Raw genomic sequence first — 57,671 nt, forward strand, 5'->3', positions numbered from 1 at the left:
GCTGAGATGTCTAAATCACTTGGTGTATATACTGGATTCTCTGCCGTGTCATCATCAAAACTACCACTTCCACTGGTGGTCCATAAAATCGTTCCATTAGTTGATGTTCCACCTGTAACTGTGTACATCTCATCTGAACAGATACTCGCTGTTGCTGGCCCTGCATCTACTTGAGAAGCGGGTTCTATAGTTATAGTAAATGTTTTTGGTTGCCCCTCACATCCAGCTGATGAAGTGGCTTGTACTGTATAGTCTACAGTTAAACTTGCATTTGTAAGATTGGTAAAAACATCATTCTCTATTGCAGTTGCACTAACTCCAGAGGTTATCACTGCGTTTGACCCTCCAGCAACTAGCCCAACAGATGGATTAATACTTACAAGTCTAAAAGCGTCAGCTGGAATACTAGAAGACGATACTTCTAAGGTTACTCCTATAGGGGTGTCACTACAGACTGTTGTATCTAGTGTATTTGATATTTCAGGTTCAGGAGCAACAGTAACAATTACGTCAAAAGTCTCTCCAGCACAGGCAGTAGGATTTGTTACTGTTAAAGAATATGTTATAATAACGTTATTCCCCGTCGTATTTATATAAGTATCTGTTATATTATCATTTGAAGCAACTGGTCGTCCCGTTGCCGCAGGCACATTAAGTTCATCTGAAGATGAAACTGTATACGATGGTGTTACCGAAGAAACACCAATATTTAAAGTCTCTCCAGAACAAACAGCTTCAGTAAAATTTGGAAATGGCGGATCTACAAGTGTTAAGACAACTTCTTCTCTTATTGGATTAGTACAAGGAATTGCTGTATTGGTAATTTCGGCAAAATAGGAAATGGTACCTGGAGTATCAAGGATAGGATTATTGACAATATTTCCGTTAGTTATAGCATCATAAAAGACAACACTTATATCTGGATCTAAACTTGAAATACCATCTCTAGCATCTAATTCTGCCCCTGGCACAAAACACTCTATTAGGTCTTGGATACTATCTACTGCTGGCTCATCAACAGTTATAGTAACTGTATCTGTTACTGTTGCACATGGGGAAGTAGCATTAGTAGTCAATGTTAGTACATACGTGCCAGCAGTTGTTGCTGTAAAATTTACAGTTTCTGGATTTGCTGTGGCTGTTGTAAGTGAGACGGCCCCATCGCCTGGATTTGTAGTTACTGTCCATGTACCAGTTGTTGCGCCTCCTCCTATGGTTGAATCAACTAAGGTATAACTGCCAAAGTCTATACATAAACTAATATCATTGCCTGCTTCTACTGTTGATTCTTCACTGATTGTAAGTGTTATTATTTCTTCTGTAGTAACATCAAAACATAAGCCCTGACCTGTAACTGTTTTGGTTAAAGTTATTGTACCTGCCGTAATATCAATATCACTAGGTGTATAGGTTGGGTTATCAACAGTTGTACTACTAAATACTCCAGTACCACTAGACGTCCAAGCTACAGTTCCAAAATCAGATGAACTCCCTGTAACGGTATACATTTCGTCAGAACAGATTTCATCAGTCATATTAATAACGCTGACTTCTGGTCCCTGAACAACTGTTAACGTAATACAGCGTTCTTCTGCACAACCACCTGGATCAATTATATTACATATTTCATACGTGCCTGGGGTTACAAAATCGTATATAACATTGTTTCCGCCACCACCAATACTCTGTCTAGGTCCTCCATCAATTGAAACAGTAAATTGTTGACCTGCACCAGATGCTGAAGGAATAAATATAGATTCTGCAGTACAAAAACTTTCACCATCTAAATCTAAAGCATCAACACCGTCTATTGTAAAAGCAAGTCCACCTATAGGAAACACAAAATAATCTATAAAAGCACAATTTGCAGAAAAAGCTGTACTATTTACCATTGGCCCCCCATTGTTTTGATTGTCAAATCCATCTACTGTTACACCGTTTACAACTACTGGGGTGACTTGAGAAAAGCTACAATTAGGGCTAGCTCCGCATCCTCCGGGGGTTGCATCTTCTTGAGGCCCTGCAGGCACATTACAAAAGTCACCTACAGTACCACCTGCACCACCAACATTACGTGCATCAAGAGTTAAACTAAAAATACCATCAGCAGCCTGAGCATTAAAAGCACAAGAAGAAACTGTAACGGTTAAGCAAATTGGTCCCTCAGAACAATCAGTGTTGATACCCGATTGGTCACCAGGGATTAAACCTATTTCATTCAGATTCTCATCTAATACTCGTAAACCTTCTCCTGATTGACCAAAATCACCACGACGACACACTCTTATTTCAATGTTTTCAGATACTGGAAGTACATCTGAGGCATTTGGTAAAAGAATATCAAAACGCCATTCTGGATTTTCTCCAGGACTACCATTGTTACCACCTCCACCAGTAATACAAGCTTCTTGACCATTTACAATAAAAGTATCTCCTTGTAATATTGCATTAACATTAACAATAGCATCAGGATTTCCTGGCCCGGAATTAGGACCAGTAGGAGGAAATTGTCCAGGGAATATTTGAGAATAAGCATTTACACTAAAAAATATAGAAAAAATCCATATCTGGCAACTAATAAACTTACGAAGGTTATTGTAATTTTTACTCATCTGGGTTGGTTTAGCTTGTAAGAATTTTAAAAAAATCCTAACATCAATATTAAAAACATATAACATTGATATTTAAATACATAAAGCTATGTTTTTAAATGGTAGAACAGTAAAATTAAAGAAAAATAATTTACAATGTGTATTTCATCGATTTAAAAATTCATTTCATCGATAATTAATTAAAAGATGTAAATCCGTTTGCGTTTATAGCATTAGAATAAAATTGAAGTATAAACACATGCATAAAAGAACGTGTTAATTTTAAAAAATAATCAACAAAAAAGGATTAATTGACAATTTTAATAACTTTTATAATGCCTTAATTATTACTAAAAACCTTTAAGAATTAAAAAAAATAATCAAAAACAACTCTTCTGAAATGAGGTATTATTGAATAACCCTTGATTCGATGACTAAGAGTGGGCATAAAAAAACGCCATTTTTTTAGATGGCGTTTTTTATTCTAATATTTTAGAACATTATCAAATCAAAAAGATAAAAGACAAGCATCTTCTAAATCTTTGGGAAGATTTAATTCCGCTAGTAGCTGATTGTTCAGATTTATCAGAGCAATATTTAGAAGATTGTTTTAAAATGTTCAAATCATCCAAGGGTTTGTAGGAGGCAGTTGTTTTCTTTACCAACCTTATATGAAGAAAAATGGTTAGCACTAAAACCTGCTACTATCTATAGGCTCTATTTTGAATTCTAGTTGTGTATACAACCTAAAAGTTACACAACAAACTCTTCTATAAGCGCTACCTTTTCTTTTGGAACAAAGAAGCAATTTCGTGCACCATTATCTTCTGTTCTTTGAATAGAAGATACTTTTGTGAGTCCAGTACCTGTATGATTATAAAAAGCATAGTCACGATCTATAAAAATAGCTTCAAGTTTATCTTCTATGACATTAAAAAGAGTTTCGCAAATTACGATAGGACGATGTGTGTCCAGTACTTTTTGAGCTCCTTCTAATATGAGGTATTCAGAACCTTCTGTATCTATTTTCATAAGATCAATAGTAGTTATTTTAGAAGAAGCTACATATTCATCAAGGATAACACTTGTTGCCTTTACTTTGGTATAGTTAAGTTTGTCTTTGCTAGTGGTAAGGTTATGTTCTCCTGAGAGATTATGTATGTTAGGAAACTTAGGATTGGTCACATTATAAAAATCCAATATGCCTGTTGTATTAGACAATGCTAAAGGCTCTATTTGAATACGCTCTTCTAAGTTGTTGATCTTACTATTTTCTGAGGCATATACCCTAGGACCTTCAGAAGGTTCAAAAGCAATTACTTGTAACTTGGGATTGAACTTTCCTCCTAGAATACTATAGTATCCAATATTGGTGCCTACATCCAAAAAAACATCTACCTTCTTTATCAGTTTGATGAAAATGGATGTAAACTCGAATTTTTCTGGTCCTTTCCAGAATAATTCACGTGTTAAAAAACTTGTTTGATTGGTTTTAAAATAAATTGGACCAACTTCCTTGAAATGAACTTTAATTTTTCCAGTGGGATAAATCTTAATTTTTGCTGGCAATATAGGCGCTAATACATAATTAATATTACGGATTAACTTATTGATTTTTGGGTGATATATTATTCCGTAAAATAAGTTCATATAAGATCTAACATAAAATTCTAGCGAAGATCGAAAGTACAAAATTTATCATGATATCAGGTTTTTATCTGATATAGTATTTCTTAAAAATAGTGACTCCCATTTGCTATTTGTAAATGTTACTGTGTACGCTTTCGCGAAAGCGTATATATGCTAAACTTCATACATAGCAGCATATCTCGTATATTTAGTGGTAATGTATACGGAGATGTAGTTGACTCACTGAAAAGTGCTATTCACTCAATGTATATTTTTAAAGAGTATTGAATGCCTATATTTACATAAGTATAAAATACGTTACCTATGAATAAACTAGTACTTATTTTCTTATTCACTTCTTTTATTGCTTTAGGACAAGATATCAATGAAAACTTACTTCTTCATTATACATTTAATAATACCTATGAAGATGCTACAGAAAATGAATATAACGCCACCAATTTTGGAACGACTTTTACGGAAGATCGGTTTGGAAATCCAGATGGAGCACTGCTTTTTGACGGTGTAAATGACTATATTAATTTCCCTAATATAGAAGCGTTAAAGCCAGAATTGCCTGTCTCTTTTTCTTTTTGGATACGTTATGATAGTGAAAATCCGAATGATAGAGATGTGTTTAATACTTCTTTTGAGGAAGATGTAAATACAGGGGTTTATTTTAATTCTCAGCAATCTACAGGTAATTTTGCTATAAACTATGGAGATGGCTCTAGTAGTTATACCTCTAATACTCGAAGAACCTATGTAAGCAATGTGCCTATTAATACGGGTACTTGGCAACATGTTGTTATCGTTGTTACAGCTCAAAATGATATGAAGATTTATATAGATTGTGAAGAAGAGGAAGGGGAGTATTCAGGACTAGGCGGAAATTTACAATATTCAAACACACCAGGAACGATAGGAAGACACGATAGGCAATTAGACAGTCCTGCAAATTACTTTAAGGGAGCTATAGATAATTTTAGGTATTGGGATAGAGCGCTTACCGAAGCAGAAGCTACGTTTTTGTGTGAGGAAGTGTTAGCGATAGATGAAGTGTCAACAACCGTTAATGAGACAACTTTATACCCAAATCCTACCGATGGGATTATCCATTTTAAAACGAATAATAGTGCATATGATACTGTTGTGTTATACAATAGTATGGGGCAAGTGGTTTTAAAAGAAGCTTATCAAAAGACATTAGATTTTAATAGACTCCCTAAAGGAATGTATTATATACATCTTATTGAAGATAATATTTCGCTTGAAATTAAAAAGGTGATTATTAAATAGCAGATATTTGCAAAAGAAGTGAAATATAACAATTCGTAATCTATGTTGTATTTTCGATATACTGTTGACACCCATTTTGCATGAATGCGATAAAAAAAATAGCAAGAAAATTTTCCTTTTCTTCAGGTTTACTTGAAACCTACTTCCTTTCTAAAAAATACCTTAAACCTAAGGGTTGGTTGTTAAGCAGGTATTTATACCAACCTGTACAAGAAGATGGACAACCCATACCTTGGGTAACTTATGCGTCTTTACATTTTATTAGTCAAAAACTAGAAAACACTTCTTTTAAGGTGTTTGAATATGGGAGCGGAAATTCTACCTTATGGTTTTCAGAACGTGTACAACACATTGTTTCTATAGAGCATGATATTACCTATTATGATATTGTAAAACGTAAAATACAATCACGTGCTAATGTTACTTATATGCTTGCCAATGTAGCAGACGATTATAGTAAAAAAATACTGGATTATGAAAATGAGTTTGATATTATTATTATAGATGGACGCGATCGCATTGCTTGCACTAAAAACAGTTTGCAGGCCTTAAATAACAGCGGAGTTATTATCTGGGATAATTCAGACAGAGAAAAATATCAAGAGGCATATGATTTTCTGGCTGAAGCAGGTTTTAAAAAAATTGATTTCAGAGGATTAGGCCCAATAGGTCATATAGAGTGGCAAACCTCTATTTTTTATCGTTCAGAAAATTGTTTTAATATATAAAATTATAAAAGCCTTGACACATACACATGCCAAGGCTTTTTTTGTAATATGACTTGTTTATGTTTTTAAGGAAACCTAACTGAAAAAAATACTTAAAAACACTTATTTTATATACGTCTTATCTATCCCTTTTAGATCACGGGTTCTTAAAAAAATAAATTCTCAGTGACGTTTACTTTCTATACAGCCAACTTCTAGTTTTAAAACCTTAACGTAGTTCCGATTAAAAAATTAGTACCCGCTTGCGGATAAAAACCAGCTCCTTCTATTGTTGTAATGACATTAGGGTCTGTAAAATTATCATCAAATGTGAAGAAGAACCCATTAGATATAAACTTTTCATCAAATACATTGTTTACTAATAAATTTAAGGTAATACCTTTAAAGAAAGCCACTTCTCCTAATTCATAGGTTACATTAAAGTCGTTTACAAAATAACTCTCTAGTAATGATACAGGACTATCTATATTTCCTAAGTATTGCTCTCCTACAAACTTTGATAAGAATTGTAGTGTAAGTCCTTTTACAGGAACATACTGAAGCGTATTACCTGCGACAACATCTGGAGAGAAGGAAATATTTGTATCTCCAAGGTTCTGTAATACACCATCTCTTTGGAATAAGAAATCTTTATTCTTATTGGTACTTATGGCAAGATTTGGATATACACTTAATTTTGGTGTGAGTTGCACCGCGGCTTCTATTTCTACACCTGCTCTATAACTCTGACCACTATTAGTACGTATAGGTGCTCCCACATCATCAATACCAGAAACAACAAGCTGATCGCGGAAGTCTAAATAATATCCGTTTATATTTAATTTTACTTTAGAAGTGTTGTATCTCCATCCTAATTCAAAATCATTCAAACGTTCTGGTCTAGGTGCTCCATTTTCAAAATCAGTACGGTTAGGTTCACGATTTGCTCTCGCATAACTTCCGTAAAACTGATTTTTCTCATCGAGTTTATAGGTAACACCAGCTTTAGGATTAAAGAAGCTATACGATTCGTCTACGATAAATTCTTGTACATCAGAATTAATTCCATCAGTTTCATAGTTGATAAATCTCCCTTGAAGATCTCCATACACACTCCACTGATTGTTTACTTTGTAGGTAGCTTTCGCGAAAGCAGAGAATTCCCCCTTATCACCTGTTCCAAAATAATAATTGTCACCTATTTCAGAATCGCCTGCAAAACGTGCCCAAATCACTTCACCAAAATGATCGCCATTATACTGACTCCAGTACAGTCCTGATGTAAAATCCCACTGTGTATCTTTATAATTGACATTGGCATTTACTACATAAAAATCATTGTCTAACCAACGACGGCGGATAATATCTGAAGTTTCAATAGTCTCACCACCAATCGTAATAGGAGAGATGCCATAAAAGCCTAGATCGTCATCTTCTTCATACTCCTCAAAGAAACCACGCCCATACGTATAGTTAAAACTTAGGTTGGTACTCCAGTTGTTATTATATCTCTGATTCCAGTGCACTTGGTAGTGATCTTGTCTATAATCATCTACTTGATTTTCGTGAAATCTAATATTTCCATTTTCGTCTGTAAACTGACCTGCAGGATTAAATGTTGGGTTATTTGCAGCGGTTTCTGCATCTACTCCAAACCAAGATTGATAGGTTACTTCAGATCCAGCAAAATTAATCACCTTGATTAAGGTATTATCATCTTTATAAGCCGCTTGAAGAAAGTATGATTTTAGATCTGATGAAGCACGATCTATAAACCCATCTGATTTAATTTGTGATAAACGCCCTGAAATTTCGATGTGATCATTTAAAAGCCCTGTGCTAAACTTTACATTATGACGTCTTGTTCCAAATGATCCAAATGAATGTGATGTACTTCCATAAGCTTCATCAGAAACGGCATCTGTAAGTATGTTTAAACTTGCTCCAAAAGCACCCGGTCCATTTGTAGAAGTTCCTACACCACGTTGTAATTGTAAGTTTTCTACAGAGGAGGTAAAATCTTGAAGATTGACAAAAAAGCTAGTTGCACTTTCTGCATCATTATAAGGGATTCCGTTAATAGTTACGTTTATTCCTTGATTTCCTGTTCCTCGTACTCTAAAGCCAGTATATCCAATCCCAGCTCCTGCATCTGAAGTTGTTACGACATTGGGAAGGAATTTGATTTGTGTAGCAATATCTTGCCCTAAATTACGCTCTGCTAGTTGTTCTTTACTCAAGTTAGAGTGTGTAATGGGAGAGTCGGCATTTACACGTACAGCACGTACCAGTACTTCGTCAAGTTTACCATCAAGTCCAAAATTAATATCTAATATAGCATCTTTCGTAACTCTAATAATATGCTCAATTTCTTGATCTAGAGCCTTAAAGATAAGTGTGTGAGAACCTCTTGATAATTCAATAAGATACTTCCCGTTCACATCTGTAATTACTTCATTTGTTCCTTCTTTTTTGGTTACAATTGCTCCTGAAATAGGGCCATTTAAATCACTTACTGTTCCAGAAACCGTGTAGGTTTGACCGAAACTAATCGCTGTACAGAGTACAAAAACAATAGATAGGATTTTTTTCATCCGTAATGTTGGTTTGTTAAGAATAAAAAGGGTAATTATTCTGGTTTTTATATAGCCAATACCCCATACAAACGTACGGATTTGAAGAGTCGCTTCTTTTTAGAGAAGCATCTCGCCGACAGAGTGCGTATATGAAAAGGAAGCCAGCGCGCCTGCTTGCTCCACATATATGTCTACTAGACATTTTTACTCGGTCGTCCCTAAACAGCATTATCTGTTCTAGGTTCAATGGGTATAATCTCAGCTTTCTTAATTGTAAAATTAATCTAGCACCCCTTTGAGATGATACAAAAGTACGATGTAAAAAAGAATAAAAGACAAGCGATTCGTAAAAAAATATTGATGTGATTAAAAATCCGGTTTTTTACGACTGGCTTTCTTCTCAGCATGCTGTTTCTTGGACTGTAATCGTTTTTCCTTTGAAGCGTAGGTTGGTTTTGATTTTTTGCGTTTTTTAGGAGGTATTAAAGCTTCTTCTAAGAGTTTAAAAAAACGTTTGATGACGTGCTCTTTGTTTTTAAACTGACTTCGTGTTTGCTCAGAAGCAAGGATAAGTATTTGCTCTTTGGTAAGGCGGTTGTATAGTTTTTCGCGCAAGCGTACTTTTTGGTCTTCAGAAAAAGCTAAAGAGTTTTCTAACGACCAATACAATTCTATACGCGTACTTGTCTTATTGACATGTTGCCCGCCAGGACCACTACTTCTGGTGGCTTTAAAGGTAAGTTCGTTACGAAGAAGGTCTTTGTTCACAATGGATATATTACTTCATCAAATGCGCAGGCTTGAGTAAGTCATTTACTGTTTTTACGGGATTGAATGTAATAAGAGGAACTTCTACAAAGATGGTATTCCAAAACGCCATAGCGCCATTCCAAAGACCAGGATGTTCTAGTGCTTTTATAGGTTTTCCTGCAACAGTTTTATGAGCGATAAATGCTGCTTTTGCATCTATAAATTTGGTAAGATCGTATTTTTTTCCTTTGTAATTTTTGACACCACACACAAGATCTACAGGGTTAAAATGAGTAGCTTTTGTTACAATACTTTGTTGATGTGGATTATTAGGATCTATTTGAACACTTTCTACAATTTGAAGGCTAATACGACCACTTTCATGCTTTACCCAAAAAGGCCCACCACCAGGTTCTCCCTCATTTTTTACCATCCCACATACGCGTATGGGTTTGTCAAGTTGTTCCCTGAGATACTCAATTTGATATTTTTGAGAGAATTTTTCAAAATCTCTCGCTAGTTTTAGACTAAACTCATTCTGTAGGAAATGAACAATTTCTAAAATCTCTTTCTCAGAAATTTCGTGATCATCCATTTGTTGTAAGTAAGAAAAAGCCCGTTGCTGTAGTTTTAAAAGTTTTCCAGCAAGTACTTTTTTATAATAAGCAACTTCCTTCTCATAGGTATGTACAACGACATTATCTATATTTTTTATAAAAACAATATCAGCTTCTTGCTCATTAAGATTTTGGATTAATGAGCCATGACCTCCGGGTCTAAAAAGCATGCATCCGTCTTCTTTTCTAAAAGGCTCATTGTTTGTGGTTACTGCGATGGTATCTGTAGAAGGAGATTGAAAAGAATAGGTAATGTCAAATTGTGTTGCTGTTTTTTCTTCTATACGCTTTTGTGCTTTGGCAAACTGAGATTTGAATTTTTTATAGTGTGCTTTTGAAATCGTAAAGTGTAATCTGGCGGTGCCTTTTGTTTTAGCATAGAGTGCTGCTTCAAAAAGATGTTCTTCAAAGGCAGAGGCATTATGAGATTTGTATTTGTGAAATGGAAAAAGCCCTTTGGGTTTGTTTCCAAAGTTAAGACCTTCTTCTTCCAACATCATTTTTACAAACCGAATACGATTTACATCTACATTGGTTTGATGCTTTTTACCGTACGTTTTTTTAAGCCTTTTACGAACTTTTTTATAAAAAGGAAAACTGTCTAGACCTACAAAAAACAGCCGTAAATCTTGTGCTTGTTTTCTATTAATGTAAGCATTTACAGTTTCTTTGGAAGAATCATAGTCTTCCATAAATTCAAATAAAAATTTGAACATACGAGTTGCGGCTCCGGAAGCAGGGATAAATTTGAGAAGGTCTAATGATTCTTTTTGCGCTTCAAAATAAGCGATAAATGTTTTTTCTTCTTCTTGTGTATAGGCATAGATACCATGACCAATTATTGCGGGATCTCTTAAGTCTATATACGGTAATCCCTGTTTAAACAGTTCAATCTGGTTATGTACTTGTTCTTGAGTAATTCCTTTGTGTAAAAGTGCTTCGGTATCTTTTGGTGTAAAATTCAAGGCATTAATTTGTTTATCGTTTTTGTAGCAAGTTGCATACGCTCTTCTACTGAACCTTTTAACAAGATATATGGTCTGTTATTGTGTTCTAACGCATTTTTAAAATGATCAAACATCTCTTGCCTTCGTTCTGGACGATCTCTTAAATCGTCTGCTTGCCAAGGCGTATCAATGTAGGTTAAAAGATACAAATCATAAGTATTTATTAGGGCATATTTTGTGAGTAAATTTGGAGACCAACCTTCATAATAAGCTTCGCTATAGACTTTGGTAGTCAATAAATCGGTATCACAAATAATCATAGAAGGATTATTGAGTATTGCTTTGTTTTCAAGCTGCATTTGTCCAGCTGCAATAGGTAGTAAATCTTTGGGCCTGCAAATTTTTTGTTCTTCGTCCCATAGTTTTTGAAGGTATTCTCTAGCATATTCAGGTACTAAGGGAGCATTATAATGCTGGGATAGCTTTCGCGAAAGCGTACTCTTCCCACTACTCTCTGGGCCAAAAAGGCAAATTCTTATGCTGTTGCTGGGCTGTTGTCTAAGTGTTTCTTCCACGCGATATGGCCTTGAATGGCTATGATTAGTAATATAATAAATTGAATACCTGTAAAGCCTAGTCCTTTTACAAAATACAAAGGTATAGATATGATGTTTGCTATAATCCAAAGCGACCAATGCTCTAACTTTTTATTTGCCATCAGCCACATGGCGGCAAAACAAAGACCTGTAGTAACAGTATCTATATAGTCTGTCCACTTATCAAACTTGTTTTCGTAAAGATAAATAGCTACTACAAATAGCGCTGTTGAGATAAAGATAATGAGGGCTTTTCCAGTATCTTTTTTAGACATACGAGAAATAGCTAATGGTGTTCCATTTTTTATTTGTAACCAGGTATACCAGCCATAAATACTCATTAAGGTGTAATAAATGTTAATAATCACCTCGCCGTATAATTCAAAAAAATTACAGAGATACACAAAGATCACAGTACTTATTATTCCTAAAGGATATACGAGAATGTTCTCTCGTTTTCCAAACCAAACACCTACCACACCAAAAATGACAGCAATTATTTCTAATATTATGTTTAAGGTTGTGGCCTCTTGGTAAGGTGCTAAGAAGAAATCAAAAATCTGGGACATAATCGCTACGATCTGTTTTAACAATTTTTAGTTGAAATAATCCAATATCTATATTGGAAAAGCTTTCTTTTATTTCTTTGGTAAGCATGTGCATCACTGCATCATACTCTCCGTATACTTGAGTAGATAACGGATTTTCTAATACGGTAAGACCTGAAGCTCTTAGTTGTTTGATAAAAGCTGTAATGGGAGGTTCGTAATTGTCTTGTAAAGGCGTAAAGGTAAGTTCTACAGATATATTCATGGTATTCCCGTGAAAACGGGAATCTCACCCGATTGCACTTATTTTTTATTAGTATTAGTTATTCTTCAAATACGTGAAATGTGGCTCCCATTCCATAATTACGAGAACCTGATTTAATAAGATTTGAATTTTCGTTGTATGTTTTATCAAATACTTGCCATTTCTTATTGTTTAAGAAAATACGACGCACATATGTTTTTTGATTGCTTAGTTCGTTGGTAAATGGCAATAAGGGTCTAAAAGCGGTTGATATTTTTTTAACACCGCGTTTTGTTGGGATTTCGCGGTATTTTTTTGACTGAATTAACTTCCCCTTATCATCTGCATATCCTAATACTTGAAGTGAAGCAAAAATACCTTCTTCAGGAATAAAGATTTGTTTGGATTGAATATTGAGTTCAAATACTTTTTCAGCCTCTTGATTGATCGCAAAAATGATTTTTTCATGTGCTATTGCTTTGCCAGGTAATCCGTTGTCATTTTCATAAAACTGAATTCTAAAGATAGTAGCAAACTTCCCTTTTCCTTTAGACTTATATTTTGTTTCTGCATTTATGGGAAGCATGAGTTTTGCAATACGAGTAGACTTTCCTTCATATCGATTAAAAAGTACGGCTACTTCGCTCTCTACAGTAGGTAACCAAGAGGTATGAATATCTTCGTGGGTGATCTGTTTTTTCTTTTTGGTTTTATATTTCCCTCGTTTAGGAGCGGTTACAATCACTTCAGAAAGCTGACTCGCTTCTGGTTGTAATGCAATAATTGCAGGGATATTATTGGTGCTAAATCCTTCTTCTTTAAATCCAATTGCCGAAATATGTAACGAATCGATATCTGCATATTTTGCTTTCGGGAAATCAAAGACGCCGTCTTCACCTGCAAAGGTACCTTTGCCATCTCCAAATGAAATGGTGGCAAAAGAAACAGGAGTTTTTGTTTCGGCATCTATGACCTGAAATTTTTGAGCAAATGCAGTAAGTGGTATGAGTAGGAATAAAAGGGCAATGTGTAGTTTCATACTATAAAAATAGGACTTTCTAAGTGATTAAAGGGCATTCCAAGTATCCTCTTCAAAAGCAGTGCCAATAACGACCATGGTTGCTCCAGCATCATAAACATCTTGCATTACTTGTTCAGAGCGGATACCTCCGCCTACTAATAAAGGAATTGTTATGGCTTCTCGAACGGCTTTGATAATCGCCAAAGAAACAGGTTTTTGAGCCCCACTTCCTGCTTCTAGATAGATGCATTTCTTGCCTAAATACTGTCCAGCAAGTGCGGTGCTTACAATGGCAGGGATATCATTTTGAGGCATAGGTGCCGTATTGCTTACGCGTTGTACGGCTGTTTTTTTGCCGCCGTCTATAAGAATATACCCCGTAGGAATGACTTCTAGATTGCTTTTCTGAATAGAAGAAGCGCCTTTTACTTGTTGTCCAATTAGATATTCCGGATTGCGTCCAGAGAGGAGTGATAAAAATAAAATACCATCGGCTTCAGGTGTAATTTGGGTATAATCACCAGGAAATAGCATTACTGGCAATGTAGAAAGTTCTTTTAATATATGTACCACCGCTTCTATGTGTTGCGAGGCGTTAGAACTGCCTCCTACTAAAAAATGGGTGGCTTGGGATGGGATTTTTTCTAGGTACGCTTTCGCGAAAGCGTACTCAGTCACAAATTTATCAGGATCGATAAGAATCGCTAGTAAGGATTTTCCTTGTACTTGGGCAGTGTGTATATCTTGGTACAGATTCATCTGCGGCGAAAATACGGAATAAGCTTCATACAGATTTAAGTTCTAAACCAACAATCATTAATCCCTAATCAAAACGCATACACACACGTAAAACCTTCAAATTCTAGAAAAAAGATATTATAGGAAGAAGTTTTGGTATTATAGGTGACACTTGCGGTGGTTTTTGCGTCATCAAAGTAGAAATCTTGTACATCAATATGTTTTAAAAAACTCAACCCTTCTTGAGCGTACAACTTATATAAAGACTCTTTAGCACCCCATACGATAGTGAGTTTTCTAACAATAGCTTCGGTATTTGCAAGTGTTCTATATTCTTCAAGGGGTGTGAATTTATGTGCAATACGCATTATTTTATCACGTTGCATTTCTATATCAATACCCACTTCTTGATCACTCACAATAATTCCTGAAAAGGTAAAAGAGTGTGTGATAGAAATACATTTACCATCTTTAAGATGCGGTTTTCCTTGTGCATCGTAATACAAATCAAAATCAGTATACCCAGCTTCGGCTAGTAAATGGCGTACACTCATAAAGCCTCGTTGGTGTAATTCAGACTTCATTCCATCTACACGTTGCTGGCAGTGATCGGTGAGTTTTATATTTCGCGAAAGCGTAGAAATATCCTCTTCTATCTTCCAAATATAGACGGTTGTATGTGGGTTTATTGTTATTGTTTTGTAAAGAGGCATGAGAACTGTAAGATATTACGTAATTTTGCACGCAATTTGCTATAATCAAAGATACTAATAATGAGTACAAAAACAGCACCGTACGTACCGTACAAAGTAAAAGATATTTCATTGGCAGCTTGGGGCCGTAAAGAAATTGAGCTTGCAGAAGCAGAAATGCCAGGATTAATGTCTCTTCGTGAAGAGTATAAAGATGAGCAGCCTCTTAAAGGAGCGCGTATTGCTGGATGTCTTCACATGACGATTCAGACAGCCGTATTAATTGAAACATTACAAGCATTAGGCGCTGAGGTAACTTGGAGTTCTTGTAATATATTTTCTACACAAGATCAGGCAGCAGCAGCTATAGCAGATGCTGGAATTCCAGTATATGCTTGGAAAGGAATGAATGAAGAAGAATTTGATTGGTGTATCGAGCAAACACTTTTCTTTGGAGAAGATCGTAAGCCATTAAATATGATTCTTGATGATGGAGGAGATCTTACCAATATGGTTTTAGATCGTTACCCAGAATTAGTAGGTGATATCAAAGGACTTTCTGAAGAAACAACTACAGGAGTTCACCGTTTATACGAGCGTATGAAAAACGGAACACTTCCTATGCCTGCGATTAATGTAAACGATTCTGTTACAAAATCGAAGTTTGACAATAAGTATGGATGTCGTGAGAGTGCAGTAGATGCTATACGTCGTGCTACAGATACTATGTTAGCAGGAAAACGCGTTGTAGTATGTGGATATGGTGATGTAGGAAAAGGTACTGCTGCTTCTTTTAAAGGAGCAGGTTCTATCGTAACTGTTACTGAAATTGATCCTATCTGTGCGTTACAAGCCGCAATGGACGGTTTTGAAGTGAAAAGACTTGAAAATGTAGTAGGAAATGCAGATGTTGTCATTACAACAACTGGAAATAAAGATATCATTCAAGCACGTCATTTTGAAGCAATGCGTGATAAAGTAATCGTTTGTAATATTGGTCACTTTGATAATGAGATCGATATGGCTTGGTTAAATGATACACATGGAGCTACAAAAGATGAAATCAAACCACAGGTAGATAAGTATACTGTAAACGGAAAAGATATCATCGTACTTGCAGAGGGTCGTTTAGTAAACTTAGGATGTGCAACAGGACACCCAAGTTTTGTAATGAGTAACTCATTTACAAACCAAACACTAGCACAAATAGAGCTTTGGAATAACAGTGATAACTATAAGAATGAAGTATATATGCTTCCTAAGCATTTGGATGAAAAAGTGGCTGCTTTACACCTTGCACGTCTTGGAGCAGAGTTAGAAACACTTCGTCCAGATCAAGCTGAGTATATTGGAGTAACTGTAGAAGGACCATTTAAGCCTGAGTATTACAGATATTAATCTGAATATAAATATACACTCGCTTTCGCGAAAAATTATAAAAAACCCATACACTCGTATGGGTTTTTTGAACAAAACAACGTTTAATTTTTAATACATTGATTTTCTATGAAAAATGCTTTTTTTAAATGCACATTATTACTTTTTGCATTCGTACTAGTAGCTTCTTGTAGTAGTGATGATAGTGGCCCAGCCGAAGCGCCTCCAGTAAAACTTAGAGCTTCTGTTAATGGCACAAACATAAGAACAGATAATGTGACAGCAACCCTTTCTAACAATGGAAGAAGGTTGTCTATAGTAGCGCCTACAGAATTAGGGCAGCTTGTTATTACTATTGGTTCTAATGATCCAGATGCTCCTGAAATAACAGCACAAACATATTTGGTAGATGATACAGGAAACGTAGAAATTAGAATTTCTTCAGCAGATAGTAATTTTACATCTACTCCAGAACTAGGCGGAGGTGTTACAATTTCTGAAATAAATACGCAAGAAATGACCCTTTTTGGTTCTTTTGCAGGAACTATTGTAAGTGCTTCTGATAGTGATAGTATCTTATCAATAACGAATGGAGCACTTTTTAATGTGAACTTCATAGTGCAATAATATACTACAGGTATTGCCTTTAGATTAAAAACCCCACTTCAATGAAGTGGGGTTTTGTATTTTTAAGAGTATACGATACCCGTAGACTGTTTTAAAACTATATCTTAATCTGTCTGTCTATTTGTTGATCTAAAGAAATAAAGGTTTCTGTTCGAGAAACGCCATCAATCGCTTGAATTTTTTTATTTAGTAAATTCATGAGGTCCTCATTATTCTTACATAGAATTTTAATAAGAATAGACCAGTTTCCAGTTGTATAATGACATTCTATTACTTCTGGAATATCTTCCAGCTGTCGAACAGCGCGAGCATTATTTGCAGCCCTATCCAGATACACTCCTATAAAAGCCATAGTACGGTATCCTAAAACTTTAGGGTCGATGATAAATTTTGATCCAGCTAGGAGACCTGATTTTTCTAGTTTGCGTAATCGCTGATGGATTGCTGCTCCAGAGATACCTACTTTACGTGCAATTTCAAGAATAGGTTTACGTGCATCTTTCATAAGTTGACGCAAGATGATCTTGTCTATTCCATCTATGATGAGTTCGTCGTTTTTAATTTTCAAATCAGTCGTATTTTAAAATGGGTTATATGTTTATGATAAACAACTTTTTACTATAATCAATATTAAAGCAATACTTACAGCTAAGAGTATTAGCTGTGTATTATCAGATAATTTAGGTTTGTTGTTTAATAGCTTGTTTTTGAGATTATTATTTAAATAGTTGGCTTTAATAAAAGTACGTAAATTACTATTTGGTTTTGTTAATACTTCATCAAAATTAAATCCTTCTTGATGTAAACTTTCTAAAATTGATTTTGTCTGCCAAGGGAAAAGGATAGTTGATAGCTTATTTATGTCAAATGTATAATTGGTCATATCATTTTCTTGGCGCGTAATAAAAACAATATTAGGCGCAATGCCTACATTTCTATATGCTAAAAGCTTATGATGTCCGTCTAATATATAATAAGGGCAGTCTCCACTTTCCATTGTATTATTGTCTTCACTGTAAATAACGGCAAAAGGTCTTTCTCCTTTATTGATTTTATCTACATAGTGTTTGATTCTTTTATGATTAATATTATTATATGGGATTGTTGAAAAAAAACATTCACCATAAGTGTCAATTTCCCAAAAACCACCTAAAGTGACAGAGCTATATTCTAAAATGCTCTCTTTATGTTGGTTTTCGTTCTTGGTTTCTTTTATATACTCTTTATATTTTTTTTTGATTTTATCAGTAACCTGTATAGCACTAATCATTTTGTTAAATACAATATGGAAGCTTTTATACCTTATTTCTTTTGAATTATGATATACTTCATATCGGGCATCTTTTACAAAACCCATAGAATAGTTGCCATTTTTGAATAACTGAAATAACGATTTTAATTGAGAATGTAAATCTTTTATATTCTCAGCGTAATTAGTATTAAAGTCAATTAGTTGTAATTTTTTTTCGACTTCATTTCTATATTCTAAATTGAAAGCTAATGATGTGAAATAGACATCTTCAGATTCTTGATGAATTTCTTTCCATACAACAGATAAGGGATCATCATTATATCTAAAATAATTAGCTATAGAATTTAATTCAACAGATATAATATTTTTACCGTCTTCAATTTTAAAAATCACTATTTATCATTTACAATGGAATATTCCCATGCTTCTTTTTAGGAAGTGTTGCTTTTTTATTCTCTAACATACTAAAGGCTTTTATTAATTTACGTCTAGAATGCTCAGGAAGGATCACCTCATCTATAAATCCACGTTGTGCTGCTCGGTATGGGTTTGCAAACTTTTCTGCATATTCGTTTTCTTTTTCCAATAGTTTTTGCTCTGGATCATCGGCTGCTTTGATCTCTTTTCTAAAGATAATCTCACTAGCTCCTTTAGCACCCATTACTGCGATTTCGGCACTTGGCCATGCATAGTTAAGATCTGCTCCAATATGTTTAGAGTTCATTACATCGTAAGCGCCTCCATACGCTTTTCTTGTAATAACAGTTACTCTAGGCACAGTGGCTTCACTTAATGCATATAATAACTTAGCACCATGTGTGATAATTCCATTCCATTCTTGATCTGTTCCAGGAAGGAATCCAGGAACATCTACCAATACCAATAATGGGATATTAAAGCAATCACAGAAACGTGTAAAACGAGCTGCTTTTTTAGAACTATTTACGTCTAATACACCTGCTAAAAACATAGGTTGATTTGCAATAATACCAATACTGCGTCCTCCTAATCTTGCAAAACCTACAATAATATTTTCTGCATAGTCTTTATGTATTTCGTAAAAAGAGTCTTCATCTATAATGCCTGTGATGACCTCATGCATATCATACGGTTTGTTTGCACTATCTGGGATGATTGTTGCCAACTGATCACGCACTTCATCTTGCAATGTAAATGGTAATTTCTTTGGCGCCTCTTTATTGTTTTGAGGTAAATAACTCAACAATGTTTTTAAATCTTCAAGGCATTGCGCATCATTTGCAGAGGTAATATGAGCCACACCCGATTTTGCAGAATGTGTACTCGCACCTCCTAACTCTTCTGAAGTAACTTCTTCATTGGTTACTGTTTTTACTACGTTAGGTCCTGTTACAAACATATAACTAGTATCCTGAACCATCATGGTAAAGTCTGTCATGGCTGGTGAATATACAGCACCACCGGCACAAGGACCCATGATAGCAGAAATCTGTGGAATCACCCCAGAGGCTTGTACATTTCTGTAGAAGATATCTGCATATCCTCCAAGAGAACGAACACCTTCTTGTATACGTGCACCTCCAGAATCATTAAGTCCTATTAAGGGAGCGCCAACTTTCATAGCGAGATCCATGATTTTGCATATTTTCTCTGCGTGTGTCTCTGAGAGCGCTCCTCCAAACACTGTAAAGTCTTGTGCAAAAAGATAAATCAATCGTCCGTTTACAGTTCCATATCCTGTTATTACACCATCCCCATAATAGATTTCTTTTTCCATACCAAAATCTGTAGTACGGTGGGTAACTAGAATGCCAATTTCTTCAAAAGAACCGTCATCTAATAGATAATGAACACGTTCTCTTGCAGTTAATTTTTTCTTTTGATGTTGTCTCTCAATACGTTTTTCGCCACCTCCTAGATGTGCGAGTTCAATTTTTTCGTTGAGTGCTTTTATTTTTGAATCCATAGATTTATGTAGTTGGTAGACGTAAAATATGTTGCTCTTTTATGTGCTGCTTGACAGCGATAAGTGCTGCAATTTTAGCTTCTTCTTCGTATTGTTTTTTTAGTGCTTCTGGAGAGTAGTATTTTTTTACAAAATGGGTATCAAAATTTCCAGATCTAAAGGCTTCATGTTCACATACAAATTTTCCAAAGGGTAAGGTGGTTTGAGCGCCTTCTATTTTATAATGATCTATAGCATATGAAAGTAATTCAATGGCTTCTTCTCTTGTATCACCATAAACAATCAATTTTGAAAGCATCGGATCGTAATAAATAGGGATATCCATACCTTGTTCAAAACCATTATCTACTCGAATGCCTTCTCCTTCTGGAAGAATGTAAGTAGATAGATTTCCTACACTTGGTAAGAAATCATTTAAAGGATCTTCTGCATACACACGTAATTCTAGCGCATGACCTTTAATAGAAAGGCTTTCTTGTGTGATAGGAAGTACTTCTCCTCTTGCGACACGTATTTGTAATTCTACAAGGTCTACTCCTGTAATTAATTCGGTAACGGGGTGCTCTACTTGAAGGCGTGTATTCATTTCTAAGAAGTAGAAATTATGCTGGTCGTCTAGTAAGAACTCAACCGTTCCTGCGCCGCGATAGTCACAGGCCTTAGCTACTTGAACGGCAGCATTTCCCATTTTTTCTCGTAATTCTGGACTCAATACAGCAGAGGGCGCTTCTTCTACTACTTTTTGATGACGACGTTGGATACTACATTCTCTTTCAAAAAGATGTACGGTGTTGCCGTGCGTATCTGCCATCACTTGAATTTCGATATGTCTAGGTGAGGAAACATATTTTTCTATAAAAACAGAGCCATCTCCAAAAGCAGCAGTCGCTTCACTAATCGCAAGTTTCATTTGGGATGCGAGTTCTGATTCCTCATTTACGACACGCATTCCTTTTCCACCACCACCGGCAGATGCTTTGATAAGAATAGGGAAACCGATATCATTTGCAATGGCTTTGGCTTTCTCTACGTCGGTAATAGCTTTGTCTATTCCAGGTACCATTGGGATATTATATGCTTTCACGGCATCTTTGGCCGCCAGCTTACTTCCCATCACTTCGATGGCTTTAGGTTCAGGTCCTATAAAAATAATGCCGCTGTCTGTAACCGCTTTCGCGAAAGCGGAATTCTCACTTAAAAACCCGTATCCAGGATGAATGGCATCAACGTGTAACTCTTTTGCAAATGCAATGATTTTATCTCCTAGTAAATACGATTGGTTGGATGGTGCTTCTCCCACACAAACAGCTTCATCTGCAAATCTAACGTGAGGGGCATTACGGTCTACAGTAGAATAGATGGCAACGGTTTTTATACCCATTTTTTTAGCCGTAGTCATTACTCTAATGGCAATTTCCCCACGGTTTGCTACTAATATTTTTTTAATCTCCATATGTGTGTGATTAATTTTGTTCTTCAAATTCGACAAGGAGTTGTCCTTTATCTACAGCGTCATCTTTAGTAACGTGTACGGCTTTTATAATACCATCCATATGGGAAACAAAGCTGTTTTCCATTTTCATAGCACTTAAAATAACAAGGGTATCTCCTTCTTTTACTTCTTGTCCAGCGATGACTTGAACATCAAGAATAAGCCCAGGCATAGGTGCTGTAAGGGCATTTGATTGCTTAGAACCACCTATCGAGAAGCCCATGTCTTTAATGAGGATATCTACAGCGTCTGCTATAGCTACTTCATAGGTCCTATTATTTACAAGGATTTGGTATGTTTTTTTGGTGAAATCTGATGTGACAATGTCGGCTTTATACGAAGTGTTGTCTTGTAGGATATGATATCCTGTTTTTGTTGTCTGTACCGCATCTAATTCTGAGAGCTCTGATGCTGAGATATCAAACTCAAATTCTTGGTTTACGGTAGTTTTATAGTTCTTACTCATGCGTTTAATTATAACGATATAAATATAAGTATACCAGTAGCAAATGACTATTATTTTAACTTTTTAAGAAAAGGATTTTTTTAAAGATAATCCCTTTTAAAATCCCCGTACAAATACCTGTTATTTACCTAGCAATTATATGTAAGATTGCCTTATATAAAATCGTATCTTAATTTTTTAAACTTTATATAGTTATGAGTAGTACTATTGAAAAAGGAGGTCTAACTACATTTAATGTTAAAGTAAGTGGGGAATCTATTCTTGATGAAGCTAACATATATTCGATCACGGTTGATACGAAAGTAAATGAAATTCCTCATGCACGTATTGAAGTTATAGATGGAGATGCAAGTACAGGGGAATTTCCAGCGAGTTCTTCTAGTACGTTTGTTCCGGGGAATACGGTTGTAATAGAAGCAGGATATGATACTAAGAATCAACAAATTTTTAAAGGGATCATTACAGAGCAAACGATAGCAATTAACGAAAAGGGCTCTATGTTGATTGTTAACTGTTATGACGAAGCAATTAAAATGACCGTCGGAGAGAAAAGTAAGATATACAGTCAGAAAAAAGATAGTGATATTATATCGTCTATTATTGGAGGATATGCTGGTTTATCAAGTGATGTAACCGCTACTTCTATTGTTTTTCCAGAAATGGTACAATATCAACGTACAGATTGGGATTTTATATGTTATCGTGCCGAAGCAAATGGATGCCTTGTGATTGCAAAGGATGGTAAAGTAAGCGTTGCAAAACCTGATGCAGATACATCATCAGTGCTTACAGTGGCGTATGGAGATGATATGCTGGAGTTTAACGCTACATTAAATGCAGTAAGTCAATTGGCTTCAGCAACTACAGAAGCTTGGGAATATACAACGCAGTCCGTACTTTCTAAAGAAGCGTCAAACAGTTATGTTGGTGCAGGAAATTTATCTTCAAAAACACTTTCTGAGGTTGTTGGTTTAGAAACCTATACTTCAGGAACTTCGGCGTCACTTCAAAGTGACGAGCTTACTGATTTGGCGAAAGCGGAACTCACTAAAAGTACGTATTCCAAAATAATTGGATCTGTAAAAGCATTTGGTAATAGTTTATTGTTTCCAGGATCCTATATTACTCTTGCAGGAGTTGGTGATCGTTTTAACGGAGATCATTTTGTGTCTGGTATACAGCATGTGATTTCAGCTGGGAATTGGACTACTGAAGTTGCTATTGGATTAGACCCAAAATGGGTGACTCCAGAAAATAATACGATAGGAAATACAATGGCCATAAGTTCAAATGGTGTAGGAGGATTATATAATGGAACTGTTGTACAGATAGGTTCAGATCCAACCAATCAATTTAGAGTACAAGTCAATATTCCTATGTTACATACATCTGATACAGAAAATAACAGACTTTGGGCACGTTTATCAAATTTTTATGCAACGTCTGGTGCAGGCGCTTTTTTCTTTCCAGAGATAGGTGATGAGGTGATTGTAGGCTTTGTAGATGACAATGCTCGTTTTCCAGTGATTCTTGGGAGTTTATATAGTACTCCTAACAATCAACCAGGAGAAGGATTTGATCCCAATGATGACAATAGCTTAAAAGCTATTGTGTCAAAATCTGGAATTAAATTAGTATTTGATGACTCAAATAAGGTACTTTCTATTGAAACTCCTAGTCAAAATACAATTGTGTTAAGTGATCAAGACAAAACGATGACACTTAAAGACCAGAATGATAATCGTATCGTAATGTCTGAAAGTGGTATCGCGATAAAGAGTGCTAAGGATCTTACATTTGAAGCAAATCAAAATATCTTGATAAAAGGTGATCAAGGGGTTACTACACAATCATCTGGTGGAGATGTTACAACTAGGGGATTAAATATTAAACAATCTGCAGATGTGCAGTATAGTGCAGAAGGAAGTGCCACCGCTCAAGTACAAGGCGGTGCTGAGCTTGTACTTAAGGGAGCAATGGTACTAATAAATTAAAATAGGTATATGAAACCAGCAGCACGATTAACCGATTTTCATGAATGCCCTATGAGTACACCTGGAGTTACTCCAATACCGCATGTAGGAGGGCCTATTAATGGGCCTGGTGCTATTACTGTTTTGATAGGTGGTTTGCCTGCGGCAAGAGTTGGAGATGTGGCTACTTGCGTAGGTCCTCCAGATACTATTGTTTCTGGGTCTTCATCTGTTATGATCGCAGGGGTTCCTGCTGCAAGAATGGGAGATGCAACAGCACATGGAGGTGTAATTATTACAGGTGATTCGACGGTACTGATAGGAGGATAATTAAGAAACAAATGATAATAAGGTGATTGTTTAAGAAAACCTTACCATGTTTTAACCTTTCTTTCAAAATTTAGCTTCGAGATATGATCTATCTTGATTTTTCTAACCAACGCCATGAGATCATTACATAATTTACACATTCTCTTTTTTTTATTTTTTATGTCTCAATGTGTTATGGCACAAAGTATCACGGGAACAATTTATGATGATAAGACGGTTGTAGAAGGCGTTGTTGTAAAAAATATAAATACAAAAATGGCAACTGTTTCTAACGAGGCAGGGCGTTTTGAAATTGCTGCAAAAGCGCAAGATTCTATTTCCTTTCAAGTGTTTACTCATGAAAAAAAGACTATAGTTATAAAAGAAGGGAGAGTATACACAAATTTTGTGGTTGAGCTTACGCGAAAAATAAATCAACTGGATGAGGTCATCATAAAAAAAGAAAAGGAATTTGTGTTTGAAGAAAAAGAACTACAGAATAGTTTCAATAAACAAATGAAAACACATCAGGAATTATATCCTGAACAATATGAGTTTAATTCAAATCCTAATGCCAATCTCAATTTTGTTAATATTGGAAAGCGTCTTTGGAAACTCATTAAAAAAGACAAACCAAAACCAACACCTTTTGTGCCGATTAAATTAGATCAATATATAGGTCTTTTTAAGGAAGATCCTATACTTACAGATCGATTCTTGATAGAAACCGTAAAAATTCCTTATGAATTTAAACCGTTGTTTATTGATTTTTGTGTCTCAAGAAATATAGATGCAGAGCTTCTAAAGGAGAAAAATAAATTCTTGCTCATAGAAGAGTTTATCAATCTAGGAAAGGAGTTTTTGGAAGTGTTGGAAACAGATATAGAGAATGAATAGAAGGTATACGTTTTAACGATTTATTCTCCTTACTGTTGTGTGGCAAGTAGGTCTCACAAGTTCGCTTTCGCGAAAGCGTATAAAAAATAAATCCTTGTCATATACAATGATTGTTTTAAAGACTAATCATTGAAAAGCAATCTTTTATAAGATGCATTCACATCATTCAATCACAAAAGCAATAGTTATGAACCCTATGAGTACCTGCGTGAGAACGTACCTATTTATGTTACTATCAATCTTACTATTCTCGTGTAATGTAAATACTATTGAAGAAAATCCAGATCGAGTTGCCGTTGTAAATGCTGAGTATGATGTAGGATGGTTGATTAATCATTATATGATATATCCTAAAAGTGAGAGTACTACAAATAGAGCCGGTATTGTAGAACTTTCATGGACAGTCACTAAAGAAGGAACCGTAAAAGATATTAAAGCATTTGTAAGAACAACAGATCAACCTGCCGAATCTGCAATAGCCCGCAAACGATTTGTAACTAAAGAGGTATTGCCTATTAATCAACCTATTTTAGATAACCTCATATATAGTGTAGGTTTATTAAAATTTATACCCGCTTTAAAAAATGGAAAGCGAGTCAATACTAAAATGGAAACTTCTATAGCGTTTGTCTTGATATAAGAATATAAAGTAACCTTTTGTATATTTTGTCAATTTTCTCCTCCCTAAAAAAGGCTGTAATAGTCATTTTTTAGTAAAATTTTACTCTACGAAATCATAGATTTTTTCTTAGTAAGGGTATTAATAGAGGTACTCATTTTTTTCTATCAGTATATTGTATTAATAATTAATAGCCTGTTTTTTATGCGTTGAGTGGAACCTATATGAGGATGTTCATTTCAAAGTATATGATACATTTTACTTAAAAATGGAACGTTATGGAGTTGACACTTACCGAAAAAATAGAAATAGAAAAGTTGAAGCATAGTATAGAAAAGGTATTTCCAGAGTATAATGTGAAAAATGCATTGTTTAACAAAAGTACCATACGAATTACAAAAGGGACGAGTCAAGTTGTAGTAGGACAGCTTAAAAACCAAAAAATGATCTGCGTTGGAAATCTTAATATGTTAGACTTACGCATACTTATTCCTTTTGCTGTAGGAATGACTTTATTCCTCATTACTGGATTTATCTTTTTAATAGTAATGATGCAAATCAAAAAGAAGGAGTACAAAGCAATGGAAGAAGCTATTGGAGCACATTTACAAAATACGTATGTACAGCCCTAATATATTGTACTGATTAGAAATCAAATTAACGATGAGAGATTTGTATGCTAATTTGTAGTATTTAATTTTTTAATACCACATATGTACTTGTTCTACTTTTATTACTTAAAAAAATAGCAATACAGTAGCTCATACAGGTTTGAATAGTAAGAATTACTATCTTTAAAATTAAGAAAGACAGTTATCTAGTAAATAAATGTTGTTCTTTTTACTTATATATGATATTTAGTATCAACAAAAGACAGACATTTTTTATTTTTTTAATGCTTCTAAGCGTTATGGTAACCTATGGCCAAGAAAGATACAAGATCCAAATAGATAGTCTTATCCAAGCGGCAAAAAATGATACGGTATTTAATGCATATGATGATTTATCTGATTTAATATCTAGTGCTTCTAAAGAAGAAGGAGAAAAGATGTATGCGTATGCGATTTCTAGAGATAATACAGAACTTACTAGAATGTATATATACCAAGGTTATGGAAGAAACTTAGGCAAGATAGGCCAAATGGATGCTGCTTTAGACTATAGACACAAAGGGTTGAAATTGGCAAAAAAAAATGATTTAGAAGGGCAAATTGTATATTATCATAATTCGATAGCGGGCGCTCATCATTTTAAAGGCCAGCTAGATAGTGCTACGTATTACTTAAATATAGCAGAAGCAATTGCAGAAAATAGTCAAAAAAGTAGAGGCTGGCTTTGGAATATTTATTACAACAGAGCATTGGTACAAGGATCACTAGGTAATTTAGATGCGGCGGCCTATTACTATCGATTAATGTGGGAAAACATTAAGAATACATCCAACCCCATACAACGAGGATTTGCCTTGTATACAATAGCATATTTCTTTACAGAAGTAGGGAAATACCCTGAAGATCAGATCAAATTTGTAGAGTTATTATCTGCACATTATGATCACAAAGATCCAGATGTGCCTTCAGGGCATATCTCTGTAAAAAGCCTCTTTAAAGATGAAATCAAGAAAGAAAATATAGTCAAGTATAAAAACCTTATCCATTTAAGTGATAGTTTAGATCAGATCAATTCTTTTTATCACTCTACAGAGACCTTAGCAAAAATTTATGTTGAAGAAAATAGACATAGAGAAGGGATTCAATATCTAAAAAATGCAGCATATAAAATAGAACAAGTACAAAAACCTCATTATTTAATAGGTATTTATCAATTATTAGTCAAAAATCATATTGATGTCAAAGATTATGAAGGAGCCTTCTATTATAAAAATAAAGAAGTTCAAATACGAGATAGTATACTCTCTGAGAAAATGCGGAAGAATGTTGTAAATCTTGAAGTAAAATTTGAAGCTGAAAAAAAAGATCGTCAAATTGCACAACAAGCATTGGATATTGAGAAAAGGAAAAGTCAAAAAATACAATTAATAGGAGGCTTAGTAGGTCTAGGTATATTACTATTAGTAACAAGTATTTTCTTTAAAAAGCGATTGCGTTATCAAAAAACGATGACGTTTCAAAAAGAGGCCATTCACAAGCAAAAAGTAACAGAATTACAGCAAGAAAATAAATTACTAGCCTTAAATGGAATGATTGAAGGCCAAGAAACAGAACGCATACGTATTGCCAAAGATTTGCACGATAGCTTGGGCGGATTATTAAGTACTGTAAAAGCGCATTTTAATGCCGTGCAGAATGAGGTTAAAATGATAGAAGAACTCAATATTACACAGAAAACAAATGAGTTAATTGATGAAGCATGTACAGAAGTGAGACGTATTTCTCACAATATGATTCCTCATGCACTAACAATTTCTGGTGTACCAGGTGCTGTAGAAGATTTAGTGGAGACCTTGCAAATAGAAGGATATGAAGTAGATTTGGAGATTAAACAATTTCCAGAAGAAATAGCAAAAGCAAAACAATCGATGTTGTATAGGCTAATTCAAGAAATCATATCTAATATCAGAAAGCATGCACATGCAAAAAGTATACTCATTCAGATTTTTGGAATAGATGAAGGCGTGGGATTAATTATTGAAGATGATGGTCATGGCTTTAATTATGAAGATGCTATTGCAAAAGATGGAGTCGGTTTAAAAAGTATTAATAGTAGAGTAAAATTTTTAGACGGTACTATTGATTGGGACACAAGCATAGGAAAAGGAACAACAATAACCATTAATATTCCAAAAGTATGATTAACGTTTTAATTGTTGACGATCACGAGATGGTCATAGAGGGATTTAAACTGCTTTTAAAACCTGAAAAAGATATTGTAGTTGTAGGACACGAGTTAAGTGGAGATAATGTAATTAAAAACATAAGCAATTACAATCCTGATGTGATTTTATTGGATATTAATATGCCTGGAACCAACGGAATTGATACCTGCAAAATATTAAAAAAATCACACCCTGACGTTAAAATAATAGCCATTACCATGCATAAAGAAAGTAGTCTTATTAAGATGATGCTTAGTAATGGAGCCAAAGGATATGTCCTTAAAAATGCAAGTAAAGAAGAACTGATTACTGCCATCAAAACAGTAAACGAGGGTAAAATGTATTTAGATAAGACCGCCAATGAAATTGTCATAAATACCATGACAAATTCCAAAAAAAGTAAAACGTCAGAAAGTCTATTTCCAAAGTTATCTCGGAGAGAAAAAGAAGTACTTCAACTCATTATTAATGAACACACAACTCAAGAAATAGCAGACAAGTTATTTATTGGATTTGGAACCGTTGAGACCCATAGACGCAATATGCTTATAAAGACAGGTACTAGAAATACAGCAGGTCTTGTGAGAGTAGCATTAGAGTATGACCTTCATAGATAATACTTTTTACTGCTTTTACCATTGTATAAAGAAGTCGTGATGCTTTAAAAATTAGACATGTTGGATTTAGGCTATGTACGCTTTCGCGAAAGCGTGTAAAAAAACATAACAAATGCCTTCAAAAAGGTAGGATGTTTAGAAGCTTTACACACATACCCAAACCTATGGGAATTCATATATTTTTTTGAGCTCTTCGTTTTCTTAGAGGTACTTTTAACACTTAAAAAGTAGTTTCGTGGTGAGTTAATAACACAAAACCATCACGTTATGAAAAAAATAATGCAGTCTCTCAGCATTTTACTACTAATTTTTACGACCTCAGCAGTACATGCTCAAAGTACGTCTCGTAATTTCTCAAACCAAGGAAGAGATTGGTACGTGAGTAAAAATACAGGCTCAGGGCAATTGGGTACAAAAGAGCGTCCTGCTAAAGATTTAGGAAATATCATTCATCATCTAAAACCCAATGATCGTATTCATATTGCAGAAGGTGTTTATATGAGTAAAGGAAAAAGAGGTGCCGATGAGATTAATGTTCCTGTACAAATCTATGGAGGATATGATACTACATTTTCTATGAGAGACCCTTGGGATGCACATAAAACAATCTTTACGGGTGTTAATGAATACTTGAAATTAACAGACCCTAGACTTTATATTAGAACAGATCAGCAGCGTGAAAGTAATGGACAAAAATCTACAGGATCAGTCATCGTGGTAGATGGGATTATTATCGATAACGGACCCCGTAATCGATACCATAAAAATGAAAATCTAGCAATTCGTAGAAAAGCAAGTCCAAAGTCCCAACAAAATCCTTCTCCAGAATCTGGAGGTATTGTAATTGTAGGAAGTCATTATACAAATATTAATGTTCGCAACTGTGTGGTGATGAATACAGCACCTACCGAAGGGGCTATTTCTGTACGAGTATTTGCAGGAGGAAAAGGTGTGATTGAAAATAATTTTACCATCAATAATACAGGGTACGGTATACACGCCCGAACAGGATATGTAGGTTCTGATGAAAAGAAAATTCCGCAATTTACCATTAGACGTAACACGTCATTATTTACCTGGAAACATGATGCAATTGCATCTTATGGGGGTGATGCTATGGCGTTTGATCAGAATTTATATGCCACGGTAGAAAATAATGTATTTGGATATGGTCATATGGGAGGACTTTATAATAAAGGAGCAAAACTTACCATGATCAATAATCTATTTACAGGAAATAGTAAGTACGATTATAAAGAAGTAAATGATAAAATGGCAGTTGCAGATATTGTAGATGAAGCGATGCATTTGGCTCCAGAAAGTGATGGAAATAAAGGATTGCTTATTCAAATTGCAGTAGCAGAAAGATGGGCAGAAATATATGCAGGACGTCAAGAAGTAAGTAGAGCTGCGGTAGATGCCGCCGTTACAGTGCCTAATTCAGGAGCCAACCAACTCAGAAGTATATTTGGGCTCAACCTACAAGGTGGAGCTGTAGCTATGGATGCAGAAGTCTTTTTACCCTTAATTACTGTAGAAGAAGCATTACCAGCAGGCTTATATCCTTGGAATGGTATGGGATGCAATATTCCAAAACAAAAAACAGAATAGTATAACGCTTATATGCTTTTTGCTTCGGGCATATACTAATTATTAGAAGCAAATTATCTCACTAAAACAAAAAGAGGCACTATATTGAGTGCCTCTTTTCATATTGTGATTGTAAATAATTTATGCCTTACCTCCCAACATCAAAAGTTCATTACAAACCACTTCAGTAACATATCGTTTTACACCATCAGCATCCTCATAACTACGAGAAGTTAATTTACCTTCAATTGCAATTTCTTTCCCTTTGGTGACATACTGCTCAATGATATCTGCTGTTTTATTCCAAGCGACTACGTTGTGCCACTGCGTATCTGTCACTTTTTCTCCTTGAGCATTTTTATACGTTTCATTAGTGGCGATTGAAAATTTAGCCAGTTTTTTTCCGGATTCTAAATTGATAATTTCTGGGTCATTTCCTAAATTCCCAATTAACTGTACTTTGTTTCTTAAGTTCATAATGTGTGTGTTTTCTTCTTGAGATATGCTCAAGAAATTAGTTATATATCTACATCTTCAGACGTATTCTGAAGAGCTCATTGTTCTAATCAAATGTGTTATTGATATCGAACAGTGCAAACATATAACAGGGAGTCAATACGATTCGGTTACTAAACAATTACTTTCGTTTACAAATGATTGTAGTCGTTTGTAAACGAATAAAATTATTTATATCAGGGAACTATATATAACTTTACACCAGAAAGCAAAGTTTAATTTCGGATTACTAAAAACCCATTTTTTTGAAGTATGCAGGTTTATTAATTATACACTCTTTAATATCTACTAATTCAGATACTAAATTGGTGTAAGCTCTTGCTGATCTAAATAGATCAAATTAACTCCTACGTGTCATAGAACATGGTGCATTGTTAATGTTATCTCTTGGAGCTTAACTCTAACGTACGGTCAATACCGATGCTATATATCGTTTATACTTGTGTACTCTTTTCCTTCACATATAATAATATGATCCAGTAATTTAATTCCTAAAATATTTGCGCCTGCTTTTATTAGTTGTGTAATTGCAACATCATCTTTGCTAGGCTCTGTATTTCCTGATGGATGGTTATGGCATAGAATGATCTTTTCACACTTCTTAGCAACTGCAAAATTAAAAACGTCTATAGGCTTAACTCTATTTTTGTTGAGCGTGCCTATCGTTAAAAGTTCGATGTATTCTATGTTATGCGCTGTACTTAAACCTATAGCCCAGAAATACTCTTTTTTACGATGTAATCTGTTTTGTCTTAAAAGAATCTTACGCATGATACGAGCTATATCTTTCGTATTAGCGATGTGTATATCTTCGTCTTTAGGTAAGCGTACGTTCATTTTAAGAGTGTTGTATTAGTTGCCTTCATTATCTTTCTTACGATCTCTTAAAGCTTTTAAGCTATAAGCAGATGTGCGCTTTTCTTTAGGTACATCTTCTTTAGGATTGAAGCCTAGCCCTTTTTTAAGATTTTTATTAAAATCGCTTAATGGCTCTTCATCCTCTTCTATTTCATTCCAAGCAGGAAGCGATTTCCTTATTAACTCATTTCTTACCTCAATAGAATCTAAAGCCTTAGCGTTTTCGTGAGTAACAACCTTTTTCCCTGTTTCCCTTTCTAACTTTTCAATTGCTTCTTTTGTAATGTTTCCTGCAATATGTATTGCTTTTTTAGTTTCAATAAATCCTTCTGCATCAGTTTCGTTTATTAACTCGGTCGAAGTTGCTTCACTAAATATAACAGAAGCAAGCTCTAAAGGCGTCATGTGATCTCTTAGGCTCTCTCCTTTGCTTATTCCTTTATGTTCTTTATACTCGCTAGATGAAAATCCAAAGGAAGAATTGTATAGCTCATTTGTTAGTACCGCATATTCGTAACCTTCATTTATCCCGTGTTCTTTTAGTGTGTCAGTAAATTTGTGCCTTGTATCTACACTAGCAGATCTGGTCTCTATCCATTGTTGAGAATAACCTTTTGCCATATAATAGCCTTTTGCTCTTTCTATAGCTTTTTCTGGTTGCTCTATTTCATCTAATCTTTCTTTACCAACCCTAGCTAACCATCTTTTAAAAGGTTCTGCATTTTTTGAAGGAATAGACTGTATTATTCTTAATACTGATTCGGTATTAGCGCAGTTGATATTTTGCCTTCCTCCTTTAGTCATTATTGGAAGGGGGGTGGCAATTTGCCCCCACCCTTTAGAAAGCTCTTCATCCCTGCGCCTCAAATCTTTAACGTAATTCTTAGGATTCGATGAACCAGAAACAACCGCAACCACATCTTCAATCGAGTAAAACCAATCTCCATCAAACATCACTCTTCTTATCTCTTCTCCTTCAAATAATGCTATTTTATTATCTTCTTTCCCCTTCTTTTGAAGTTTGTCTTTCTTACCCATTAATCAATTCTTTATAAGTTATTCTATTCTCTGTATTACTCAAAAGTAAGTTAAATCTTTCGTTTTCAGTTCCTTTACGTGTGTTATATCTAAATACAAATTCATCTACGTACATCTGTAAATGCTTTTTAGATGTAAAGTGATAGATACCAAAGATACCACGTTTTAATAAAGACCAAAAGCCCTCTATTGTGTTTGTGTGGATTCTGCCGTTTACATATTGCTTTCTACTATGCTTAACAAATTGATGATCGTAAATACGCTGTAATGCTTTGTAAGATGAATATTCGTCAGTATAAAGTGTAGCACCTTCTTTTACGGCGTTTACAATTTCAGTAGATAGTGTTTCAGTAGTAGTATCTGGAATCTTTACAGCTTTAAGTTTACCGTCTCTTTGCACCATTCCCAAAACAGGGGTTTTATCATCTGTAGTTCCTTTCACTTTCTTATCTGCATGACGGTTTTTATTCTTACCTCCTACATACGTTTCGTCCGCTTCAATTTCGCCGTCCATTTGGTCGTCATTATTAAGACCAAAACAGTTTCTAATACGTTGCAACATGAACCAAGCACTTTTTTGCGTAATATCTAGGTCACGACCTAACTGTAAAGAAGAAATACCTTTTTTATGAGAAGTAACCAACCATATAGCAAGAAACCATTTTTGTAAAGGCATTTTAGTATTATCAAAAATAGTATTGGTTTTTACATTAAAATACTTCCCTGTATTCTTACACTTATATCTGTTGCCTTTACAGTTGTAAACCTTAGAAGAAGGATCAAAAGGGCTCACAACATTACCACTCCATCTTAATTGCTCTAAATGATCTATACAACTTTGCTCGTCTGGAAAGGCTTGTAGTAGTTGTAGTATTGATTTTACTTCTTCGTTAAACATAGTACTTAGCTTATCATCAATGTAAATATAGTACTTATTTACACTAAAACAAAAAATACTTGTGTAAATAAGTGCTAATTTCTTGATATTTAATAAAATAGAGTATTAAATAATGTAGTAAAGAAGGGTTATTGATTGTTCTTTTGTATAAACTCAAAAATTAGTTATTAACATAACTATTGTCGCTATACGTGATTTTGAACGTTGAATAATTGTGATTAAACTTTGTTAAGTATAGTAAATATAGTATATAAGCGAGTTATTAACATCTTTAAAATTATTAAACCCCTCTTCCCCCCTTCTTTTATACTCTAATTTGGAGGTATGAATATTTTACTTACCTTTGTGTTAAGTTTTAAAATAAAAAAAACCGCCCAGCGATCAAACAAGACGGTTTTACGTTATTTTAAAATGCGAAACAAAAATTAAGGGGCTGTCTGGTGATGACTGCGGATTCCTACCTGTCGGTCAATGGGTTCGATACCCATCAGCTCCACTTTTTTGTTACAACAAATATAATGATAACCATTGTCTTAGACAAGTAAATACGTATGTTATGAGTATAATTATTGAATTACTTCTTAAAGAAGAACAGCAATTATTAAAGAGGTTAGCAGAGGTTCAGACTGAAATAGCAAAGTTAAATCCTGCGCACACAAACCAAGATGTAAAAGATGTTGTTTCTAAACTTGTAGAACCTGCTCCTGACGAATTTATAGAGGTAAGCGATATAAAGAAATACTCTTCTCCTCAAAAGATTTTATTTGCTTTAAAAGAGAATAGTCGTTTTATGAAAATAAGAGAGATGGCGGAGTATATATGTAAATTCACAAATGAAGATGTAAATAATCTAGTTACACAGCTTTCAAGAAGAACTAAATTACTTAAAGAAAAAGGCAAGATTGTAAAGTATCAACACGGTACAAAAAAGTCAAATTCTTATTGGGGAAGCCCAAAGTGGCTTGATGAAAATGGGGATGTCAAACCAGAACACATGTATGAACTACCTAATTCTAATCAATTAGACCTAATAGATTTATAATACAAAAAGGACACTCTGCCAAGTGTCCTTGTATTGTATGCCGAGTTTCTTACGGCTTGATGTTAAGATAATAGTATTAATTTAAAATTCCATTGTTATGGCAAAGACCAATAAGGGCAAGAAAAAAGTATACGTTGCCCCACACAAAAGGAATGGTAAGAAGGTTAAACCTCATTACAGGTCAACCCCTAATTAACACCATTAAAATCGAGAGTCTTTAAATTTTCAAGGCTCTCTTGGGATTTGGAAAGTCCACTTCCGACAATTGTTTAATTAAATTTAGCAAATCATGACAACAGTCAGACGCAGAAGAGTGACAATCACTCGTACGATCCGAATTACTACTAGAACTAATAGATAGTAATTCAACAATAAGGCGGAGAGTTAATCTTCGCCTTTTTTGTTGGAACAAATATACTATTATTTTTCATGTAGTGTAATCAGGTATATAATTGCCTTATATCAGGTGATTATGGGTTTGAAAAAATATTTTAAAAAAATGTTAATTTTTAATAAGTCAACCGTCAATAGGGTATTGATATTTAAAAAACTACTATGAAAACAAAACTATTTTTAGCAATAAGCTTATTGATGATGTATGTAACTTCTGCTCAATGGACAGAAGTAGGTGATACTATTTCAGGAGAATCTCCTTTAGCCTTTTTTGGGGAATCAGTTACTATTAGTGGTAATGGAAATTATATGGCAGCTGGACAATTTTCGAGAGGAAGTTCGGCAAATGCAGACCTACCTGCCCCTGTTATAATTTATGAGCGTAATGGTGTAAACTGGGTGGAGATTGATCGTATCGATTCTCCTGTGGTTCCTGATGGAGAACTTGAACAAAGATTTGGAGAAGAAATAGAACTTAGTAATGATGGAAGTAGACTTGTTATTGGAAATCCAGAACTTTCGTTTAACGTGGTTCAAAATAGAGGCGTCGTATCTGTATATGAGAGACAGGATGATAATTCATATACGCAACTAGGAACTGATATTGTAAATCCTGGATCCGGTTCTTATTTTGGAGGAGGCGTAAGTATCAGTCCAGACGGAACAACTGTAGCAGTCGGAAGACCTTTTTTAATCCCGAATGGTGCTGATGAAGGATTAGTGTATACATTTAGATATGATGGAAATGATTGGGTACAGTTTGGTCAAGTACTAGGAGGAGACACTACAAATGATTTACGTTTTGGAGAATCAGTTAGTTTAGATGAAGATGGTTCTACATTAATTGTAGGGATTCAAAGAGGTACTGATAATGCTGTCGAAGGAGGTATGGATATTTATGAGTATGAAGACACAACAGATACATGGGTGCAATTAGGAAATCGAGTTATTGGCAGTCTACAAACATTTTTAGGAAGCGATCTAGAGATTACTCCTGATGGAAATACACTCATTGTTGGAGCTAGTGCAAACTTAGATATTGGAGAACCTTCATATGTAGAAGTGTACCAAAGAGAAGGAGATGTTTTTGTACTTAAAGGAAATAGAGTAGAGTCTGAACTAGGATTTCAAGGCTAGGGAGAGTCTGTGAGTATTACAGATGATGGTAATACGATTGCTTTTGGAGCGCCCCTTATAGGACCAAATAATTCTATTGACGAAGAAGGATCTATAAAAGTATATTCATTTCAAAATGGAGATTGGATCTTGAATAACCAATTCTTTGGAGAAATTATTTTTGAAGCTTTAGGAACTGATATCGCTATGAGTTCAGATGGCGCTGTGATTATTGCTGGAGGGCCATTCTATGATCCAAATGATAATAATGATGCTGTAGGAGGAGTTCGTACATATATCAATACAAATATTTTAAGTCTAGAAGACAACACATTTACAACAGAAATTACTGCTTTCCCAAATCCAGTACAGGATATTCTTACTATCAATTTAGGAGAAAATAAAGCAACAGTTTCAATGACTATATATGATCTTTTAGGACGTGTAGTACAGACAAAGTCTATAGAAAATCAAGATACATTTACAGTAAACATAAATACGTTGCCTAGAGGGATTTATATAGGGCAAATAGCTAGTGAAATAGGGAACACAGCTACCATACGATTAGTAAAACAATAAATGACGTTTCATATTTTAAAAAAAGAGCATACAATCTTGTATGTTCTTTTTTGAATACAATTTTATTTTGAATAGTCAATTGGATTCAAAATTCTTTATAACCACCCTACTAATAACCCCGCTTTTTTAGCGGGGTTATTTAATTTTTATACAGTAAGTTTTACATCATAAAACGAGCTGAAATTTAACAACAGTTTCCAGTAGGTGTGTACAGAGGTGGACCTTGACAGTCTGGAGGACAGAGACTTCCCACTATTGCTCTTTGTTGTTCTTCATCCAATGGGGTTACCCCTTCTAAGTTTAAAAATTTGTCTAACATCGTATTACGTTTTAAAATTAAAATCATATTAAATTAAATGTAATGATCTGAAAAACAGTAATTTAAATGTTAAGTTAAATCTATTTATAACCCGTTGTGCATTTTGATAAAATAACTAGTAATTGTCCTATTAATCTTCATTATATATCTCAAATCCTAAAGGAAGTGATGAAGATTTCTTCGATTCACCCTTCAGGGAGGGGAAAAAATCAAGAAATCTATTCAAAATGCACAACGGGTTATTTATAATAAGTTCTATAAAAAAAGTACTTTTCATGTCATATACGAAGTCTATCCAAGAGACTAATAGATAGCAATGAATAAAAATGAGCTAGCCAAGTTGTTAAAAGAACACCATAAAGATGCTTTTCTTTGGGCTAGTCATTGTTGTCATTATAGTCAAGAAGAAGGAAAAGAAGTGCTACAACGCACCTATTTAAAAATAGTAGAGAAGAAAGCTGTGTATAAGGAAAAAGCAACATTCAAAACATGGCTGTTTTCTGTAATTCGATTTACAGCAATAGACTATTTAAAAAAGAAAAAAGCGTATGAATCTTTAGAAAAAGTAAAAATAGGAGTAGAAGATACACCTTTTGAGATCCATACGATTGATTATAAAAAGCTTTTAAAACAATTACCAGAGCGACAACATCAAGTGTTGTTATTGGCTTTTTACCATGAGATGACTTTGGCTGAGATAGCAACCATTACACAATTACATATAGGAACTATCCGAACACATTATGAAAGAGGAAAAGAAGCTATGAGAACCTTAGTATTAAAAGAGAACGTATGAATACAGAAGATCAAAATATCAAGTCCTTTTTTGACGATATGCGCAAAAAAGATACAAAACATACCATCCCTGACTTTGAAGAGTTATTTCCAGAAAAGAAAGCTTCAAAATTGAGATATCTATTACCCATCGGTATTGCAGCTTCTCTTCTTGTAGGGTTTGGAGTGTGGACAAAAACCCCTAAAACAATAGGAGAAGGAGAAGAGCTAGTCATTACCTTAGAAAATCAAGAATTTACTACAGATGTATTACTTTCTGAAGATTTTCCTGTGTTCTCCTGGGAGTCATCTACAACCTCATTAATAAACGATTTTAACGATTAAACGATATACAATGAAACAATTAGTTATACTAGTATTATGCATCGCAGGATATGGAAGCATCTCAGCACAAGACGTATTTCAAAGCGAATTATTTGCTGCCGAAACCGTATTAAAATACCGATCAGAATTAGAACTTTCAGAAACTCAAGTCAGTACCATTAAAGAGATATATAACGACAATATTTCGTTATTCAATTCAACCAAATGGGATTTAGATGCCATGCAAGTTGATCTCAATAAATTGATTTCCGAAAGTAAAGTAGATGAAAAAACAGCACTTGCGGCAATGGATAAGATTTCAGCAATGGAGCAAAAACTAAAAAGTCAGCGCCTTAAAATGCTCATTAAAATCAAAAACGAACTCACCCCAAATCAACAATCAAAACTCAAAGAATTGAGAAAAGATGATGATATCTCTACCTTTAAATTGACAACCCCTATTAGTAAAGATCCCCGAATTGTACTGAGAGGTGGATCATCAAAAGATGGAAAAACCCCTATGTATGTGATCATTGATCAAAAAGGAGAGAAAAAACTTGTAAATGGAGAAGCTCAAAAAGGATTGTTAGGCATTTCTCCAGACAACATAGAAAGTGTCAATATCATAAAAGGCAAAGCAGCAACGACAGCATATGGTAAAGATGGAAAAAATGGAGTTGTAGTTATCAAACTTAAGCAGTAAAAAATCAAACTGTTTTATGAAAACACTATACTACATCTTTTGTTTTCTTTTTTATGGAAGCTTATATGCACAATCAGTAAGAGGTACGGTATATGATGGTGTTACCAAAGAACCCTTACTCGGTGCTTCTGTCTATTTTGAAGGTACTACTATAGGAGGTATTACCAATGAAAAAGGGAAGTTTACACTATATACAGAAATAACAAGCACATCACAATTGGTAGTTACCTACCTAGGCTATACAGATGTTGTGCTCAATGCGTCAGAAAAAAAACCACTCACCATTTATTTACTCCCTAAAGAAGAATCTCTTGATGAGGTTGTGGTAACCGCCAAACCATTATTTACCAGAGCGCAAATGCTGATAGCATTTCGCAGACAATTCTTAGGAGAGACTAAAGCAGGACAATCTTGTGAAATCCTTAATGAAGATGCACTCAAATTACGTTATAATGCGTCTAAAAATCAACTTATTGTAAGTTCCAATGAAATACTGAGAGTCAAAAATCCATATCTAGGATACGAAATACGTTTCCGTTTATATGATTGCAAGATTTCCTATTTCAGAACATCACTTTCTTCATTTGATGTACAACAATCCTATTATGCAGGCACTAGTTTCTTTATTGATGAGAAAAAAGAAGTGAGAAGATATAAGAAAAGAAGGCAAGAAGTATATGAAGGCTCCTCTCTACATTTTATGAGAACGGTTGCAACAGAACAATGGGATGAAGAAGGTTTTACTATTTATAAAAAAGGATTCCCCGCATATCCTAAAACACACTTTATAGTAAGTGATACCTTAGGTATTAAAAAAGTACAACTCACAGATCCTGTTGCCATTTTGTATGATAAGAAAAAACGTTCTAACGTACGCCCTAAATACACCCATTATACCATTGATGGTTTTGGAAATTTCTATCCGCCAGATGCCTTGGTCTTTAGTGGACTTATGGGACAACAACGTCTAGGAGATGCTCTTCCATTAGATTACGGATTGTAATTTTTTTAATTCCGCTTTCGCGAAAGCGTATAATTGCAAACTACTATTTTTAATAGTATGATCTCTGAAAATCATGAATTAGGGATGCCAATTGGTACTAGATTCTCAAAATATAGAATTAGGCGGAAGGATGAAATTATGCACATAATAGGTGTAAACGTGCTTTTAATCTTATCTAAATCACGAATATGAGCCATAAATAAGGTTCTCTATTTTTTATATATTTTGCAATAAATATATATACCCATGAAACAGATACTATCCTTATTCATATTCTTTTTTGTTTTTAGTAATCCATTACTAGCACAAGAGAGTACAACCCCATTAAGTGACTATACCTGGAAGAGAGGAAAAACAGTGGCCGAAGATGGATACGTAGTACTAAAATCTGGAAAAAGATTAGAAGGAGTCATTGTGTTAAAAGGTTCTGAGAATACGGTAGAAGAAGTGATTTTTGAGGGAGAAGGAAAAAAAATAGAATTTCCTGTTGCAGCACTAAAATCGTATGGACTTCTTAGGAAAATAAATGCAAACGGGCAAAGTACTTCAGCAAATGGACCTATCAATGATAGCCCTGAGAGTATGTATGAATGGAGAGATATGGGAGTGGTTATGAATAAAAAGATTACAAGCACACAACCTAGAGATGGCTATGTCATCTTAAAAAATGGAACCCGTTATGATGGTCTACTTAAACTAAGAAGAAAAGATGGTGTTCTTAGTAATTATCAAGTAAAAGGAGATAAGAGGTATAAAGGCGATATTTCAGAAGTAGCAAGATATGGGTATACGGTTAGTGAAGAAAGTGTCATACAAGAAAATCTAGAAAAACAAGCAAATAAATTTTATCCTGGTAGTATTCAAACAAAAACAGGAATGCAACAAGGGGAAATCTCAACGGTAAGCAATCAAAAATTTTATAGTAATAAAATTATTTTTAAAGATGACAAAGGCGCTATGACCGAGTATGTGCCTAGTACATTAACTTCTTTTTCTCAAGAGGTAAAAGGAGAAACCAAAAAATATGTAGCGTATAAAGACACGTTTGTCCAAGAAGATTTCTCCGGAGATACGTTTCAACTATTTAGAAACCCCTATCCTACATCAACCAATAAATTTTTAACAGGATTAGTAAAAGAAACAATTGTCATAGGGACAAATGCAGCTGCACAAGGAATTGCAAAAAAAGATGCCAAGAAGAATGGTTACGAAACTCGTATGGATAGTATCATCGCAAATTCACCACCTGAAGATTTAATAGGAATACGTGATGGCCTTGTAAAACTAAGCGGATATACTACTGCAGAAGAACTTCAAGAAAAGAGCGATAACGAATCCTTAAAAAATAATATAAACGCATTAAATCTTGCATTAGCTGGATATGAAGTGCGTAATAGCGAAGGAGGACTTTATAATAAAGAATGGATTATTTTAAATAAAAAATCAGGAGAAGAAACGGTGATTTATAAAGCAAAATATAAAACGTTAATGGAACCACTCTTAAAAGGATGTTATGAATATCTTTCATTAGATCGAGGCGATCAACGGGCATATGAAAAATGGTCTAATATTGAGCAGACTATCAAAATGTTAGACGGCTGTTACTAATCCTAGTTTACTAAAAAATATATCTACGTATTTCTGATAACTTTCAATGATTCTTGCGACCAAGTTTCTAGCTATAAAAGAAACTAAAACTTAAAAAAATGAGCGCAATTAAATTAGGAGACATCGCACCAGACTTTACAGCACCTACAACCGAAGGAGAAATCAATTTCCATCAATGGCTAGGAGATAGCTGGGGAATTCTATTTTCACACCCAGCAGATTATACCCCAGTATGTACAACAGAATTAGGAACTGTAGCACAATATACAGATGAGTTCAATAAACGTAATGTAAAAGTAGCAGCACTAAGTGTAGATGGTGTTGCCTCACACCATGGATGGATTAAAGATATTAATGAAACTCAAAACACCACCGTAAACTTTCCAATTATAGGAGATGAAGATCGTAAAGTAGCTACCCTTTATGACATGATTCACCCTAATGCAGATAGTACATTAACAGTGCGTTCTGTATTCTTAATTGGTCCAGATAAAAAAGTGAAATTAACTCTTACTTATCCAGCAGCCACAGGAAGAAATTTTGATGAATTATTACGTGTCGTAGACTCTTTACAATTGACAGCCTACCATAAAGTAGCTACACCAGCCAACTGGAAACAAGGGGATGATTGTGTGATTGTACCTTCAGTATCCAATGAGCAAATTCCAGAACTATTCCCTAAAGGACATACAGAAGTAAAACCATATCTTAGACTCACCCCACAACCTAATATTGAGTAGGGAAAGTCAAAGAAAGAGTAATAGTTTTTGTAGGTCTTATAATCTATGGCATTCGAAAATTTGTTGTAAAATTTGAAGTGAAGATCCCGTAGAATTTCATACTGTTTGAGCGTAGCGAGTTTATAAAATTCAGGGATTAAACAATAAATTTAGACAAAGTTTCGTGAGCCTAGAATTTTTTTGTTTCTCGTATGTTTGTATAGATTATGTTTCTTTGGAGAAATAAGCAGTAAGAATGAGAGATGAGAGAAATATTTTGTTTCAGGTAATCTTAGGATATACCGTAAAAAAGAAAGATCGTTTTAGATATTAATAACATTATTCAGCAATTTCTGATCAATTAATAATAATGAGTCTCAAATTATACATGTCTTTTATCTGGTTTATTGGATTGAATATATATGGACAAATAGATAATAATGTATTATATCAAAAGGTTTTGAGTGAAAATAGTATTGATAGTATATATGTTTTTGGGCAATGGAATAAAATAGATGGAATAGAAACTCATTTGAAATATTTAGGAATGATATGTAACAAAAATGAGAACTTCAAAATAGTTACTTCGTCTAGACTCTGGGGATTGTCAAAAAGAGCAACTAATAAGATTTTAGTATTTAGTGAGAAAAATAAATATTTAGGTAATTACTATGTAACTATGAAATATGATTTGCCTGCAAAAATCGAGAATAATCAAATTGTATTTTCACCACCTAAAGAGGCTAATTGTGATAAAGATTTAATCACCCGTATATCTTTTGGTAAAGGAATACCTGAACAATTCTTTATAGAATGTAAAGATGGTAAGGGAGATATATACTTGTTTAATAAAGAATAACAACTTGCTATAATATAAACATTAAAAAACCTACTGTTTTCTATTGATTATAATAATGAAAAACGTATGAGCACATACCATCCAAACCAATCCTATGCACAATTACGTTTGCCATCAGAAAACCTGACAGCAGATATGGATTTCTTTATCCAATTGGGATTCCGATTAGATAAGATCTTCCCAGCAGATAATCCTGCGGTAGCTATGATTTCTGGATTTGGAATGCATGTGGTATTAGATAAAAGAATAACAAGTTCACCAGCAGTTATCAATATAATCACTGACTACCCAGAGACCATTGCTCAAGGAAAAACAGAACTCACAGCACCTAATGGTACGGTGATTCATATACTGCCTAGAACACAAACGCTAGTAACTCCAAGTACAAAACATCATTTTGAAGTACGTAAACTTACAGATGGGGATTCTTGGGTGATTGGTCGTGCGGGAATGCTCTATCGTGACCTGATCCCCGACCGACTAGGAGGTAGCATTATTGCTTCTCATATTAGAATCCCTAATGGAGGTCCTGTACCAGATATGGTGCATTATCATACTATTGGTTTTCAACTCATATTTTGTAAAAGCGGTTGGGTAAAACTCGTCTATGAAGATCAAGGCCCACCATTTATTTTACGTGCGGGAGATTGTGTGACACAACCTCCAGAAATACGTCATAGAGTATTAGAGTCTTCAGATAATCTAGAAGTCATCGAAATAGGCGTTCCTGCAGAACATATGACAACGATAGATCATGATGTAGAACTTCCTACAAAAACGTATAACCCAGAACGCCTTTTTCAAGGACAACGTTTCTGTCATCATCAGTTAAAAGATGCTACTTGGAATAATTGGCGTGTAGCAGGTTTCCGCTTTCGCGAAAGCGGAATTAAAGAAGCCACCCAAGGAGACGCTTCTGTACAGATAATACAACCTATTCAGGCACTTCAAGAAACACAAACCATAAGCCATACAACAGATATTTTATTTAGCTTTATCCTATCAGGATCAATGATATTGGAAGCAGAAAATCAAGAGATACAATCCCTCACTGAAGGCGATGCTTTTGTCATTCCACCAGATATGAAATATGCATTTAAAAATATAACTGAAGACTTGGAGTTACTGGAAGTAGCATTGCCAGGAAATTTTAAAACCATACAACATTCATAACAAAGCGGATGAAACAATTTGATAGCATTATTATAGGATCAGGACAAGCAGGAACACCGCTTGTATTTTCAATGGCAAGCAAAGGCCAGAAAGTAGCTTTTATAGAAAAAGAACATCTAGGAGGAACCTGTTTAAATATAGGATGTACCCCTACCAAAACCTATGTAGCAAGTGCTAGAAGAATGTGGGACATCTCTCAAAGTGAGTCCTTAGGGGTTGATTTTTTGGGAAGCTTTAAAAGCAATATGCCTAAGATTAAAGCAAGGAAGGATGCGCTTATTGCAAAATCTGTAAAAGGCATTACTAGCGGTGTAGAAAACCATAAAAATATTACGTATTACAAAGGCGAAGCCCATTTCATAAATGACACCACAGTTTCTATAAATGGAGAAGAAATTACAGCGCCAACGATAGCAATTAATGTAGGAGGAAGACCTTTTGTGCCATCAGAATATAAAGAAATACCACACCTTACCAATCAATCTGTTTTAGAGCTTATAGAGCTTCCAAAACACTTAGTCATTGTAGGTGGAAGCTATATAGGATTAGAGTTTGGACAAATCTTTAAACGTTTTGGAAGTGAAGTAACGATTATAGAACGAGGCGATCGTATCATTAAAAGAGAAGATCAAGAAGTAAGTGATAGCATACATACATTCTTAAAAGAAGAAGGAATCAACTTTGTTTTTAATGCCAAAAAAATAACGCCTTCTTATCAAGATGATGAGGTCACATTAACTATTAATGATACGACAACTGTAAAAGGATCACATTTGCTACTAGCTATCGGGAGAGTGCCAAATACAGATACCTTACAACTAGAAAACACCACTATACAAACTAGTTCAAGAGGATTTATAGAAGTAGATGATTATTGCCGTACCAACGTAGAAGGCGTTTTTGCGATGGGCGATTGTAATGGCAAGGGAGCATTTACACATACAGCATACAATGATTTTCAGATTGTAGAAGACTATATTTTTGGAAGTAAAAGCAGAAAGGTTTCCGATCGTATTATGACGTATGGTCTTTTTGTAGATCCACCGTTAGGACGCTGTGGGATGACCAAAACAGAAGCCAAAGAAAAAGGTATTAATGTACTGGAAGGAAGACGCGAAATGTCCAGAATTGCACGTGCCAAAGAAAAAGGAGAAACCCATGGCTTTATGAGTATACTGGTAGATGGCGATACCCAAAAAATTATAGGCGCATGTGTGTTAGGAACTGGAGGAGATGAGATTGTGACCAGTGTTTTAAATGTCATGTATGCTGGTAAAACCTATGATCTTATTAAAGATTCGGTCGTATTACACCCAACCGTTTCTGAACTAATCCCAACATCCTTAGAAAAACTAAAACCCGTCGAGTAAGCATATAAGTGTATATTGTAAAATTGTCCATTTAATTTAACATAAGCTATTTTCTTCTTTCGGTTCGTTTTCTTTGGACAAGCAAAGAAAATGAACAAAATCACTACTTATAAACAAGTTAGTTTTGAATTTTAATCATAATCATACTAAGAATACGATAACTATTTACATCAAACTCATGTTAATTTACTAATTTACATACCCTAATACGTTATGTATCTTTATGACACCATCACCTAACACGCCAAAGGCGTACTGGAAAAAAAATCTCAAATACCTTCTTATGCTACTCTTGATATGGTTTGCCGTTTCTTACGGAGCGGGCATTCTCTTTAAAGATACCCTAGACACGATTCGCTTAGGAGGATTTCCTTTAGGATTTTGGTTTGCACAACAAGGAGCTATTTATGTATTTGTTATACTCATTTTTGTCTATGTCTGGTTAATGAATCGATTGGACAAAAAACATGGATATGATGAATGACCGATATGCTTCTTTGTAGAAGAATATTCTCTCCCTCTGGGAGAGATGCCCAAAGGGCAGAGAGGGCTTTCACGAAAGCGTACACACACTATTTTTTAACCTAATTTCTTTTTATGAACGTACAAACCTGGACATATATACTTGTAGGCGTCACTTTTGCTATTTATATAGGTATTGCCATATGGTCTCGCGCAGGATCTACCAAAGAGTTTTATGTTGCAGGAGGTGGTGTTTCCCCATGGGCAAATGGAATGGCCACCGCTGCCGACTGGATGAGTGCAGCTTCCTTTATTTCAATGGCGGGTATTATCTCTTTTGGTGGCTATGACGGTTCTGTATACCTCATGGGGTGGACGGGAGGTTATGTGTTGTTAGCGTTATTACTAGCCCCATATCTCCGAAAATTTGGCAAGTTTACCGTGCCTGATTTTATAGGAGATCGATACTATTCAAAAACCGCAAGAGTCGTTGCGGTCCTGTGTGCATTACTCGTTTCATTTACCTACGTGGCAGGGCAAATGCGTGGTGTAGGATTGGTATTTTCTAGATTCCTAGAAGTAGATATTAATACAGGTGTAATTATTGGTATGGCAATCGTGCTGTTTTATGCAGTACTTGGCGGTATGAAAGGAATTACCTATACGCAGGTAGCACAATATTGTGTGCTGATTTTTGCCTTTATGGTACCTGCTATTTTTATCTCTATTCAAATGACGGGTAACCCAATCCCACAAGTAGGTATGGGTGGAACCGTAGAAGACGGCACCTATCTTTTGGATAAACTCAACGGACTTTCGCAAGACTTAGGATTTGCACAATATACCAATGGTTCTAAATCAAAGATGGATGTGTTTATGATCACATTGGCGCTTATGGTAGGAACCGCTGGACTTCCTCATGTGATTGTTCGGTTTTTTACAGTAAAGCGTGTGAAAGATGCACGTAAATCGGCAGGAATTGCATTATTATTGATTGCTATTTTATATACCACAGCGCCTGCAGTAGCCGTATTTGCACGTACTAATATGATTACCACTGTAAGTGATCAACCGTATTCAGAAATGCCAGAATGGTTTACCAAATGGGAAGATACAGGACTCATTACATTTGAAGATAAAAATGGCGATGGGAAGGTGCAGTATACCGCTTTCGCGAAAGCAGAAAATGGACACCCTGCAAATGAACTTACTGTAGATCGTGATATCATGGTACTAGCAAATCCTGAAATTGCCAACCTTCCAGCATGGGTAATTGCACTGGTAGCCGCCGGAGGACTGGCAGCTGCATTATCTACAGCCGCAGGATTATTACTTGTAATCTCATCATCAGTATCTCATGACTTAGTAAAGAAAACATTTAAACCAGATTTAACAGACAAGCAAGAACTTTGGATTGCTCGTGGTGCTGCGACTGTAGCAGTAGTCATTGCTGGGTATTTTGGAATTGATCCACCAGGGTTTGTTGCCGCCGTAGTTGCCCTTGCTTTTGGACTTGCAGCAGCATCTTTCTTTCCAGCTATTGTGTTAGGAATTTTCTATAAAAAAATGAATAAAGAAGGAGCTGTTGCTGGAATGATTGTAGGTATTACACTCATGATTTTTTATATGCTGAAGTTTAAATTTGGTGTTTTTGATGGAGGGAAAAGTGCTGTAGTTGGACTTCAAAAAGAGTGGTGGTTTGGCATTTCTCCAGAAGGATTTGGAAGTGTTGCGATGGCGGTTAATTTTATAGTCGCACTTATCGTAAATCGTTTTACACCAGATCCGCCAGAAGAAGTGCAAGAAATTGTAGAGACTATTAGAATTCCAAGTGGCGCTGGAGATGCAAGTGCACATTAGATTGCTTTATCGTTTCACTCTCCTTTTAGTCGTGAACCTGCCGGCAGGAAGGCCTCGCAAGCTCGATTTCGCACTTCGGCAAGCTCAGTATAAACTTCTACATCATAAATTCCTTGAAAGCGTATATAAGAAATTTACTAATTGATGTACTTCACCAGAAGTTCTAGTAACCGTTCTGTTCGATACGGTTTTACAATGGCATCATCTATACCATAAGAACCAAAGTCTTTTTCTGGATTAATAGCATTTACTGCAGTGAGCGCAATAATAGGCGTGTTTAGTCCTATGTTACGAATCTCTCTACTGGAGTCAAGACCATTCATTACCGGCATATTTACATCCATAAGAATGGCATCAAAGGTTTGTTCTTTTACTTTTTCTATAGCATCCAATCCGTTATCTGCAATGCCATGTAACATACCATGTTGCTCAAGTACTTTTTGCGTGACAAGTTGATTGATCTTATTATCATCTACAATCAAAATTTTCTTGTCCTGTAGTTTTTCGACACACACATTTTCTTGAGACATATTCTCTTGTGAAAGGGTGTTTTTAGAGAAGGAAAGTACACAAGAGAATGTAGTTCCTTTACCATAGGTGCTTTCAAACATAAGCTTACTACCTAAGATGGTAAGGATTCTATTTACTATGGGAAGTCCAAGTCCTGTGCCTTCATAATCACTTAGATTGGTGCCTTGAATAAACTCTTCAAATATTTTTTCCTGTTGTTCTTCTGGAATCCCTATGCCCGTGTCTTTAATCATAAAAAGAAGCGATACATTTTGATCGTTTACACGTTGTTTTTTTACAATGATATCAATACGTCCATCTTGTGTAAACTTACTGGCATTACTTACCAAATTCATCAATATTTGAGAGATTTTAACCTGATCTCCTACTAAGGTTTTAGGAATGGTAGGATCTATATCTATGTAAACAGCATTGTTGTTTTGCTGATTAATAAACTCAAATGATTGTGTAATGCTATGTATAAGAGATTCTAATTTAAAATTGCTATTCTGAATAATTTGTCCAGTTTGTGACTCTAACTTATTTAAATTTAAAACATCATTTACCAGTGCAAGAAGATAATCTGCCGAAAATTTAAGCGAAGTAAGATCCTCTAAATGACTATTTAATTTCGGGTCTTTAAGTAAGATAGAAGATAAACCTATAATTCCATAAAGTGGTGTGCGTAGCTCATGACTGATGGTAGAAAAAAGTTGTGTTTTAGCTTGTGTAAGCTTTTCAGATTTTTCTTTAGCTTCTAAATATTGTTGATTCTTTGCTTTTAAATCTTTGAGTAATTTAAAGCGTTTACGCCGTACATAGAGTAAGAGTGCAACAAAAAACAATAAAACTCCTCCTAAGGTTAATGAGAAGTTAGAAAGTAATTTACTCTTAGATGCTTTTTGTTGTGCGAGAAGTTTTTCAAGTTCAGAAGCTTTTAAATCCTTTTCAAATTGATCTAGATTGAATTTTGAACGAGCAATTTGTTGCTGTAAGATTTTGTCTGCTTCATAGCGTTTATCTCTTAGGATATCATATTGTTTTCTAACAACATTTAATTGTTCATATTGCGCTGTTTCATCGTACGCTTGTATTAAATTTTTGTAATTGTTAAACAGCGTTTCTTCTTGGTATTTATCTTTACCAATTTCCATAGATCTTTGAATGTATTCTATGGCTTGGTCATATTGTTTTTTTTGTAAAAAAATAGCTCCTTGCACATGATATACAGTAGCAAGATATTCTTCTTTACGATCTTCTAGAATAGGCGATTCTGAAGCCATGGGTAATGTCTTGTTGACATAATACTGTGCTTTATCTGGATCATTAATGCCAACATACAGTTCAGATAAATTGTTTAAGGAGATAAAGTTGAAACGATCATCATTGGATTCCTGTCCTATTTTAAGTGATTTTTCAAAATAAGAAATAGCTTTTTTAGGATCTTCTTTAAAATAAGTGTTCCCTAGATTAATATAAGATACACCCGTTAGAACAGTATCTTTTTCATTTTTTCCTCGTGTAAGTGCTTTAGTAAAAAGTTCATCTGCTTTATCTATATCACCTAGTTGGATAAAAGCGTTTCCTAGAACTGAAATAAGACCTCTTTCTCCAGCTTTGTATTCAATATCACGTGCATTACTAATAAGATCAGGAGTTTTTTCTATGACTTTATCGTAATTAGCATTGTAGAAATCACTTCGCAAAATAGTGATCATAGAATCTATTTGAGCACTGGTATATGTATACGGAATATCTTTAAGATTTTCAGATTGTTGAAGTTCTTGCGCTGTTATTGAGAGACATAACATGCATAGAAAAACAAGTAAGATATTCGGGGTCTTAAACATCAAATTAGTTTGGGAGCAGAAATATAACTAATTTATCTTTAAATAGATACGTATATATATGAATATTATGTGCAAAAAGGTGAGATATTACTGTTTTCGTGTTTAAAATGTTGTTTTTCTGTACTATTCTATAAAAAATCTCTTGCTTTTGTGTAATTGTTTCTAAGAAGATTCTTGAAAAAAGAAGATTGTTTTGATAGGTTTAAAGTGGTAATTTTAGTGATTCTAAATGTACTATTGATTTATGAATCCATATCATATCCAAAACCTCGAGCATTATTTTCAAGTATATAGACATTCTGTAGATGCGCCAGAAGAATTCTGGCAGCAAATCGCACGTGAGAATTTTGTATGGCAAAAACCATGGGATACAATTCTGAATTGGAATCCAGATACCGCAGAAGTTCGTTGGTTTGAAGGAGCGCAACTCAATATTACAGAAAATTGTTTAGACAGACATTTAGAAACACGCGCAGATAAAACCGCTATCCTTTTTGAACCAAATAACCCGAAAGATCCAGCAACGCATATTACGTATAGAGAACTCCATACACGGGTATGTAAATTTGCCAATGTGCTTAAAGCGAAAGGTATTAAAAAAGGAGACCGTGTGTGTATTTATTTACCGATGATCCCTGAGTTGGCTATTTCAGTATTAGCATGTGCGCGTATTGGTGCAATTCATTCGGTGGTATTTGCAGGCTTTTCGGCGACGGCACTCTCTACTCGTATTAATGATGCCAAGTGTAGTATGGTGATTACAAGCGATGGCTCTTTTCGCGGAAGCAAAACCATAGATCTCAAAGGAATTGTAGATGAAGCTTTACAAGATACGCCGAGTATAGAAAATGTACTCGTTGTAAAACGTATTCAGTCAGAAATACAAATGAAGGAAGGGCGCGATTATTGGGTACAACCTTTAGTAGAACAAGCATCTGCAGATTGCCCTATCGAGGTGATGGATGCAGAAGATCCGTTGTTTATTTTATATACCTCAGGATCTACAGGAACACCTAAAGGAATGGTACATACAACCGCAGGATATATGGTGTATAGTTCCTATACTTTTAAAAATGTATTCCAATATAAAGAAGAAGATGTGTATTGGTGTACAGCCGATATTGGATGGATTACAGGACATAGTTATATTGTGTATGGACCACTAGCAAATGGAGCCACAACAGTGATGTATGAAGGTGTTCCTTCCTATCCAGATTGGGGGCGCTTCTGGGAAATTGTTCAGAAACATAAAATCACACAATTCTATACGGCACCTACTGCCATACGAGCATTAGCCAAAGAAAATTTAGAATTTGTAGAAACATATGACCTCTCTTCTCTGAAAGTTTTAGGTACTGTGGGCGAACCTATTAATGAAGAGGCATGGCATTGGTATAATGACAATATTGGGAAGAAACGTAGTCCCATTGTAGATACATGGTGGCAAACCGAAACGGGTGGTATTATGATTAGTCCGATTCCATTTGCAACCCCTACGATTCCTACATTTGCTACCTTACCGTTACCAGGTATTCAACCCGCATTGATGGATGAACACGGGAAGGAGATAGAAGGCAACCAGGTCGACGGTCGTCTTTGTATCAAATTCCCATGGCCATCTATGGCGCGAACTATTTGGGGGAATCATCAACGTTATATTGATACGTATTTTTCCGCTTTCGCGAAAAAGTATTTCACTGGCGATGGCGCTTTTAGAGATGCTACCGGTTATTACCGAATCACAGGACGTGTAGACGATGTCATTATTGTATCTGGACACAATCTGGGAACTGCACCCATAGAAGATGCCATTAATGAACATCCTGCTGTTGCCGAAAGTGCTATTGTAGGCTTCCCACACGATATTAAAGGAAATGCATTGTATGGCTATGTGATTCTAAAAGAAACAGGCGAAACTCGAAATCACGACAACCTCCGTAAAGAAATCAACCAAGTCATTACCGAAAAAATAGGTCCTATTGCCAAACTTGATAAAATCCAATTTACGATAGGACTTCCAAAAACACGATCGGGAAAAATCATGCGTCGTATCCTCCGTAAAATCGCTCACGGCGAAAGTGACCAACTAGGTGATATCAGTACATTATTAAATCCTGAAGTCGTGGAAGCAGTGATACAGGAGGCGTTGTAAGGTTTTCATTGCTGACCCGGCATTTCGGTACAATTTTACAGTTGCTATAAAGCAACCGTAAAACCACTCAATGTCCTTTGATTTGTCTTCAAATGCGGGGCTTCGGTACATTTTGCTTTCAGCAAAACACTCAGCCACCTTTGATTGTAACAATGATAGGACATTGAGTGGCACGCTGAAAGCGGGCTGTATCGAAATGCCCGACTTCATTTTTGCTTTCGCTAAAAACACTCAGCCACTTTTGATTTGTCTTCAAATGCGGGGCTTCGGTACATTTTGCTTTCAGCAAAACACTCAGCCACCTTACTTGTAGATTCATAAAGTGAAGTCTCTTGTGTTGTCAGTATCATAGGACATTGAGTGATTTATAAAGTGGAGTTTCTTGTATAGTTAGTATCACAGGACATTGAGTGATTTTAGAGTTCTGAAAAAGAACTCTGAAATTGTATCGAAATGACCGACTAGCAATTCTTAAATCAAAAATAGAGTAGTACTCTAATTTAGAGTGTTACTCTATTTTTCTTCTTTTTTACTAATAATAGTAAAAGGAATCCCTACTCTGATTCGTGCTAAAAAGTCGTCATTTACTTTTGTGTTGTAAATAGCATTATCCCAACCCGCGTCAATACCAAAAGTAGTACCTGATTTTGTTTTAAATAATGGACCCATTAAAGCAGTAAAATTAGAATTATAGGTCGTGTTTTCAGGACGTTTAGATAAAAACTGATGTTCTAGTGAAATATTAAATCCTATATTTTTGTTTTCACCAAATAAAAATGCAGTGTATAGATGGAAATCACCCGTTTGAAAATCGTCAGTTACTGTATTGAAATTTCCAAGTAGCACATTGTCTTCATCACGTATATTAAAAATGCCATCTACAGATTCTGTTATTTTTGGAGTGCCGTCAATTAGATCATTGTCAAGAAAAGAACCCGTATTAAAGCGAAAACCTAGCTGAAAATACCCTAAATATCCCTTTGCTTCTGTACTCGCATTAACATTAAATGAAAAAACAGAATTAAGTTTGTTTTGACTTCTATCATCAGGTAGACCTACTGTATTAATAGCTGTTATGTTTTCATCTGTAAATGTGTATGTGTTATTCCTTACATTCATATCAATACCTAACCACATCATATAATTATGCCCGTATGTACTGTTATTGGCTTTATCATAAGCAAGTAATTGTTTTTTAACAAAGTCTTTTATTTTTTTTGAATCTGTCTTTAAACTTAAAAATTCATTAATTGATTTCTTCTCTTTTTCTAAGAATGTATAAGTGCCAACATAATCTTTACTTTCAATCAGCTTTTTCACTTCAGGAAATACTTTTACAACAGCATCATAATTTTTAGTTTGTTTAATTTGAGCAATTTCTGAGTTATTTTCTAGTGAAGTTTGTAACCCTCCAATACGTTTTAAGAATATACTATCAAATTTTTCAGGATGTAATAAAATAGCTTGTGCAGTAAGTTTACTTAATTTTTTATAACGCTTTAGTTGATCTTCATTGATACCTATATATCTTTTAGCTCTAATTAATTTATGTCTAAATCCAATATTTAGCCCAACTGCACTGTTCCATGCATCATCTGAGTATAAACCAAAAACACTGCCCATCCCATTAGCATTCACCCCAATTGTCAAATAGGTTTGTTTGACACTGTTTTCATTACTAATTCTAAAATTATTATTTAAAGAAATGGTTGTATTATCACTATTACGTGTAAACCCAAAAGCAGAACCATTAGTCAATGCATCTGTATTTGAAAAAAGTAAGGAGCTAAAAATCTCATTTAGGTCTTTTGTTAGTAGTTTGTCTTGAACAACTTTAGTGGAGTCTGGTTTGATTTTATATGTAGACAATTCTTTTTCCAATTCGATTTTATACGCATTAATAGTAGCTTGTGGAGTAGTCACCTGACTATATATACTATTAGATATATAGATAAGGCAGATAAAAAAGTAGTATGTTTTTTTCATAAGAAGAATAATTTATAATGCGAATGTAATATTTGTGTTACTTTCTCATGATACCCACTACTAGGTATTTTTAGTGGAAATGCCTTTGCAATGAGTACTTTACGGAAACCCGTATATTCATAAGTGAACAATTCACGTCCTATTCATTTACTTTTTTCTCAAAATAGAGTGTTACTCTATTTTTTGGTTTTAAGTTGGGGCTTTGGTACAATCTCGATTGCGTCGAGATCACTCAGCCGCTTTTGATTTGGTTTCTAATTCGGGACTTCGGTACAATGCTTCGTTCTTCAGCATCACTCAGCCGCCTTGCATTGTAACAATGACAGGACATTGCGTGATTTATAAAGTAAAGCCACTATTTGTGTTACCATCAAAGGACATTGAGTGATTTATAAAGTGCTGAAAGCATTTTATAAATTGTACCGAAATGCCGCCTCGCCATTCCCTTAGCCCTCTTACGGAAACCCGTAAAATAGTTCTTCTTAGAAAACCGTATCTTCACGCTTCAAGATTCACCCCCTAAATTCAAAGTAAAATTGTACTGCAATACGGTATGTGTTGTGGTATGGGATTTTTATATTTACAATAGGGAATAGCTATATGAGATTTAATGAAGATTCAAGAGTAAAACTACCTGCAATATTGCACCTTACGCAATTAGGCTATACCTATATTTCTTTAAAAGAAGCTAATTGGGATCTTGATACTAATATCTTCACAGATATCTTCAAATCTTCTATTGCTAGGATTAATCCTCATCTTGAAGCTTCAGATATAGATAGATTGTATCAAGAAATAAGCTTGTCTTTAGAAAATGAAGACTTAGGGAAGGTGTTTTATGAAATGTTGATAGAACGTTCAGGAACACGACTCATAGATTTTGAAGATTTTTCTAATAATGACTTTCAGGTTTGTACAGAGCTTACGTATAAGAATGGTGAAGATGAATTTCGACCAGATATTATTTGTTTGATTAATGGAATGCCATTGGTGTTTATAGAAGTTAAGAAGCCTAATAATCGAGAAGGGGTTTTAGCAGAACGTAAACGTATTCAGAGGAGAACTCAGAATAAGAAATTTAGAAAGTTTATAAACCTTACTCAGTTTATGATTTTCTCTAACAATATGGAGTATGACCCTAACGAGATAGAACCTTGGCAAGGGGCTTTTTATGCAGCTACTTCGTATAAGAATCCTATGTTTAATTATTTTAGAGAAGAGATAGGATTTAATCTTTCTCAAGTACTTAAGCCATTAGATCCAGACACACAAGATTTCTTATTAAAGGATACTAATTACCAATCACTTAAAAACAGTCCTGAATTTATAACGAATAAAAACCCAGATTCAGCTACCAATAGTGTACTTACTTCATTATTGAGTAAAGACCGTCTGGCGTTTATGCTACGATACTCAATTGCCTATGTAAAAGAAAGTAACGGATTGCAAAAGCATATCATGCGATACCCTCAGTTTTTTGCAACCAAGGCCATTGAAGAAAAACTAGATGAAGGAGTTCGAAAAGGAATCATTTGGCATACACAAGGAAGTGGTAAAACAGCACTTGCGTATTACAATACGCACCATCTTACTGATTATTTCCAGAAGCAACATAAGATTCCTAAGTTTTACTTTATTGTAGATAGATTGGATTTGTTGACACAAGCAAGAGATGAATTTACAGCAAGAGGATTAAAAGTGCATACCGTAAATTCTCGCGATGAATTTGTGCGAGATTTACGTAAAACTACGGCTTTAAATAACGATAAGGGAGAACGCGAAATTACGGTAGTTAATATCCAAAAATTTAAGGATGATCACGAGATAAGTAAGACGACCGATTATGATATTAATATCCAGCGTATCTACTTTCTGGATGAAGTACATAGAAGTTATAACCCAGAAGGAAGTTTTCTCGCAAACTTAGAGCAAAGCGATAAAAATGCAATAAAGATTGGTTTGACAGGAACGCCACTTATTGGTGATAGTTTAAAATCAACAAAACTCTTTGGGAAGTATATTCATAAATATTATTACAACAAATCCATTGCAGATGGATATACTCTTAAGCTTATACGAGAAGAAATAGAGACCGAATACAAGGTGCTTCTTAAAAATGCATTAGACGGTATTGACATAAAAAAGGGCGATGTAGATAAGAAAACCTTATATGCACATCCTTCTTTTGTTGAACCTATGCTCGCGTATATTGTTTCTGATTTTGAAAAATTTCGTCAGACTAAAGATGATCCAAGTGTGGGCGGTATGGTGATTTGTGACAGTAGCGAACAGGCAGAAGAGATGTACAAGATTTTTAATGCTACATACGCTTTCGCGGAAGCGGAAACAGAAAATACAGATCGCATTGCAGCAGAACCAACACCTACCTATGGAGCGCAACGAAAAGAAGCCTATAAAGTAAAAACCGCTGCATTAATACTCTATGACTCGGGAAGCAAACAAGAACTAGAAACATGGCGTGATGCCTTTAAAGAAGGCAAAATAGACCTATTGTTTGTGTACAATATGTTACTTACAGGATTTGATGCCAAACGATTAAAAAAAATGTATTTGGGGCGTTTGATACGTAGTCATAATCTTTTA

51 protein-coding genes (1 of these 51 running past the window's edge) are annotated in these 57,671 nt (G+C 34.9%); 28 read left to right on the top strand and 23 right to left on the bottom strand.

What is annotated here, in order from left to right:
* The coding region (locus Q1A01_RS02720) for a PKD-like domain-containing protein (RefSeq protein ID WP_299675615.1) at positions 1 to 2,612 on the bottom strand (2,612 nt) is incomplete at its 3' end.
* 732 nt (positions 2,613 to 3,344) lie between these two features.
* Entirely contained in the window at positions 3,345 to 4,241 is an 897-nt protein-coding gene (locus tag Q1A01_RS02725; RefSeq protein WP_299675618.1) for an FkbM family methyltransferase, read from the bottom strand.
* A 303-nt stretch (positions 4,242 to 4,544) separates the two neighbouring features.
* Here Q1A01_RS02725 and Q1A01_RS02730 point away from each other — a divergent pair, with 303 nt between their 5' ends.
* A complete protein-coding gene (locus tag Q1A01_RS02730; RefSeq protein ID WP_299675621.1) occupies positions 4,545 to 5,519 on the top strand; it encodes a LamG-like jellyroll fold domain-containing protein in 975 nt (324 codons plus the stop codon).
* An 80-nt stretch (positions 5,520 to 5,599) separates the two neighbouring features.
* Complete coding sequence (locus Q1A01_RS02735; protein WP_299675624.1) at positions 5,600 to 6,247, top strand: hypothetical protein; 648 nt, start codon at positions 5,600 to 5,602, stop codon at positions 6,245 to 6,247.
* 200 nt (positions 6,248 to 6,447) lie between these two features.
* Here the strand turns inward: Q1A01_RS02735 and Q1A01_RS02740 are convergent, their stop codons facing one another.
* From Q1A01_RS02740 to Q1A01_RS02780, 9 genes are all read right to left on the bottom strand, one after another.
* On the bottom strand, positions 6,448 to 8,820 hold the full coding sequence (locus tag Q1A01_RS02740; RefSeq protein WP_299675627.1) for a TonB-dependent receptor: 2,373 nt from the start codon (positions 8,818 to 8,820) through the stop codon (positions 6,448 to 6,450).
* A gap of 348 nt (positions 8,821 to 9,168) precedes the next feature.
* Complete coding sequence (arfB, locus tag Q1A01_RS02745; protein WP_299675630.1) at positions 9,169 to 9,570, bottom strand: alternative ribosome rescue aminoacyl-tRNA hydrolase ArfB; 402 nt, start codon at positions 9,568 to 9,570, stop codon at positions 9,169 to 9,171.
* A 10-nt stretch (positions 9,571 to 9,580) separates the two neighbouring features.
* Positions 9,581 to 11,134 (bottom strand): DUF4301 family protein, encoded by a 1,554-nt coding sequence (locus Q1A01_RS02750; protein ID WP_299675633.1) that lies wholly within the window; start codon positions 11,132 to 11,134, stop codon positions 9,581 to 9,583.
* The gene (locus tag Q1A01_RS02755) at positions 11,131 to 11,691 is read right to left on the bottom strand and encodes an ATP-binding protein (protein WP_299675636.1); all 561 of its coding nucleotides are present in this window, start codon (positions 11,689 to 11,691) and stop codon (positions 11,131 to 11,133) included. Before Q1A01_RS02755 ends, Q1A01_RS02750 begins: the two co-directional genes overlap by 4 nt.
* The gene (pnuC, locus tag Q1A01_RS02760) at positions 11,652 to 12,281 is read right to left on the bottom strand and encodes a nicotinamide riboside transporter PnuC (RefSeq protein ID WP_299675639.1); all 630 of its coding nucleotides are present in this window, start codon (positions 12,279 to 12,281) and stop codon (positions 11,652 to 11,654) included. The genes Q1A01_RS02755 and pnuC overlap by 40 nt, the downstream gene beginning before the upstream one ends.
* Positions 12,265 to 12,525, bottom strand: a complete 261-nt coding sequence (locus Q1A01_RS02765) for a hypothetical protein (RefSeq protein WP_299675642.1) — start codon at positions 12,523 to 12,525, stop codon at positions 12,265 to 12,267. The genes pnuC and Q1A01_RS02765 overlap by 17 nt, the downstream gene beginning before the upstream one ends.
* Positions 12,526 to 12,583: 58 nt before the next feature.
* Positions 12,584 to 13,543 (bottom strand): carboxypeptidase-like regulatory domain-containing protein, encoded by a 960-nt coding sequence (locus tag Q1A01_RS02770; RefSeq protein ID WP_299675645.1) that lies wholly within the window; start codon positions 13,541 to 13,543, stop codon positions 12,584 to 12,586.
* 27 nt (positions 13,544 to 13,570) lie between these two features.
* Positions 13,571 to 14,284 carry a geranylgeranylglyceryl/heptaprenylglyceryl phosphate synthase gene (locus Q1A01_RS02775; RefSeq protein ID WP_299675648.1) on the bottom strand — a complete coding sequence of 238 codons (714 nt, stop codon included), beginning with the start codon at positions 14,282 to 14,284 and terminating at the stop codon, positions 13,571 to 13,573.
* 68 nt (positions 14,285 to 14,352) lie between these two features.
* Entirely contained in the window at positions 14,353 to 14,976 is a 624-nt protein-coding gene (locus Q1A01_RS02780) for a 4'-phosphopantetheinyl transferase family protein (protein ID WP_299675651.1), read from the bottom strand.
* A 60-nt stretch (positions 14,977 to 15,036) separates the two neighbouring features.
* Here Q1A01_RS02780 and ahcY point away from each other — a divergent pair, with 60 nt between their 5' ends.
* A complete protein-coding gene (ahcY, locus tag Q1A01_RS02785; RefSeq protein ID WP_299675654.1) occupies positions 15,037 to 16,353 on the top strand; it encodes an adenosylhomocysteinase in 1,317 nt (438 codons plus the stop codon).
* Positions 16,354 to 16,461: 108 nt separating this feature from the next.
* Complete coding sequence (locus Q1A01_RS02790; RefSeq protein ID WP_299675657.1) at positions 16,462 to 16,959, top strand: DUF6252 family protein; 498 nt, start codon at positions 16,462 to 16,464, stop codon at positions 16,957 to 16,959.
* 97 nt (positions 16,960 to 17,056) lie between these two features.
* On the opposite strand, the gene Q1A01_RS02795 is transcribed toward Q1A01_RS02790, so the two are convergent.
* The 5 genes from Q1A01_RS02795 to Q1A01_RS02815 are packed head-to-tail and all read right to left on the bottom strand — an operon-like array spanning position 17,057 to position 22,114.
* The gene (locus tag Q1A01_RS02795; RefSeq protein ID WP_089370008.1) at positions 17,057 to 17,527 is read right to left on the bottom strand and encodes an Lrp/AsnC ligand binding domain-containing protein; all 471 of its coding nucleotides are present in this window, start codon (positions 17,525 to 17,527) and stop codon (positions 17,057 to 17,059) included.
* A gap of 30 nt (positions 17,528 to 17,557) precedes the next feature.
* The gene (locus Q1A01_RS02800) at positions 17,558 to 18,604 is read right to left on the bottom strand and encodes a hypothetical protein (protein ID WP_299675668.1); all 1,047 of its coding nucleotides are present in this window, start codon (positions 18,602 to 18,604) and stop codon (positions 17,558 to 17,560) included.
* A 10-nt stretch (positions 18,605 to 18,614) separates the two neighbouring features.
* The gene (locus tag Q1A01_RS02805) at positions 18,615 to 20,156 is read right to left on the bottom strand and encodes an acyl-CoA carboxylase subunit beta (protein ID WP_299675671.1); all 1,542 of its coding nucleotides are present in this window, start codon (positions 20,154 to 20,156) and stop codon (positions 18,615 to 18,617) included.
* 4 nt (positions 20,157 to 20,160) lie between these two features.
* Positions 20,161 to 21,603: an acetyl-CoA carboxylase biotin carboxylase subunit gene (gene accC, locus Q1A01_RS02810; RefSeq protein WP_299676600.1), complete on the bottom strand. Its 1,443-nt coding sequence runs from the start codon at positions 21,601 to 21,603 to the stop codon at positions 20,161 to 20,163.
* Positions 21,604 to 21,619: 16 nt separating this feature from the next.
* Positions 21,620 to 22,114 (bottom strand): biotin/lipoyl-containing protein, encoded by a 495-nt coding sequence (locus Q1A01_RS02815; protein WP_299675674.1) that lies wholly within the window; start codon positions 22,112 to 22,114, stop codon positions 21,620 to 21,622.
* A gap of 194 nt (positions 22,115 to 22,308) precedes the next feature.
* On the opposite strand from Q1A01_RS02815, the gene vgrG reads away from it, so the two are divergent.
* The 8 genes from vgrG to Q1A01_RS02855 all read left to right on the top strand — a co-directional run bounded on the left by vgrG (position 22,309) and on the right by Q1A01_RS02855 (position 30,976).
* Entirely contained in the window at positions 22,309 to 24,108 is a 1,800-nt protein-coding gene (vgrG, locus tag Q1A01_RS02820) for a type VI secretion system tip protein VgrG (RefSeq protein WP_299675677.1), read from the top strand.
* Between the two features lie 9 nt (positions 24,109 to 24,117).
* Positions 24,118 to 24,417 (top strand): PAAR domain-containing protein, encoded by a 300-nt coding sequence (locus tag Q1A01_RS02825; RefSeq protein ID WP_299675680.1) that lies wholly within the window; start codon positions 24,118 to 24,120, stop codon positions 24,415 to 24,417.
* A gap of 174 nt (positions 24,418 to 24,591) precedes the next feature.
* The gene (locus Q1A01_RS02830; protein ID WP_299675683.1) at positions 24,592 to 25,293 is read left to right on the top strand and encodes a hypothetical protein; all 702 of its coding nucleotides are present in this window, start codon (positions 24,592 to 24,594) and stop codon (positions 25,291 to 25,293) included.
* A 226-nt stretch (positions 25,294 to 25,519) separates the two neighbouring features.
* Positions 25,520 to 25,933: a hypothetical protein gene (locus Q1A01_RS02835; protein ID WP_299675686.1), complete on the top strand. Its 414-nt coding sequence runs from the start codon at positions 25,520 to 25,522 to the stop codon at positions 25,931 to 25,933.
* Positions 25,934 to 26,190: 257 nt separating this feature from the next.
* Positions 26,191 to 26,544, top strand: coding sequence for a hypothetical protein (locus Q1A01_RS02840; protein ID WP_299675689.1), 354 nt, complete (start codon positions 26,191 to 26,193; stop codon positions 26,542 to 26,544).
* A gap of 263 nt (positions 26,545 to 26,807) precedes the next feature.
* On the top strand, positions 26,808 to 28,724 hold the full coding sequence (locus Q1A01_RS02845) for a sensor histidine kinase (protein ID WP_299675692.1): 1,917 nt from the start codon (positions 26,808 to 26,810) through the stop codon (positions 28,722 to 28,724).
* On the top strand, positions 28,721 to 29,365 hold the full coding sequence (locus Q1A01_RS02850) for a response regulator transcription factor (RefSeq protein ID WP_299675695.1): 645 nt from the start codon (positions 28,721 to 28,723) through the stop codon (positions 29,363 to 29,365). Before Q1A01_RS02845 ends, Q1A01_RS02850 begins: the two co-directional genes overlap by 4 nt.
* 267 nt (positions 29,366 to 29,632) lie before the next feature.
* Positions 29,633 to 30,976: a right-handed parallel beta-helix repeat-containing protein gene (locus tag Q1A01_RS02855; protein ID WP_299675698.1), complete on the top strand. Its 1,344-nt coding sequence runs from the start codon at positions 29,633 to 29,635 to the stop codon at positions 30,974 to 30,976.
* Between the two features lie 120 nt (positions 30,977 to 31,096).
* Here the strand turns inward: Q1A01_RS02855 and ssb are convergent, their stop codons facing one another.
* The 4 genes from ssb to Q1A01_RS02875 form a co-directional block, all read right to left on the bottom strand.
* Positions 31,097 to 31,432 (bottom strand): single-stranded DNA-binding protein, encoded by a 336-nt coding sequence (gene ssb, locus Q1A01_RS02860; RefSeq protein ID WP_299675700.1) that lies wholly within the window; start codon positions 31,430 to 31,432, stop codon positions 31,097 to 31,099.
* 462 nt (positions 31,433 to 31,894) lie between these two features.
* Positions 31,895 to 32,308, bottom strand: a complete 414-nt coding sequence (locus Q1A01_RS02865) for a JAB domain-containing protein (RefSeq protein ID WP_299675703.1) — start codon at positions 32,306 to 32,308, stop codon at positions 31,895 to 31,897.
* Positions 32,309 to 32,323: 15 nt separating this feature from the next.
* A complete protein-coding gene (locus tag Q1A01_RS02870; RefSeq protein WP_299675706.1) occupies positions 32,324 to 33,367 on the bottom strand; it encodes a Bro-N domain-containing protein in 1,044 nt (347 codons plus the stop codon).
* On the bottom strand, positions 33,360 to 34,265 hold the full coding sequence (locus Q1A01_RS02875; protein WP_299675708.1) for an IS1595 family transposase: 906 nt from the start codon (positions 34,263 to 34,265) through the stop codon (positions 33,360 to 33,362). The genes Q1A01_RS02870 and Q1A01_RS02875 overlap by 8 nt, the downstream gene beginning before the upstream one ends.
* Positions 34,266 to 34,821: 556 nt before the next feature.
* Here Q1A01_RS02875 and Q1A01_RS02880 point away from each other — a divergent pair.
* The 3 genes from Q1A01_RS02880 to Q1A01_RS02890 all read left to right on the top strand — a co-directional run bounded on the left by Q1A01_RS02880 (position 34,822) and on the right by Q1A01_RS02890 (position 37,395).
* Complete coding sequence (locus tag Q1A01_RS02880) at positions 34,822 to 35,307, top strand: hypothetical protein (RefSeq protein ID WP_299675711.1); 486 nt, start codon at positions 34,822 to 34,824, stop codon at positions 35,305 to 35,307.
* Positions 35,308 to 35,862: 555 nt separating this feature from the next.
* Entirely contained in the window at positions 35,863 to 36,837 is a 975-nt protein-coding gene (locus Q1A01_RS02885; RefSeq protein WP_299675714.1) for a hypothetical protein, read from the top strand.
* 9 nt (positions 36,838 to 36,846) lie between these two features.
* Entirely contained in the window at positions 36,847 to 37,395 is a 549-nt protein-coding gene (locus tag Q1A01_RS02890; RefSeq protein ID WP_299675717.1) for a T9SS type A sorting domain-containing protein, read from the top strand.
* 184 nt (positions 37,396 to 37,579) lie between these two features.
* Here Q1A01_RS02890 and Q1A01_RS02895 read toward each other — a convergent pair whose 3' ends face one another.
* The gene (locus Q1A01_RS02895) at positions 37,580 to 37,714 is read right to left on the bottom strand and encodes a hypothetical protein (protein ID WP_299675720.1); all 135 of its coding nucleotides are present in this window, start codon (positions 37,712 to 37,714) and stop codon (positions 37,580 to 37,582) included.
* A gap of 316 nt (positions 37,715 to 38,030) precedes the next feature.
* Here Q1A01_RS02895 and Q1A01_RS02900 point away from each other — a divergent pair, with 316 nt between their 5' ends.
* The 11 genes from Q1A01_RS02900 to Q1A01_RS02950 all read left to right on the top strand — a co-directional run bounded on the left by Q1A01_RS02900 (position 38,031) and on the right by Q1A01_RS02950 (position 48,569).
* On the top strand, positions 38,031 to 38,510 hold the full coding sequence (locus tag Q1A01_RS02900) for a sigma-70 family RNA polymerase sigma factor (protein ID WP_299675723.1): 480 nt from the start codon (positions 38,031 to 38,033) through the stop codon (positions 38,508 to 38,510).
* The gene (locus Q1A01_RS02905) at positions 38,507 to 38,833 is read left to right on the top strand and encodes a hypothetical protein (protein ID WP_299675725.1); all 327 of its coding nucleotides are present in this window, start codon (positions 38,507 to 38,509) and stop codon (positions 38,831 to 38,833) included. The genes Q1A01_RS02900 and Q1A01_RS02905 overlap by 4 nt, the downstream gene beginning before the upstream one ends.
* A 10-nt stretch (positions 38,834 to 38,843) precedes the next feature.
* A complete protein-coding gene (locus tag Q1A01_RS02910) occupies positions 38,844 to 39,515 on the top strand; it encodes a TonB-dependent receptor plug domain-containing protein (protein WP_299675728.1) in 672 nt (223 codons plus the stop codon).
* 16 nt (positions 39,516 to 39,531) lie between these two features.
* Positions 39,532 to 40,518, top strand: coding sequence for a carboxypeptidase-like regulatory domain-containing protein (locus tag Q1A01_RS02915; RefSeq protein WP_299675731.1), 987 nt, complete (start codon positions 39,532 to 39,534; stop codon positions 40,516 to 40,518).
* A gap of 246 nt (positions 40,519 to 40,764) precedes the next feature.
* Positions 40,765 to 42,126, top strand: coding sequence for a hypothetical protein (locus tag Q1A01_RS02920; RefSeq protein WP_299675734.1), 1,362 nt, complete (start codon positions 40,765 to 40,767; stop codon positions 42,124 to 42,126).
* Positions 42,127 to 42,224: 98 nt separating this feature from the next.
* A complete protein-coding gene (locus Q1A01_RS02925) occupies positions 42,225 to 42,866 on the top strand; it encodes a peroxiredoxin (RefSeq protein ID WP_299675737.1) in 642 nt (213 codons plus the stop codon).
* A 349-nt stretch (positions 42,867 to 43,215) separates the two neighbouring features.
* Positions 43,216 to 43,704: a hypothetical protein gene (locus Q1A01_RS02930; RefSeq protein ID WP_299675740.1), complete on the top strand. Its 489-nt coding sequence runs from the start codon at positions 43,216 to 43,218 to the stop codon at positions 43,702 to 43,704.
* A gap of 66 nt (positions 43,705 to 43,770) precedes the next feature.
* Positions 43,771 to 44,877, top strand: coding sequence for a cupin domain-containing protein (locus tag Q1A01_RS02935; RefSeq protein WP_299675743.1), 1,107 nt, complete (start codon positions 43,771 to 43,773; stop codon positions 44,875 to 44,877).
* Between the two features lie 8 nt (positions 44,878 to 44,885).
* On the top strand, positions 44,886 to 46,247 hold the full coding sequence (locus tag Q1A01_RS02940) for a mercuric reductase (protein WP_299675746.1): 1,362 nt from the start codon (positions 44,886 to 44,888) through the stop codon (positions 46,245 to 46,247).
* Positions 46,248 to 46,470: 223 nt separating this feature from the next.
* Positions 46,471 to 46,731, top strand: a complete 261-nt coding sequence (locus tag Q1A01_RS02945) for a DUF4212 domain-containing protein (RefSeq protein ID WP_299675749.1) — start codon at positions 46,471 to 46,473, stop codon at positions 46,729 to 46,731.
* Positions 46,732 to 46,844: 113 nt separating this feature from the next.
* The gene (locus Q1A01_RS02950) at positions 46,845 to 48,569 is read left to right on the top strand and encodes a sodium:solute symporter family protein (protein WP_299675752.1); all 1,725 of its coding nucleotides are present in this window, start codon (positions 46,845 to 46,847) and stop codon (positions 48,567 to 48,569) included.
* Between the two features lie 137 nt (positions 48,570 to 48,706).
* Here Q1A01_RS02950 and Q1A01_RS02955 read toward each other — a convergent pair whose 3' ends face one another.
* The gene (locus Q1A01_RS02955) at positions 48,707 to 50,929 is read right to left on the bottom strand and encodes a response regulator (RefSeq protein WP_299675754.1); all 2,223 of its coding nucleotides are present in this window, start codon (positions 50,927 to 50,929) and stop codon (positions 48,707 to 48,709) included.
* A 244-nt stretch (positions 50,930 to 51,173) separates the two neighbouring features.
* Between Q1A01_RS02955 and acs the strand changes: the two genes are divergently transcribed.
* Positions 51,174 to 53,081: an acetate--CoA ligase gene (gene acs / locus Q1A01_RS02960; protein ID WP_299675757.1), complete on the top strand. Its 1,908-nt coding sequence runs from the start codon at positions 51,174 to 51,176 to the stop codon at positions 53,079 to 53,081.
* A gap of 513 nt (positions 53,082 to 53,594) precedes the next feature.
* On the opposite strand, the gene Q1A01_RS02965 is transcribed toward acs, so the two are convergent.
* Positions 53,595 to 55,067 carry a hypothetical protein gene (locus Q1A01_RS02965; RefSeq protein ID WP_299675760.1) on the bottom strand — a complete coding sequence of 491 codons (1,473 nt, stop codon included), beginning with the start codon at positions 55,065 to 55,067 and terminating at the stop codon, positions 53,595 to 53,597.
* A 600-nt stretch (positions 55,068 to 55,667) separates the two neighbouring features.
* Between Q1A01_RS02965 and Q1A01_RS02970 the strand changes: the two genes are divergently transcribed.
* Positions 55,668 to 57,671, top strand: the 5' portion of a protein-coding gene (locus Q1A01_RS02970; protein ID WP_299675762.1) for an HsdR family type I site-specific deoxyribonuclease. It continues 1,074 nt past the right edge of the window; 2,004 of the gene's 3,078 nt are visible here — the first part of the coding sequence; its start codon is at positions 55,668 to 55,670; the stop codon falls past the right edge of the window.

The sequence above is a fragment of the uncultured Dokdonia sp. genome (assembly GCF_947492815.1).
Taxonomy (GTDB): domain Bacteria; phylum Bacteroidota; class Bacteroidia; order Flavobacteriales; family Flavobacteriaceae; genus Dokdonia.

What these genes read in the sequence shown, in the direction of transcription:
- Q1A01_RS02825 (WP_299675680.1), top strand. Translation starts at nt 24,118, where the DNA reads ATGAAACCAGCAGCACGATTAACCGATTTTCATGAATGCCCTATGAGT.
- acs (WP_299675757.1), top strand. Translation starts at nt 51,174, where the DNA reads ATGAATCCATATCATATCCAAAACCTCGAGCATTATTTTCAAGTATAT.
- Q1A01_RS02790 (WP_299675657.1), top strand. Translation starts at nt 16,462, where the DNA reads ATGAAAAATGCTTTTTTTAAATGCACATTATTACTTTTTGCATTCGTA.
- Q1A01_RS02855 (WP_299675698.1), top strand. Translation starts at nt 29,633, where the DNA reads ATGAAAAAAATAATGCAGTCTCTCAGCATTTTACTACTAATTTTTACG.
- Q1A01_RS02775 (WP_299675648.1), bottom strand. Translation starts at nt 14,284, where the DNA reads ATGAATCTGTACCAAGATATACACACTGCCCAAGTACAAGGAAAATCC.
- Q1A01_RS02730 (WP_299675621.1), top strand. Translation starts at nt 4,545, where the DNA reads ATGAATAAACTAGTACTTATTTTCTTATTCACTTCTTTTATTGCTTTA.
- Q1A01_RS02880 (WP_299675711.1), top strand. Translation starts at nt 34,822, where the DNA reads ATGAGTATAATTATTGAATTACTTCTTAAAGAAGAACAGCAATTATTA.
- Q1A01_RS02920 (WP_299675734.1), top strand. Translation starts at nt 40,765, where the DNA reads ATGAAACAGATACTATCCTTATTCATATTCTTTTTTGTTTTTAGTAAT.
- Q1A01_RS02900 (WP_299675723.1), top strand. Translation starts at nt 38,031, where the DNA reads ATGAATAAAAATGAGCTAGCCAAGTTGTTAAAAGAACACCATAAAGAT.
- Q1A01_RS02765 (WP_299675642.1), bottom strand. Translation starts at nt 12,525, where the DNA reads ATGAATATATCTGTAGAACTTACCTTTACGCCTTTACAAGACAATTAC.
- Q1A01_RS02770 (WP_299675645.1), bottom strand. Translation starts at nt 13,543, where the DNA reads ATGAAACTACACATTGCCCTTTTATTCCTACTCATACCACTTACTGCA.
- Q1A01_RS02965 (WP_299675760.1), bottom strand. Translation starts at nt 55,067, where the DNA reads ATGAAAAAAACATACTACTTTTTTATCTGCCTTATCTATATATCTAAT.
- Q1A01_RS02840 (WP_299675689.1), top strand. Translation starts at nt 26,191, where the DNA reads ATGGAGTTGACACTTACCGAAAAAATAGAAATAGAAAAGTTGAAGCAT.
- Q1A01_RS02950 (WP_299675752.1), top strand. Translation starts at nt 46,845, where the DNA reads ATGAACGTACAAACCTGGACATATATACTTGTAGGCGTCACTTTTGCT.
- Q1A01_RS02805 (WP_299675671.1), bottom strand. Translation starts at nt 20,156, where the DNA reads ATGGATTCAAAAATAAAAGCACTCAACGAAAAAATTGAACTCGCACAT.
- Q1A01_RS02850 (WP_299675695.1), top strand. Translation starts at nt 28,721, where the DNA reads ATGATTAACGTTTTAATTGTTGACGATCACGAGATGGTCATAGAGGGA.
- Q1A01_RS02735 (WP_299675624.1), top strand. Translation starts at nt 5,600, where the DNA reads ATGAATGCGATAAAAAAAATAGCAAGAAAATTTTCCTTTTCTTCAGGT.
- Q1A01_RS02885 (WP_299675714.1), top strand. Translation starts at nt 35,863, where the DNA reads ATGAAAACAAAACTATTTTTAGCAATAAGCTTATTGATGATGTATGTA.
- Q1A01_RS02875 (WP_299675708.1), bottom strand. Translation starts at nt 34,265, where the DNA reads ATGTTTAACGAAGAAGTAAAATCAATACTACAACTACTACAAGCCTTT.
- Q1A01_RS02910 (WP_299675728.1), top strand. Translation starts at nt 38,844, where the DNA reads ATGAAACAATTAGTTATACTAGTATTATGCATCGCAGGATATGGAAGC.
- vgrG (WP_299675677.1), top strand. Translation starts at nt 22,309, where the DNA reads ATGAGTAGTACTATTGAAAAAGGAGGTCTAACTACATTTAATGTTAAA.
- Q1A01_RS02955 (WP_299675754.1), bottom strand. Translation starts at nt 50,929, where the DNA reads ATGTTTAAGACCCCGAATATCTTACTTGTTTTTCTATGCATGTTATGT.
- Q1A01_RS02895 (WP_299675720.1), bottom strand. Translation starts at nt 37,714, where the DNA reads ATGTTAGACAAATTTTTAAACTTAGAAGGGGTAACCCCATTGGATGAA.
- Q1A01_RS02865 (WP_299675703.1), bottom strand. Translation starts at nt 32,308, where the DNA reads ATGAACGTACGCTTACCTAAAGACGAAGATATACACATCGCTAATACG.
- Q1A01_RS02740 (WP_299675627.1), bottom strand. Translation starts at nt 8,820, where the DNA reads ATGAAAAAAATCCTATCTATTGTTTTTGTACTCTGTACAGCGATTAGT.
- Q1A01_RS02935 (WP_299675743.1), top strand. Translation starts at nt 43,771, where the DNA reads ATGAGCACATACCATCCAAACCAATCCTATGCACAATTACGTTTGCCA.
- ssb (WP_299675700.1), bottom strand. Translation starts at nt 31,432, where the DNA reads ATGAACTTAAGAAACAAAGTACAGTTAATTGGGAATTTAGGAAATGAC.
- Q1A01_RS02830 (WP_299675683.1), top strand. Translation starts at nt 24,592, where the DNA reads ATGGCACAAAGTATCACGGGAACAATTTATGATGATAAGACGGTTGTA.
- Q1A01_RS02940 (WP_299675746.1), top strand. Translation starts at nt 44,886, where the DNA reads ATGAAACAATTTGATAGCATTATTATAGGATCAGGACAAGCAGGAACA.
- Q1A01_RS02815 (WP_299675674.1), bottom strand. Translation starts at nt 22,114, where the DNA reads ATGAGTAAGAACTATAAAACTACCGTAAACCAAGAATTTGAGTTTGAT.
- Q1A01_RS02780 (WP_299675651.1), bottom strand. Translation starts at nt 14,976, where the DNA reads ATGCCTCTTTACAAAACAATAACAATAAACCCACATACAACCGTCTAT.
- Q1A01_RS02725 (WP_299675618.1), bottom strand. Translation starts at nt 4,241, where the DNA reads ATGAACTTATTTTACGGAATAATATATCACCCAAAAATCAATAAGTTA.
- Q1A01_RS02930 (WP_299675740.1), top strand. Translation starts at nt 43,216, where the DNA reads ATGAGTCTCAAATTATACATGTCTTTTATCTGGTTTATTGGATTGAAT.
- Q1A01_RS02925 (WP_299675737.1), top strand. Translation starts at nt 42,225, where the DNA reads ATGAGCGCAATTAAATTAGGAGACATCGCACCAGACTTTACAGCACCT.
- Q1A01_RS02905 (WP_299675725.1), top strand. Translation starts at nt 38,507, where the DNA reads ATGAATACAGAAGATCAAAATATCAAGTCCTTTTTTGACGATATGCGC.
- Q1A01_RS02915 (WP_299675731.1), top strand. Translation starts at nt 39,532, where the DNA reads ATGAAAACACTATACTACATCTTTTGTTTTCTTTTTTATGGAAGCTTA.
- Q1A01_RS02845 (WP_299675692.1), top strand. Translation starts at nt 26,808, where the DNA reads ATGCTTCTAAGCGTTATGGTAACCTATGGCCAAGAAAGATACAAGATC.
- Q1A01_RS02835 (WP_299675686.1), top strand. Translation starts at nt 25,520, where the DNA reads ATGTTACTATCAATCTTACTATTCTCGTGTAATGTAAATACTATTGAA.
- ahcY (WP_299675654.1), top strand. Translation starts at nt 15,037, where the DNA reads ATGAGTACAAAAACAGCACCGTACGTACCGTACAAAGTAAAAGATATT.
- pnuC (WP_299675639.1), bottom strand. Translation starts at nt 12,281, where the DNA reads ATGTCCCAGATTTTTGATTTCTTCTTAGCACCTTACCAAGAGGCCACA.
- Q1A01_RS02870 (WP_299675706.1), bottom strand. Translation starts at nt 33,367, where the DNA reads ATGGGTAAGAAAGACAAACTTCAAAAGAAGGGGAAAGAAGATAATAAA.
- Q1A01_RS02945 (WP_299675749.1), top strand. Translation starts at nt 46,471, where the DNA reads ATGACACCATCACCTAACACGCCAAAGGCGTACTGGAAAAAAAATCTC.